Annotated in this window: 45 protein-coding genes (1 of these 45 running past the window's edge); 28 read left to right on the top strand and 17 right to left on the bottom strand. The window is 73.0% G+C overall.

The window, feature by feature from the left end:
• Nucleotides 1-133, bottom strand: the 5' portion of a protein-coding gene (locus tag ACZ4XJ_RS29845; RefSeq protein WP_468498009.1) for a sensor histidine kinase. The gene continues 1,280 nt to the left of window position 1, outside the view; 133 of the gene's 1,413 nt are visible here — the first part of the coding sequence; it begins with the start codon at nt 131-133; its stop codon lies beyond the left edge, outside the window.
• Entirely contained in the window at nt 123-806 is a 684-nt protein-coding gene (locus tag ACZ4XJ_RS29840) for a response regulator transcription factor (RefSeq protein ID WP_362881884.1), read from the bottom strand. Before ACZ4XJ_RS29840 ends, ACZ4XJ_RS29845 begins: the two co-directional genes overlap by 11 nt.
• Nucleotides 807-1,407: 601 nt before the next feature.
• Here ACZ4XJ_RS29840 and groES point away from each other — a divergent pair.
• The gene (groES, locus tag ACZ4XJ_RS29835) at nt 1,408-1,716 is read left to right on the top strand and encodes a co-chaperone GroES (protein ID WP_055418319.1); all 309 of its coding nucleotides are present in this window, start codon (nt 1,408-1,410) and stop codon (nt 1,714-1,716) included.
• Nucleotides 1,717-1,848: 132 nt separating this feature from the next.
• Entirely contained in the window at nt 1,849-3,477 is a 1,629-nt protein-coding gene (gene groL, locus ACZ4XJ_RS29830; RefSeq protein ID WP_362881882.1) for a chaperonin GroEL, read from the top strand.
• Nucleotides 3,478-3,544: 67 nt separating this feature from the next.
• Here the strand turns inward: groL and ACZ4XJ_RS29825 are convergent, their stop codons facing one another.
• Both ACZ4XJ_RS29825 and ACZ4XJ_RS29820 read right to left on the bottom strand, forming a co-directional pair.
• Nucleotides 3,545-4,258, bottom strand: a complete 714-nt coding sequence (locus tag ACZ4XJ_RS29825; RefSeq protein ID WP_362881880.1) for an ester cyclase — start codon at nt 4,256-4,258, stop codon at nt 3,545-3,547.
• A 94-nt stretch (nt 4,259-4,352) separates the two neighbouring features.
• On the bottom strand, nt 4,353-5,126 hold the full coding sequence (locus tag ACZ4XJ_RS29820) for an SDR family NAD(P)-dependent oxidoreductase (protein WP_362881878.1): 774 nt from the start codon (nt 5,124-5,126) through the stop codon (nt 4,353-4,355).
• A gap of 182 nt (nt 5,127-5,308) precedes the next feature.
• On the opposite strand from ACZ4XJ_RS29820, the gene ACZ4XJ_RS29815 reads away from it, so the two are divergent.
• The gene (locus ACZ4XJ_RS29815) at nt 5,309-6,208 is read left to right on the top strand and encodes a LysR family transcriptional regulator (RefSeq protein ID WP_362881877.1); all 900 of its coding nucleotides are present in this window, start codon (nt 5,309-5,311) and stop codon (nt 6,206-6,208) included.
• Nucleotides 6,209-6,330: 122 nt separating this feature from the next.
• Here the strand turns inward: ACZ4XJ_RS29815 and ACZ4XJ_RS29810 are convergent, their stop codons facing one another.
• Nucleotides 6,331-6,657 (bottom strand): WhiB family transcriptional regulator, encoded by a 327-nt coding sequence (locus tag ACZ4XJ_RS29810; RefSeq protein ID WP_362881875.1) that lies wholly within the window; start codon nt 6,655-6,657, stop codon nt 6,331-6,333.
• Nucleotides 6,658-7,036: 379 nt separating this feature from the next.
• Here ACZ4XJ_RS29810 and ACZ4XJ_RS29805 point away from each other — a divergent pair, with 379 nt between their 5' ends.
• From ACZ4XJ_RS29805 to ACZ4XJ_RS29790, 4 genes are all read left to right on the top strand, one after another.
• Nucleotides 7,037-7,648, top strand: coding sequence for a response regulator transcription factor (locus ACZ4XJ_RS29805; protein ID WP_003948568.1), 612 nt, complete (start codon nt 7,037-7,039; stop codon nt 7,646-7,648).
• Nucleotides 7,649-8,013: 365 nt separating this feature from the next.
• Nucleotides 8,014-8,643 (top strand): sigma-70 family RNA polymerase sigma factor, encoded by a 630-nt coding sequence (locus ACZ4XJ_RS29800; RefSeq protein WP_362881873.1) that lies wholly within the window; start codon nt 8,014-8,016, stop codon nt 8,641-8,643.
• A gap of 173 nt (nt 8,644-8,816) precedes the next feature.
• Nucleotides 8,817-10,325 (top strand): IMP dehydrogenase, encoded by a 1,509-nt coding sequence (gene guaB, locus ACZ4XJ_RS29795; RefSeq protein ID WP_362881871.1) that lies wholly within the window; start codon nt 8,817-8,819, stop codon nt 10,323-10,325.
• Between the two features lie 157 nt (nt 10,326-10,482).
• On the top strand, nt 10,483-11,607 hold the full coding sequence (locus tag ACZ4XJ_RS29790) for a GuaB3 family IMP dehydrogenase-related protein (protein WP_362881870.1): 1,125 nt from the start codon (nt 10,483-10,485) through the stop codon (nt 11,605-11,607).
• Nucleotides 11,608-11,742: 135 nt separating this feature from the next.
• Here ACZ4XJ_RS29790 and ACZ4XJ_RS29785 read toward each other — a convergent pair whose 3' ends face one another.
• Both ACZ4XJ_RS29785 and ACZ4XJ_RS29780 read right to left on the bottom strand, forming a co-directional pair.
• Nucleotides 11,743-12,240 carry a hypothetical protein gene (locus ACZ4XJ_RS29785; protein WP_468498008.1) on the bottom strand — a complete coding sequence of 166 codons (498 nt, stop codon included), beginning with the start codon at nt 12,238-12,240 and terminating at the stop codon, nt 11,743-11,745.
• A gap of 192 nt (nt 12,241-12,432) precedes the next feature.
• A complete protein-coding gene (locus ACZ4XJ_RS29780; RefSeq protein WP_362881867.1) occupies nt 12,433-13,662 on the bottom strand; it encodes a nucleotide sugar dehydrogenase in 1,230 nt (409 codons plus the stop codon).
• A gap of 268 nt (nt 13,663-13,930) precedes the next feature.
• On the opposite strand from ACZ4XJ_RS29780, the gene ACZ4XJ_RS29775 reads away from it, so the two are divergent.
• Nucleotides 13,931-15,637, top strand: a complete 1,707-nt coding sequence (locus ACZ4XJ_RS29775; RefSeq protein WP_362881865.1) for a glycerol-3-phosphate dehydrogenase/oxidase — start codon at nt 13,931-13,933, stop codon at nt 15,635-15,637.
• Nucleotides 15,638-15,722: 85 nt separating this feature from the next.
• On the opposite strand, the gene ACZ4XJ_RS29770 is transcribed toward ACZ4XJ_RS29775, so the two are convergent.
• Complete coding sequence (locus tag ACZ4XJ_RS29770; RefSeq protein ID WP_468498007.1) at nt 15,723-16,295, bottom strand: hypothetical protein; 573 nt, start codon at nt 16,293-16,295, stop codon at nt 15,723-15,725.
• 85 nt (nt 16,296-16,380) lie between these two features.
• Between ACZ4XJ_RS29770 and ACZ4XJ_RS29765 the strand changes: the two genes are divergently transcribed.
• From ACZ4XJ_RS29765 to ACZ4XJ_RS29740, 6 genes are all read left to right on the top strand, one after another.
• Nucleotides 16,381-18,831: a serine/threonine-protein kinase gene (locus ACZ4XJ_RS29765; protein WP_468498006.1), complete on the top strand. Its 2,451-nt coding sequence runs from the start codon at nt 16,381-16,383 to the stop codon at nt 18,829-18,831.
• A 92-nt stretch (nt 18,832-18,923) separates the two neighbouring features.
• Nucleotides 18,924-21,674 carry a serine/threonine-protein kinase gene (locus tag ACZ4XJ_RS29760; RefSeq protein WP_468498005.1) on the top strand — a complete coding sequence of 917 codons (2,751 nt, stop codon included), beginning with the start codon at nt 18,924-18,926 and terminating at the stop codon, nt 21,672-21,674.
• Nucleotides 21,675-21,799: 125 nt separating this feature from the next.
• Complete coding sequence (locus tag ACZ4XJ_RS29755; RefSeq protein ID WP_468498004.1) at nt 21,800-23,434, top strand: serine/threonine-protein kinase; 1,635 nt, start codon at nt 21,800-21,802, stop codon at nt 23,432-23,434.
• A 104-nt stretch (nt 23,435-23,538) separates the two neighbouring features.
• Nucleotides 23,539-25,170 carry a succinic semialdehyde dehydrogenase gene (locus ACZ4XJ_RS29750; protein ID WP_468498003.1) on the top strand — a complete coding sequence of 544 codons (1,632 nt, stop codon included), beginning with the start codon at nt 23,539-23,541 and terminating at the stop codon, nt 25,168-25,170.
• A gap of 62 nt (nt 25,171-25,232) precedes the next feature.
• Nucleotides 25,233-27,077: a GMC oxidoreductase gene (locus ACZ4XJ_RS29745; RefSeq protein WP_468498002.1), complete on the top strand. Its 1,845-nt coding sequence runs from the start codon at nt 25,233-25,235 to the stop codon at nt 27,075-27,077.
• A gap of 173 nt (nt 27,078-27,250) precedes the next feature.
• Entirely contained in the window at nt 27,251-28,987 is a 1,737-nt protein-coding gene (locus ACZ4XJ_RS29740; protein ID WP_468498001.1) for a hypothetical protein, read from the top strand.
• A 298-nt stretch (nt 28,988-29,285) separates the two neighbouring features.
• On the opposite strand, the gene ACZ4XJ_RS29735 is transcribed toward ACZ4XJ_RS29740, so the two are convergent.
• Entirely contained in the window at nt 29,286-29,549 is a 264-nt protein-coding gene (locus ACZ4XJ_RS29735; protein ID WP_362881853.1) for a chorismate mutase, read from the bottom strand.
• A gap of 300 nt (nt 29,550-29,849) precedes the next feature.
• Here ACZ4XJ_RS29735 and guaA point away from each other — a divergent pair, with 300 nt between their 5' ends.
• The 4 genes from guaA to ACZ4XJ_RS29715 all read left to right on the top strand — a co-directional run bounded on the left by guaA (nt 29,850) and on the right by ACZ4XJ_RS29715 (nt 34,279).
• A complete protein-coding gene (gene guaA / locus ACZ4XJ_RS29730; protein ID WP_362881851.1) occupies nt 29,850-31,442 on the top strand; it encodes a glutamine-hydrolyzing GMP synthase in 1,593 nt (530 codons plus the stop codon).
• Between the two features lie 134 nt (nt 31,443-31,576).
• Nucleotides 31,577-32,356: a class II aldolase/adducin family protein gene (locus tag ACZ4XJ_RS29725; protein WP_362881849.1), complete on the top strand. Its 780-nt coding sequence runs from the start codon at nt 31,577-31,579 to the stop codon at nt 32,354-32,356.
• A 102-nt stretch (nt 32,357-32,458) separates the two neighbouring features.
• A complete protein-coding gene (locus tag ACZ4XJ_RS29720; RefSeq protein ID WP_468498000.1) occupies nt 32,459-33,724 on the top strand; it encodes a hypothetical protein in 1,266 nt (421 codons plus the stop codon).
• Between the two features lie 24 nt (nt 33,725-33,748).
• Nucleotides 33,749-34,279, top strand: coding sequence for a TQO small subunit DoxD (locus ACZ4XJ_RS29715; RefSeq protein WP_362881845.1), 531 nt, complete (start codon nt 33,749-33,751; stop codon nt 34,277-34,279).
• On the opposite strand, the gene ACZ4XJ_RS29710 is transcribed toward ACZ4XJ_RS29715, so the two are convergent.
• Nucleotides 34,198-34,449 carry a hypothetical protein gene (locus tag ACZ4XJ_RS29710; protein ID WP_362881843.1) on the bottom strand — a complete coding sequence of 84 codons (252 nt, stop codon included), beginning with the start codon at nt 34,447-34,449 and terminating at the stop codon, nt 34,198-34,200. The two genes, ACZ4XJ_RS29715 and ACZ4XJ_RS29710, sit on opposite strands and share 82 nt — an antisense overlap.
• Entirely contained in the window at nt 34,436-35,734 is a 1,299-nt protein-coding gene (locus ACZ4XJ_RS29705) for a PspC domain-containing protein (RefSeq protein WP_468497999.1), read from the bottom strand. The genes ACZ4XJ_RS29710 and ACZ4XJ_RS29705 overlap by 14 nt, the downstream gene beginning before the upstream one ends.
• Before the next feature lie 131 nt (nt 35,735-35,865).
• On the opposite strand from ACZ4XJ_RS29705, the gene ACZ4XJ_RS29700 reads away from it, so the two are divergent.
• The 3 genes from ACZ4XJ_RS29700 (at nt 35,866) to ACZ4XJ_RS29690 (ending at nt 39,058) form a co-directional block, all read left to right on the top strand.
• Entirely contained in the window at nt 35,866-37,158 is a 1,293-nt protein-coding gene (locus ACZ4XJ_RS29700) for a PspC domain-containing protein (RefSeq protein WP_383989205.1), read from the top strand.
• The gene (locus ACZ4XJ_RS29695) at nt 37,155-37,844 is read left to right on the top strand and encodes a LuxR C-terminal-related transcriptional regulator (RefSeq protein ID WP_281209609.1); all 690 of its coding nucleotides are present in this window, start codon (nt 37,155-37,157) and stop codon (nt 37,842-37,844) included. Before ACZ4XJ_RS29700 ends, ACZ4XJ_RS29695 begins: the two co-directional genes overlap by 4 nt.
• A gap of 101 nt (nt 37,845-37,945) precedes the next feature.
• Complete coding sequence (locus ACZ4XJ_RS29690; protein WP_362881839.1) at nt 37,946-39,058, top strand: alpha/beta hydrolase; 1,113 nt, start codon at nt 37,946-37,948, stop codon at nt 39,056-39,058.
• Between the two features lie 66 nt (nt 39,059-39,124).
• Here ACZ4XJ_RS29690 and ACZ4XJ_RS29685 read toward each other — a convergent pair whose 3' ends face one another.
• Nucleotides 39,125-40,177: a C40 family peptidase gene (locus tag ACZ4XJ_RS29685; RefSeq protein WP_468497998.1), complete on the bottom strand. Its 1,053-nt coding sequence runs from the start codon at nt 40,175-40,177 to the stop codon at nt 39,125-39,127.
• A 108-nt stretch (nt 40,178-40,285) separates the two neighbouring features.
• Complete coding sequence (locus tag ACZ4XJ_RS29680) at nt 40,286-40,642, bottom strand: hypothetical protein (RefSeq protein WP_383989214.1); 357 nt, start codon at nt 40,640-40,642, stop codon at nt 40,286-40,288.
• Between the two features lie 130 nt (nt 40,643-40,772).
• Here ACZ4XJ_RS29680 and pcrA point away from each other — a divergent pair, with 130 nt between their 5' ends.
• Nucleotides 40,773-43,334 (top strand): DNA helicase PcrA, encoded by a 2,562-nt coding sequence (pcrA, locus tag ACZ4XJ_RS29675; RefSeq protein ID WP_362881833.1) that lies wholly within the window; start codon nt 40,773-40,775, stop codon nt 43,332-43,334.
• Between the two features lie 76 nt (nt 43,335-43,410).
• On the opposite strand, the gene ACZ4XJ_RS29670 is transcribed toward pcrA, so the two are convergent.
• A complete protein-coding gene (locus ACZ4XJ_RS29670) occupies nt 43,411-45,099 on the bottom strand; it encodes a M23 family metallopeptidase (protein ID WP_468497997.1) in 1,689 nt (562 codons plus the stop codon).
• Nucleotides 45,100-45,360: 261 nt separating this feature from the next.
• Nucleotides 45,361-46,281, bottom strand: a complete 921-nt coding sequence (locus tag ACZ4XJ_RS29665) for an esterase/lipase family protein (protein WP_468497996.1) — start codon at nt 46,279-46,281, stop codon at nt 45,361-45,363.
• A 210-nt stretch (nt 46,282-46,491) separates the two neighbouring features.
• Between ACZ4XJ_RS29665 and ACZ4XJ_RS29660 the strand changes: the two genes are divergently transcribed.
• Nucleotides 46,492-46,893 (top strand): cobalamin B12-binding domain-containing protein, encoded by a 402-nt coding sequence (locus tag ACZ4XJ_RS29660; protein ID WP_383989226.1) that lies wholly within the window; start codon nt 46,492-46,494, stop codon nt 46,891-46,893.
• 129 nt (nt 46,894-47,022) lie between these two features.
• On the opposite strand, the gene ACZ4XJ_RS29655 is transcribed toward ACZ4XJ_RS29660, so the two are convergent.
• Both ACZ4XJ_RS29655 and ACZ4XJ_RS29650 read right to left on the bottom strand, forming a co-directional pair.
• On the bottom strand, nt 47,023-48,609 hold the full coding sequence (locus ACZ4XJ_RS29655; protein WP_362881826.1) for a DUF5691 domain-containing protein: 1,587 nt from the start codon (nt 48,607-48,609) through the stop codon (nt 47,023-47,025).
• Between the two features lie 179 nt (nt 48,610-48,788).
• The gene (locus tag ACZ4XJ_RS29650; protein ID WP_468497995.1) at nt 48,789-50,126 is read right to left on the bottom strand and encodes an SWIM zinc finger family protein; all 1,338 of its coding nucleotides are present in this window, start codon (nt 50,124-50,126) and stop codon (nt 48,789-48,791) included.
• A gap of 134 nt (nt 50,127-50,260) precedes the next feature.
• On the opposite strand from ACZ4XJ_RS29650, the gene ACZ4XJ_RS29645 reads away from it, so the two are divergent.
• From ACZ4XJ_RS29645 to sucD, 5 genes are all read left to right on the top strand, one after another.
• Entirely contained in the window at nt 50,261-51,367 is a 1,107-nt protein-coding gene (locus ACZ4XJ_RS29645; RefSeq protein ID WP_362881822.1) for an ATP-binding protein, read from the top strand.
• Nucleotides 51,364-53,655: a DUF5682 family protein gene (locus ACZ4XJ_RS29640; RefSeq protein WP_468497994.1), complete on the top strand. Its 2,292-nt coding sequence runs from the start codon at nt 51,364-51,366 to the stop codon at nt 53,653-53,655. Before ACZ4XJ_RS29645 ends, ACZ4XJ_RS29640 begins: the two co-directional genes overlap by 4 nt.
• 225 nt (nt 53,656-53,880) lie before the next feature.
• A complete protein-coding gene (locus tag ACZ4XJ_RS29635) occupies nt 53,881-55,074 on the top strand; it encodes a vWA domain-containing protein (RefSeq protein ID WP_468497993.1) in 1,194 nt (397 codons plus the stop codon).
• A 289-nt stretch (nt 55,075-55,363) separates the two neighbouring features.
• A complete protein-coding gene (gene sucC / locus ACZ4XJ_RS29630) occupies nt 55,364-56,557 on the top strand; it encodes an ADP-forming succinate--CoA ligase subunit beta (RefSeq protein ID WP_383989241.1) in 1,194 nt (397 codons plus the stop codon).
• A gap of 21 nt (nt 56,558-56,578) precedes the next feature.
• The gene (gene sucD, locus ACZ4XJ_RS29625) at nt 56,579-57,469 is read left to right on the top strand and encodes a succinate--CoA ligase subunit alpha (protein WP_362881815.1); all 891 of its coding nucleotides are present in this window, start codon (nt 56,579-56,581) and stop codon (nt 57,467-57,469) included.
• Nucleotides 57,470-57,671: the final 202 nt, after the last annotated feature.

Raw genomic sequence — 57,671 nt, 5'->3', positions numbered from 1 at the left:
CGGTGCGACCGGTCGTGTTGTCGAGGAGGTTGGCGCGCAGCACGGCGTGCAGCCACAGCCCGCCGACGGCCAGGACCGCCGCCATCGCGAGGGCGGCGGCCAGGGCGGTACGGGCCCGCAGGCTACTCGCCACCGTCGGGCGCCATCCGGTAGCCGGTTCCGTGGACGGTGAGGATGGAGCGGCGGCCGAAGGGCGCGTCGATCTTCTTGCGCAGGGAGGAGACGTACACCTCCACGATGTTCGGATCGATGGCGTGCGGGGTGTCCCAGACCTCGTCGAGGATGTCCTGCTTGGCGACGGCCCGGCCGGGCCGTTCCATCAGGCAGGCGAGGACGCCCCGTTCGCGGGCGGTGAGTTCGATGTCCCGGGTGCCGCGCCGGCAGCGCCGGTCCTGCGGGTCGAGGACGAGGTCCCCGACCCGCAGGACGGTGGGTTCGGGGGCGGCGGCCCGCCGGGTGAGGGCCCGCAGCCGGGCGCCGAGCACCACGAAGGAGAACGGTTTGGTGAGGTAGTCGTCGGCGCCCGCGTCGAGCCCGTCGGCCTCGTCGCGTTCCCCGTCGCGGGCAGTCAGCATCAGGACGGGGGTCGGGTCGCCGTGGGCGCGCATCCGGGTGCAGATCTCGTGGCCGTCGAGGCCCGGCAGCATCAGGTCCAGGACCACGACGTCGTACGGTCCGCCGGTGCGGGCCAGGTCGAGGCCGCGGTGCCCGTCGTGGGCCACCTCGACGCGGTGGCCGTCGGCGGAGAGGCCCTGTCGTAGGGATTCGGCCAGGTTCTCTTCGTCTTCGACGACCAGGATGCGCACCGCTCAAGCGTCACATACCGGACGGGAACACCCGTCAGGCGGTGGCCGGCCCGGACGCGACACCGGTCCCCGCCCCCGCCCGGGAGGCCCGGACGGCGCGGGCGACGGAGCGGACGTCCCACACCGCGACGGCGAGGCCGAGCAGCCCCCGTGGCGCCCGGTAGGGCCCGGGCCCCGCGTTCGGCGCAGACCGCATCGGTGGCGTCGGGCCCGCTGACGACGGTCGCGGCCGGGGCGGTCGGCGGGGCGTCGAAGGTGGTGTCCACGGAGACCCGGGTGAGGGGGAAGGAGCCGTCCCCGGCGGTGAAGGTGCGCCGCGGACCTGCGGGGACACGGAAAAATATCTGGCCGTGCGACCCGGGGGAAAGCCTGTGACCAGGCCTCAACACGCCTTCCGGGCGGCCGAATCCGCCCGGCTCGGCCGGCGCGTGTTGGCACTCCGCTTGACCGAGTGCTAATCGCCGGAATAGTGTCACACCTGGCACTCGCCACTGGTGAGTGCCAACACAGCGACAGGCAGGTCCGGCACCCGCGACGACGGATCGACCTGGTCGCCACCTCAGACAGTTAACCCCGGATTCCCGAAGGGGGAGGTCGGATCGTGACGACCACCAGCTCCAAGGTTGCCATCAAGCCGCTCGAGGACCGCATTGTGGTCCAGCCGCTCGACGCCGAGCAGACCACGGCCTCTGGCCTGGTCATTCCGGACACCGCGAAGGAGAAGCCCCAGGAGGGCGTCGTCCTTGCCGTCGGTCCCGGTCGCTTCGAGGACGGCAACCGTCTTCCGCTCGACGTCACCGTCGGCGACGTCGTCCTGTACTCCAAGTACGGCGGCACCGAAGTGAAGTACAACGGCGAGGAGTACCTCGTCCTCTCGGCTCGCGACGTTCTCGCGATCGTCGAGAAGTAATCACTTCTCCAGTTTTGCTGTGAGCTACGCCCCTGGTCACCCTGCTGATGCCGGGCGGCGAGGGGCGTAGTTCGTTTCCATGCGGTCGCGGTGAGCGGCCGAGGATCGCAACGAGAGGGCGGAACCGCTCCCATGCCGAAGATTCTGAAGTTTGACGAGGACGCCCGTCGCGCCCTCGAGCGCGGCGTCAACAAGCTTGCCGACACGGTCAAGGTGACGATCGGCCCCAAGGGCCGCAACGTCGTCATCGACAAGAAGTTCGGCGCGCCCACCATCACGAACGACGGTGTCACCATCGCTCGCGAGGTCGAGCTGGACGACCCGTACGAGAACCTGGGCGCCCAGCTCGTGAAGGAGGTGGCGACCAAGACCAACGACATCGCGGGTGACGGCACCACCACCGCCACCGTGCTGGCCCAGGCACTGGTCCGCGAGGGTCTGCGCAACGTCGCCGCGGGTGCTTCCCCGGCCGCCCTGAAGAAGGGGATCGACGCCGCGGTCAAGGCCGTGTCCGAGGAGCTCCTCGCGACCGCCCGCCCGATCGAGGACAAGTCCGACATCGCCGCCGTGGCCGCGCTCTCCGCGCAGGACTCGCAGGTCGGCGAGCTCATCGCCGAGGCGATGGACAAGGTCGGCAAGGACGGTGTCATCACCGTCGAGGAGTCCAACGCCTTCGGCCTGGAGCTCGAGTTCACCGAGGGCATGGCCTTCGACAAGGGCTACCTCTCGCCGTACATGGTGTCCGACCAGGAGCGTATGGAGGCCATCCTCGATGACCCGTACATCCTGATCCACCAGGGCAAGATCTCCTCGATCCAGGACCTGCTGCCGCTGCTGGAGAAGGTCATCCAGGCCGGCGCCTCCAAGCCGCTGCTGATCATCGCCGAGGACGTCGAGGGCGAGGCGCTCTCCACCCTCGTCGTCAACAAGATCCGCGGCACCTTCAACGCGGTCGCCGTCAAGGCCCCCGGCTTCGGTGACCGCCGCAAGGCCATGCTCCAGGACATCGCCACCCTCACCGGTGCGACCGTCATCGCCGAGGAGGTCGGCCTCAAGCTCGACCAGGCCGGTCTGGACATCCTGGGCTCCGCGCGCCGCGTGACCGTCTCCAAGGACGACACGACCATCGTCGACGGTGGTGGCAACTCCGCCGACGTCGCGGGCCGCGTCAACCAGATCAAGGCCGAGATCGAGTCCACGGACTCGGACTGGGACCGCGAGAAGCTGCAGGAGCGCCTGGCGAAGCTCGCCGGTGGCGTCTGCGTCATCAAGGTCGGCGCCGCCACCGAGGTGGAGCTCAAGGAGAAGAAGCACCGCCTTGAGGACGCCATCTCGGCGACCCGCGCCGCGGTCGAGGAGGGCATCGTCTCCGGCGGTGGCTCCGCGCTCGTCCACGCCGTCAAGGTCCTCGAGGGCAACCTCGGCCTGAGCGGCGACGAGGGCACCGGCGTCTCCGTCGTGCGCCGCGCCGCCGTCGAGCCGCTGCGCTGGATCGCCGAGAACGCCGGTCTCGAGGGTTACGTCATCACCTCGAAGGTCGCCGAGCTCGACAAGGGCCAGGGCTTCAACGCCGCCACCGGCGAGTACGGCGACCTGGTCAAGGCCGGCGTCATCGACCCGGTCAAGGTCACCCGTTCCGCGCTGGAGAACGCCGCTTCGATCGCCTCGCTGCTGCTCACGACCGAGACCCTGGTCGTCGAGAAGCCGGCCGAGGAAGAGGGCGACGCCGGTCACGGTCACGGTCACGGCCACAGCCACTGATCGCACGCACCACGCCGAGAAGGCCCCGTCCCGCAGCCGCGGGACGGGGCCTTCCCCGTGTGCGGACTCAGGACCCGTACGGGGTACCCGATCCGCCCATCTGCCGTTGCAGGGCTCCGGGGTTGTAGTGCCACCAACCCTCGACGATCTCCCCGCCGACACACCGGAACGTGGTGCTCCCGGACATCGTGTACGTCTTCCCGGTCGGTTCGACGCCCATGAACGGGCCCTTGTCGTGGGTGCCGCGCCAGTTCCACAGCGTGGTGACCAGATCGCCCTCGGCCAGCCGGGCCGTCGGCTCGAAGACCATGTCGAAGGCTCCGCGCCAGGTTTCGATGTCCGACCGCATGCCCTCCCGTCCGATGACGGTGGACTCCTCCTTGCTGATGTCGTGGTCGATGTAGTTCGCCGCGAAGCACTCGTCGAGGACGCTCATGTCCCCGCCCATGACGGCGTCCTGGAACACCCGCTCCACGAGCTGCTTGTTGAGGTGCTGGTCGCGGACCACGTCGAGGTTCATGAACTTCGGCATGCCCTCGCAGAGGGACACCATCTCCTGGAACATCCGCTCGGTCTCGGGGAGGTGGGAGTTCGTCATGGCCTCCTCGTACGAGGAGAACTCCACCATGTCCACGTAGTGGTTCCGCGCCTCCCGGTCCTGGCCGAGCAGCGCGCGCGTGGCGGTGCGCCGACCGCTGCTCTGCTCCGCCCAACGGTCGATCAGCGCGTTCATCTCGGCGAACCGTCTGGTCTCGTAGTCGATCACTTGTACGAATGTCATCGCGTCGCCTCCCGGGCCGGATCAGGACACGTCCAGTTTAGGGAGATTTCACCCGTTTGGCTGGTTTATGAACCGGCCGAACGGGTTCCAGGGGCTACTGCGGCCCGTACTTGCGTCCCGTACGCGACGACACCCCGCCGAGCAGCCCGCGCGGGGTCAGCTTCACCACGCCCATCAGCGCCTTGTACCGCGGGTCCGGGATCGACACGGTCCGGCCGCGCGCCAGGTCGGCCAGCGCCGCGGCCACCAGCTTGTCGGCGTCCAACCACAGCCAGCCCGGGATGTTGTCCGTGCCCATGCCGGCCCGCTCGTGGAACTCGGTCCGTACGAAGCCGGGGCACAGGGCCATCAGGCGCACCCCGGAACCCGCCAGGTCCTTTGCCGCCCCCTGGGTGAACTGCACGACCCAGGCCTTGCTGGCGCCGTAGGTGCCGCGCGGCACGAAGGCCGCCACCGAGGCCACGTTGATGACCCCGCCGCGACCGCGCGAGCGCATCGACGCGGTGGCCGCCGAGGTCAGCCGCAGCACCGCCTCGATGTGCACCTTGATCATGGTCAGCTCGTCCGCCATGGACACTTCGAGGTAGCGCCCCTTGTTGCCGAAGCCGGCGTTGTTGACCAGCAGGTCCACCGGGTGCGTACGGTCATCCAGGCGGGTCTCGACGGCCGCGATGCCCTCCTCGGTGGACAGGTCCGCGGCCAGCACCTCGGCCTCGATGCCGTGCCGGTCGTGCAACTCGGTGGCCTGCTCGGCCAGTCGCTCGGTGTCGCGCGCCACCAGCACCAGGTTGTGTCCCTGGGAGGCGAGCCGGCGGGCGAAGGCGGCGCCGATGCCCGCGGTGGATCCCGTAATCAACGCAGTCGTCATAGGCGCAACCTAGCCGCCCGGGTCAGGGGGTGTCCCGCGGGGCGGGGCCGGTGTTCGGGCCGTCCCGCGAACGGCTACCGACCGTGCCCGCACGGGGCGGATGCCGCCACGACCGACCGGGCGTGCTCAAAGCGACACCTCGGTACGGACGCCGTGGTCAAAGTCGGGCTTATGCTCAAGGGGTGATAGAGGCACGTCATCTCCGGGTCCTGCGCGCCGTCGCCGGGACCGGCTCCTTCTCCGCCGCCGCGCGCGAACTCGGCTGCACCCAGCCCGCCGTCTCCCAACAGATGAAGGCCCTCGAACAGTCGGCGGGCACCCCGCTGCTGATCCGTACGGGCCGCGAGATGCGCCTGACGCAGGCAGGCGAGGCCCTGGTGCGGCACGCGGCCGGGATCCTGGCCGGACTGACCGCCGCCGAGGAGGAGGTCGCGGCCATCGCCGGCCTGCGCGCCGGCCGGGTCCGGCTGGTGTCCTTCCCCAGCGGCAGCTCCACGTTGGTGCCGACCGCGCTCGCGGCCATGCGCGCCGCGCACCCGGGCACCCGGATCTCGCTGGTCGAGGCCGAACCCCCGCGTTCCGTCGAGATGTTGCGCGAGGGGGACTGCGACCTGGCGCTGGCCTTCCGCTACGGCGCGGCGGCCGGCCCGGCGTCCGAGTGGGAGGACCTCGTGGTCACGCCGCTGCTCACCGACCGCCTCGTCGGGCTGGTCCCGGAGGGGCACCGGCTGGCGGGGGCCGAGCGGGTGGGCATGGCGGAGCTGGCGGACGAGCCCTGGATCGCGGGCTGCCCGCGCTGCCGCCGCCACCTCGTGGAGGTGTGCGAGGGCGTCGGCTTCACGCCGCGGATCGACTTCGCCACCGACGACTACCCGGCCGTGGTCGGCCTGGTCGGCGCGGGGCTCGGCGTCGCGGTGCTGCCGGAGCTCGCGGTGGAGTCCGTACGGGCCAAGGGCGTCAGCACCCTGGCCGTGGAACCGGCCGTCGAACGCGAGGTCGTGGCCCTGACGCTGCCGGACCTCGCGCGGGTGCCGGCCGTCGCGGCGACCCTGGGCGAACTGGCGCGGGCCGCCGCGCGCTGACCGTACGGCGGTACGGCCGAACGCGTGACGTCCCGGCCCTCGTCCCCCGTCGGGCCCGTGGTCGGGCCCGACGGATCCGAGGAAACGTTCCTTCGGGTGCTGTGGCGGGCGGGTTCGTGCGGTCAGTGCGGCGCGGTCGGTCCGATCGCACTCGATGCCGGGATCAGGCGGTGCCGTGCGCGGCCCATCAGCTCCTCGCGTTCGTCCTCGGTCAGGCCGCCCCACACCCCGTAGGGCTCGCGGACGGCGAGTGCGTGCGCGGCGCATTCCGCACGCACCGGGCATCTCATGCAGACCTCTTTAGCCGAGGCCTCGCGCGCGCTCCTGGCCGCGCCCCGCTCGCCTTCCGGATGGAAGAACAGGGAGCTGTCGACCCCGCGGCAGGCGGCGAGCAGCTGCCAGTCCCACAGGTCGGCGTTCGGTCCGGGGAGGCGGGAGAAATCTGCCATTGGTAGTCCTCTTGGGGCCGGTACTGAGGCGGATACGGTCCATGTCTCCACACCTACTGTCGGAGTAGATGTAAATATGACTCATTGGGAATCTAGCCTCAGACATGTGCCAAACGGAAGGAAAGCCGCCAAATAGGGCATAGCTCCAGATGGAGGACACGCGGTACGCGCCTCCACCGCCGTGATCGCTTCCTCACGTAGGGTGCTGAAGGTGTCCGTCCGACCCGTAACTCTTTCGAGTGACCATCGTTGAGAGTGCGAAGGCGGTTGAACCAAGAAGTTCTCGGACATGTGTCCGGGGGCATCGACCGCACAGGTGACGATACGTACCAGCCTGGAGGCTCAAGGTGACGCGCATCAGCAGCTGCGGAGGGCGGTCATGACATCCGTCCTCGTCTGCGACGATTCCCCGCTTGCCCGAGAGGCGCTCCGTCGCGCGGTTGCCACCGTGCCCGGCGTCGAGCGTGTGACGACGGCGGCCAACGGTGAGGAAGTCCTCCGCCGCTGGGGTGCCGACCGGTCCGACCTCATCCTGATGGATGTCCGGATGCCCGGGCTCGGTGGTGTCGAGACGGTCCGCCGGCTCCTCTCGGCCGACCCCGGCGCCCGCATCATCATGCTGACGGTCGCGGAGGACCTGGACGGCGTGGCGCTCGCCGTCGCAGCCGGTGCCCGCGGCTACCTGCACAAGGACGCCTCGCGCGCCGAACTGCGGGCCACGGTCACCCAGGCCCTCGCCGACCCGACCTGGAGGCTGGCCCCGCGCCGGCTGCGCTCGGCGGAGATGGGCGCAGCGCCCACCCTCACCGCGCGCGAGATCCAGGTGCTGGAGGGCATGAGCCACGGCCGGTCCAACGCGGAGATCGGGCGCGAGCTCTTCCTCTCCGAGGACACGGTCAAGACCCACGCCCGCCGGCTGTTCAAGAAGCTCGGCGCCTCGGACCGGGCGCACGCCGTGGCGCTCGGTTTCCGCTGGGGCCTCGTCCGCTGACCGCGGGGCCCGGGGCCGGCCACCGCGAGCGGTCCCGTCCGCCACCGGCGGACGGGGCGCCACCGCGGGGTGGCCCTTCGGGCGGCGGCGGTGCGGTCCGCCCGTGTCCCGCCGAACCCGGTGCACGCCCGGGGATTGGCGGGGCACAATCAAGGGGACGTGTCGCTTCGGGCGCGATGCCGCATGCTTGAGGTGTGCCGCATTCTTGGAGACGTGCAGTCCTCGGGGAAGATCCGGGCCGAGCGGAGGGGAGGGTGCAGGAGATGACTTCCGGCGCACCCGCTCCCAACGCTCCGCATAACGCTTCGACGCACAACACGGACCGCGGTGCCGCGAATCCTCCGACGCCAAGGCACCATGGATTGATGCGCGACGACGAGGCCCTGGGGTCACCCGCGGCCACCGGCCCGAACGGCGCCGCCAAGAGCGGTGGTACCGGGGCTGTCAGCGCGCTCGTACGGCGGGCCGTCGACGGTGACGAACAAGCCACGCACGATCTGCTCGCCTTCGTGCACCCCCTCGCGATCCGCTACTGCCGCACCCGCCTGTCGCGGCTCCCCGGTGACGCTCGTCACTTCGTGGAGGACCTGGCGCAGGAGGTCTGCGTCGCGGTGCTGATGGCTCTTCCGCGCTACCGGGACACCGGCCGCCCCTTCGAGGCGTTCGTCTTCGCCATCGCCGCGCACAAGGTCGCCGACCTCCAGCGGGCCGCGATGCGACACCCCGGCAGTACGGCCGTCCCCTCCGACGAGATGCCGGAGCGGCCGGACGACTCGCTCGGGCCGGAGGAACGCGCCCTGCTCAGCAGCGACGCCGCCTGGGCCAAGAAGCTGCTCGCCAACCTGCCCGAGAACCAGCGCGAGCTGCTCGTCCTGCGGGTGGCCGTCGGGCTGACCGCCGAGGAGACCGGGCAGATGCTCGGGATGTCCCCCGGCGCGGTGCGCGTCGCGCAGCACCGCGCGCTCAGCAGGCTCCGGGCGCTCGCCGAGCAGTGAGCCCGTCCGGCGGAACGAACGGGTCCGGTCCGTCGGCTCCGAGTGGCGTGAACTCGTCGATTCCATCGTAGGAAACGACGAAACTTCTGCCTGGTCCTGGTCGTGGAATGAGACGCTGCGGGATCCCGTTAGCATGGACATCCGCGCTGAGCAAGACCATTTGGGAAGGTGTCATGACTGACAGCGGTTCGACTGGAGTGCCCGACAAATTCGCCACGCTCGGACTGACCTACGACGACGTGCTGCTGCTGCCGGGCGCGTCGGACATGTCGCCTGACGCGATCGACACCTCCTCCCTCATCTCGCGGAACGTCCGGGTGAACGTCCCGCTGCTGTCCGCCGCCATGGACAAGGTCACCGAGGCCCGCATGGCCATCGCGATGGCCCGTCAGGGCGGCGTCGGCGTGCTGCACCGCAACCTGTCGATCGCCGACCAGGCGAACCAGGTCGACCTGGTCAAGCGGTCCGAGTCCGGCATGGTCACCGACCCGATCACCGTGCACCCGGACGCCACGCTGCGCGAGGCCGACGAGCTCTGCGCGAAGTTCCGGATCTCCGGCGTCCCGGTCACCGACCCGGCGGGCAAGCTGCTGGGCATCGTGACCAACCGCGACATGGCCTTCGAGTCGGACCGCAGCCGCCAGGTGCGCGAGGTCATGACCCCGATGCCGCTGGTCACCGGCAAGGTCGGCATCTCCGGCGTCGACGCGATGGAGCTGCTGCGCCGGCACAAGATCGAGAAGCTTCCGCTGGTCGACGAAACGGGCACCCTCAAGGGCCTCATCACCGTCAAGGACTTCGTCAAGGCCGAGAAGTACCCGAACGCCGCCAAGGACAAGGACGGCCGACTGCTGGTCGGCGCGGCCGTCGGCGTCGCCGGGGACGCGTACGAGCGCGCCCAGGCGCTCATCGAGGCGGGCGCCGACTTCATCGTCGTCGACACCGCGCACGGTCACTCGCGCCTGGTCGGCGACATGGTCGCCAAGATCAAGTCGAACTCCTCGGTGGACGTCATCGGCGGCAACGTCGCCACCCGCGACGGTGCCCAGGCCCTGATCGACGCCGGCTGCGACGGCATCAAGGTCGGTGTCGGCCCCGGCTCCATCTGCACCACCCGCGTCGTCGCAGGCATCGGCGTCCCGCAGGTCACCGCGATCTACGAGGCCTCGCTGGCCGCCAAGGCCGCGGGTGTCCCCGTCATCGGTGACGGCGGGCTCCAGTACTCCGGCGACATCGCCAAGGCGCTCGTCGCGGGCGCCGACACGGTGATGCTCGGCTCGCTCCTCGCCGGCTGCGAGGAGTCCCCGGGCGAGCTGCTGTTCATCAACGGCAAGCAGTTCAAGTCCTACCGCGGCATGGGCTCGCTCGGCGCGATGCAGACCCGCGGCGACCGCAAGTCCTTCTCCAAGGACCGCTACTTCCAGGAGGGCGTGGGCGGCGACGACAAGCTCATCCCCGAGGGCATCGAGGGTCAGGTCCCCTACCGCGGCCCGCTGTCCGCGGTCGTGCACCAGCTCGTCGGCGGTCTGCGCCAGTCGATGTTCTACGTCGGCGGTCGCACCGTTCCCGAGCTCCAGGACCGGGGCCGGTTCGTCCGGATCACCTCGGCGGGCCTCAAGGAGAGCCACCCGCACGACATCCAGATGACGGTCGAAGCGCCGAACTACAGCCGCAAGGGCTGAATCGCGTGAGGTGAGGGGCGGGCCCGGCGGAGCGCCGGGCCCGCCCCTTCGCCGTGCCCGGCCACGGCCGGGTGCGTCCGTACAGCGGTCACCGAAACGCAGTCCCGCGCCCGTCGGGGATACTGGACGGGCAGACCCACAGGAAAGGCCACCACACGTGACTGAGATCGAGATCGGGCGCGGCAAGCGCGGCCGCAGGGCGTACGCGTTCGACGACATCGCCATCGTCCCGAGCCGGCGTACCCGGGACCCGAAGGAGGTCTCGATCGCCTGGCAGATCGACGCGTACCGCTTCGAGCTCCCGTTCCTGGCCGCCCCCATGGACTCGGTCGTCTCCCCGCAGACCGCGATCCGCATCGGCGAGCTCGGCGGCCTCGGCGTGCTGAACCTCGAAGGACTGTGGACCCGCCACGAGGACCCGCAGCCGCTGCTCGACGAGATCGCCGGGCTGGACGAGGAGACGGCCACCCGCCGCCTCCAGGAGATCTACTCCGCTCCGATCCAGGCCGACCTGATCCGGCAGCGCATCAAGGAGGTGCGCGACTCGGGCGTCGTCACCGCCGCCGCGCTGTCCCCGCAGCGGACCGTCGAGTTCTCCAAGGCCGTCGTCGACGCGGGCGTGGACATCTTCGTGATCCGCGGCACCACGGTCTCCGCCGAGCACGTGTCGGGCGCCGCCGAGCCGCTGAACCTGAAGCAGTTCATCTACGAGCTCGACGTCCCGGTCATCGTGGGCGGCTGCGCCACCTACACCGCGGCCCTGCACCTGATGCGCACCGGCGCGGCGGGCGTCCTGGTCGGCTTCGGCGGCGGCGCCGCGCACACCACGCGCAACGTGCTCGGCATCCAGGTCCCGATGGCGACCGCCGTCGCGGACGTGGCCGCGGCCCGTCGCGACTACATGGACGAGTCCGGCGGCCGCTACGTGCACGTCATCGCCGACGGCGGCGTGGGCTGGTCCGGCGACATCCCGAAGGCCGTCGCCTGCGGCGCCGACGCCGTGATGATTGGCTCCCCGCTGGCCCGTGCCACCGACGCGCCCGGCAAGGGCCACCACTGGGGCATGGAGGCCGTCCACGAGGACGTGCCGCGCGGCAAGAAGGTCGACCTCGGTACGGTCGGCACCACCGAGGAGATCCTCACCGGCCCGTCGCACAGCCCGGACGGCTCGATGAACATCTTCGGCGCGCTGCGCCGTTCGATGGCCACCACCGGCTACAGCGAGCTCAAGGAGTTCCAGCGGGTCGAGGTCACCGTCGCGGACTCGCAGCACCGCCGCTGACCCACGGGTCGTACGCGTACCGGAGGGCCGGCACCCCGAGCGGGGTGCCGGCCCTCCGGCGTGCGCGGGGTCAGCCCAGGCCGTGGTGGCGGCGGCGCAGGCAGACGCCCTGCCCGGCCGGGCCGGTCGTGCGGGTCAGCCGGCGGCCTTTTTGGCCGCTCCGAAGGCCACGGCGGCGCCGATCACCAGGAAGGCGTGGTCCGTCACCTCCGCCGACTTCTGCCGGATGCCGGCCAGCCCGCCGAGGCCCTGGTCGACGACGACCTCGATCAGCCCGGTCGCGTTGACGTCGGCGATGACGAGGGCGATGAAGAGCAGCTGGCCGAGGTACAGGGCGCCGAGCGTCAGGGCCGCCGCGGCGGCGGGCAGCAGCGGGCCGCGTCCCCCGGCCTTGCCCGCGGCGAGGCCGACGAGCAGGCCGACGGCGACGGCCGCCCAGCTCGCCTGGCGGTCGATGGACCAGCCGACGGCGCTGTAGGCTCCGGCCCCGAAAAGGGCCGCGGCGAAGGCGGCGGCGAGGCCGAGGCCGGGGCCGCGCGGGACGACGACCGCCGGGAACGGCGTGGCGGCGGTCGAGGCGGTCGGCGCGGTGGCGCGGGACGCGGACATGGTCGTCTGGTGGCTCTGGGTCATTTCGAAAATCCCCCCCCAGGGATTCGTACGCGCATGGGGCCTTCGGTCATAAGCGCGTGATAAGCGACGCCGCAGGCTAACAGTGAGCACTGACATCGCACGGGGGTATTTCGCTCACCTGACCGAGTCGGGACGGGACGTGACCGGATGGGGATCGGGTCGTGATCTGAACGGATCGGTGGAACGCCCCGTTCAGAGCCGGTGGGCCGCCCCCGCCGGGCTGGCGCCCCGGGTGTCCAGGAGCAGTTGCGCCTTCACGGCCAGGCCCTGGAGGTCGTACGTGCGGTGGTGCTGGAGCAGGATCGTCAGGTCGGCGTCGGCGGCCGCCTCGTAGAGCGACTCGGCGCGGGGCACGGGCCGGTCCCGGACCCGCCAGCCGGTGATGTACGGGTCGTGGTAGCTGATCAGGGCCCCGAGGTCGATGAGCCGGCTGGCGATCTCGCTCGCCGGTGAGCCCTCCTGGTCGGCGAGGTCCTGCTTGTAGGTGACCCCGAGGAGCAGCACCCGGGCGCCGCGGGCGGACTTGCCGTGCTCGTTCAGCAGGGTGGCCGAGCGCTGGATGACGTACTGCGGCATCCGGTTGTTGATCTCCTGCGCCAGGCCGACCATGCGCAGCGGGTGACCGGGGGTGCGGGTGGTGTGAGGGAGGTAGTTCGGGTCGAGCGGGACCCCGTGGCCGCCGACGCCCGGGCCGGGCCGGAAGGCCTGGAACCCGTAGGGCTTCGTCTCGGCGCAGCGGATGACGTCCCACAGGTCGACGCCGAGGTCGTGGCACAGGACCGCCATCTCGTTCATGAGGGCGATGTTGACGTGCCGGTAATTGGTCTCCAGCAGCTGCACGGTCTCGGCCTCGCGCAGACCGCGGGCGCGGACGACCTTATCGGTGAGGCGGGCGTAGAAGGCGTGCGCGGACTCGGTGCAGGCGGGGGTGAGGCCGCCGATGACCTTGGGGGTGTTGGCGACGCCGTGCGTGCGGTTGCCCGGGTCCAGCCGACTGGGGGAGTAGGCCAGGTGGAAATCGCGCCCGGCGCGCAGCCCGGAGCCCTCTTCGAGGATCGGCCGCAGGTACTCGTCCGTGACGCCGGGGTGGGCGGCGGACTCCAGGATCACGGTGGTGTGCGGGCGGAGTCGGGCGGCGAGCGTACGGCCCGCCTCGCCGACCGCGGAGAGATCGAGCGCACGATCGGCGCCGAGCTGGGTAGGGGCACAGATGACGGCCGTACGGACCCGGCCGAGCTCGGCCGGATTGGTGGTGATGCGGAAGCCGGCCGCCGACATGCGGCGGATCTCGGCGGCGGTGAGGGTGCTGTCCGTGGCCGGACCGCTGTCGTAGCCGACGGTCTCGATTCCGGCGGCCACGGCCGCCTGGGCGAGGGGGAGGCCGAGGTGGCCGAGTCCGATGACGGCGAGATCTGCGGGCATGGGGGGCCGTCCCTTCCCTTTCCCTGACGTGAGGGGGCGGTGCTTGCTCGTCCGGTCGACAACGGAGGTCCGGAGCCCGACAGGAGCTGGCGCTATGTCAGACTAGGCGTATATATGACAGAAATGTCGCATTCTGGGGTGGTGGTCGCCGTTGTGTTGTCCACAGGCGGTGGCCGATGTGGGGACGGACGGTCACAATCGGGAACGGGGGGACGTGGGCGGACCGCCCGCCCCGAGCGGGTAGGGCCCGCAGCAACGGGAGGCAGCCGTGAGGACAGCGACACTGGGACCGGCACAGCGGGCCGAAGCGCTCGCCCGGATGGCCGAACGGGAACTGGACGTCCTGGTCGTGGGCGCGGGCGTGGTCGGCGCCGGCACCGCGCTGGACGCCGTGACCAGGGGCCTGTCGACCGGCCTGGTGGAGGCGAGGGACTGGGCCTCCGGCACGTCGAGCAGGTCGAGCAAGCTCATCCACGGCGGGCTCCGCTACCTGGAGATGCTCGACTTCGCGCTCGTCCGGGAGGCCCTGAAGGAACGCGGCCTGCTGCTGGAACGGCTGGCCCCGCACCTGGTCAAGCCGGTGCCGTTCCTCTATCCCCTCCAGCACAAGGGCTGGGAACGCTTCTACGCCGGCTCGGGCGTCGCCCTCTACGACGCCATGTCGATCTCCAGCGGACACGGCCGCGGCCTGCCCACGCACCGGCACCTCTCGCGCACGCGCGCGCTGCGCATCGCCCCGGCCCTGCGCAAGGACGCCCTGGTCGGAGCCCTGCAGTACTACGACGCCCAGATGGACGACGCGCGCTACGTCGCCACGCTGGTGCGCACGGCCTCCGCGTACGGGGCGCACTGTGCCAACCGGGCGCGGGTGGTCGGCTTCCTGCGCGAGGGCGAACGGGTCGTCGGCGCGCGGGTGCGGGACGTGGAGGGCGGCGCCGAGTACGAGATCCGCGCCAAGCAGGTCGTCAACGCCACCGGGGTGTGGACGGACGACACCCAGGCGCTGATCGGCGAGCGCGGGCAGTTCCACGTCCGCGCCTCGAAGGGCATCCACCTGGTCGTACCGAAGGACCGGATCCATTCGAGCACCGGGCTGATCCTGCGGACCGAGAAGTCGGTGCTGTTCGTGATCCCGTGGGGCCGCCACTGGATCGTGGGCACCACGGACACGGACTGGGACCTCGACAAGGCGCATCCGGCCGCCTCCAGCGCCGACATCGACTACGTGCTGGAGCACGTCAACTCGGTGCTGGCCGTGCCCCTGACGCGCGCCGACGTCCAGGGCGTCTACGCGGGCCTGCGGCCGCTGCTGGCCGGGGAGTCGGACGCGACGAGCAAGCTCTCGCGGGAGCACACGGTGGCGCATCCGGTGCCGGGGCTCGTGGTGGTGGCGGGCGGCAAGTACACGACGTACCGGGTCATGGCGAAGGACGCGGTCGACGAGGCGGTGCACGGGCTGGACCAACGCGTCGCGGACTGCGTCACGGAGGACGTGCCGCTCGTGGGGGCCGAGGGCTACCGGGCCCTGTGGAACGCCCGCGCCCGCACGGCCGCCCGGACGGGGCTCCACGTGGTGCGGGTGGAGCACCTGTTGAACCGGTACGGCTCGCTGACGGAGGAACTGCTCGACCTCATCGCGAAGGATCCCGGACTCGGCGAGCCGGTGTCCGGGGCGGACGACTACCTGCGGGCCGAGGTCGTCTACGCGGCCTCGCACGAGGGGGCGCGGCACCTGGACGACGTGCTGACGCGGCGGACCCGGATCTCCATCGAGACCTTCGACCGGGGGACGCGGTCCGCCCGGGAGTGCGCGGAATTGATGGCTCCGGTACTGGGGTGGGACGAGCAGCAGATCGAGAAGGAAGTGGAGCACTACGAGAAGCGGGTACAGGCGGAACGGGAGTCGCAGCGCCAGCCCGACGACCAGACGGCGGACGCGGCGCGGCTGGGGGCGCCCGACATCGTTCCGTTGTAACTCCGCGATGCGGAAGGCGGAACCGCGGACCCGGGGCGTCCGTCCGTTGCGGAGTGAGCAACAATGAGGTTTCTGCCGGGGCGGGTTATCGTGCCCCCCGGCGGCTGCCGGGGCAGCCGGGGCAGGCTGCACGAACGCAGAGGGGACGCATGTCGAAGCCGGAGCACACCGAGTCGCCTGCCGGGGCGCCTGCGGCGAAGCGGGATGGCGGGGACGAGGCTGCGTCTTCGGCGGTGCCGTCCGCGAGCGCGCCCGCCGCGCGGGACACGAAGCCCGAGGCGGCGAGGACCGTGCCCGCGCCGAGGTCCCGATCCGGATCGGGTGCCGGGAGTCGGAAACCGGCCACGCCGTCGGCGGCGAAGCGGAAGCCGAAGCCGAAGCCGGTCGAGCCGTCAGTGGTGGGTGTCGAGGTCGGCGCCGAGGACGTGGAACCGGGTGCCGCTGCGGCGAAGCCGGGTGTTGCCGAGGTGGGCTCTGCGGCGGCGAAGCCGCGTGCGGCCGGGGCGGGTGCGGGCGAGGTGCCCGTGGCCGGATCTGGTGGGTCCATACCCCTGACGAAGAAGCCGACTTCGGCGGACGCCACCCCGGTTGCCGGTGCGCCGGCCGAGCCTGCTGACGCGACGTCGGCCGATGCCGACGCGGCGACGCCGACCGTCACCGAGGGTGCGGCGGAGCCTGCGGATGCGCGGCCGGCTGACGCCGATGGCGCCAAGTCGACCCTTGCCGAGGTTGCGCCGGAGCCGGTGGATGCGCCGCGGCCGGCTGACGTCGGTGGCGCCAAGTCGACCCTTGCCGAGGGTGCGGCGGAGCCGGCGGGTGCGCGGCCGGCCGCCGGTGCCGGGGCCAAGGCCTCGAAGTTGAACTTCGCCAAGCCCGCCGCCCAGCCCGCTGACGCCCCGTCGTCCGAGGCCGGTGCGGAGGCCGCGCCGGCGAGCCCGCCCAAGGCCGTACCCGCTGACGACCCGTCGGCCGCGGCCCCGCCCGCGGACGCGAAGCCCACCGAGGCGGCGAAGCCGGAGCTTGCCAAGGACGTGGCAGAGCCCGCCGCTGCGAAGTCGGGCCCCGCCGAGCCCGTCGCCGAGCCCGCTGACGCGCCGACCTCGGACCGGCCCGCTGCCGCGAAGGCCGAGGCTGCCGCCAAGCCCCTCGCGGACGACGGGGTGCGGCGGCCGACCGGGGCGGTGCGGACCGCCGCGTTCCCGCCGGCGCCCGGGCAGGGCAACGGGAAGGACCAGGGGCGTCTGCTCGCCGGCCGGTACCGACTGGGCTCCGTGCTCGGCAAGGGCGGCATGGGCACCGTGTGGCGTGCCGAGGACGAGGTCCTCGGCCGGACCGTCGCCGTCAAGGAACTCCGCTTCGGCAGCGGCGTCGACGAGGACGAGAAGCGCCGCCTCATCACCCGCACCCTGCGCGAGGCCAAGGCGATCGCCCGCATCCGTAGCGCCGGCGCCGTCACCGTCTTCGACGTGGTCGACGAGGACGCCCGCCCCTGGATCGTCATGGAACTCGTGGAGGGCTCCTCGCTCGCCGAGTTCGTCCGGGAGAACGGCCCCCTCACCCCGCGCCGCGCCGCCGAGGTCGGCCTCGCGGTGCTCGACGTCCTGCGTGCCGCGCACCAGCAGGGGATCCTGCACCGAGACGTCAAGCCGTCCAACGTGCTCATCGCCGGCACCGGCCGGGTCGTCCTGACGGACTTCGGCATCGCGCAGGTCGAGGGCGACCCCTCGATCACCTCCACCGGCATGCTCGTCGGCGCCCCCTCGTACATCTCGCCCGAGCGCGCCCGCGGCCAGAAGCCGGGCCCGCCCGCCGACATGTGGTCGCTCGGCGGCCTGCTGTACGCGGCGGTCGAGGGCGTGCCCCCGTACGACAAGGGCTCCGCGCTCGCCACCCTCACCGCGGTGATGACCGAGGCGGTGGACCCTCCGCAGAACGCCGGCCCGCTGACCGAGGTCATCTACGGCCTGCTGGTCAAGGACCCGGCCCTGCGGCTCGGCGACGAGCAGGCCCGCACGATGCTGACCTCGGTGCTCAACGCTCCCGATCCCGAACCGGCGCCGCTGCCGGTGCCGGCCGTGGAGGAGACGCGACAGATGTCCCTCTCCCCGGCGGACGCGGTATCCGACATGGCGGCGGACAAGGCGGCGGAGAGGGCGGCCGAGAAGGCCGCGGAGAAGGCCGCGGAGAAGGCCGCCAAGAAGGAACGCGACCGGCGCGAGCGCGAACAGCGCGAACGGACGCGCGCCGCGCTGAAGTCGACCCGCAAGGCGGCCGCCGCCGAGGCCGCGGCGACCGCCGCGGCGGCTTCCGCCGCCAAGGCGCCGAACCGGCCCGCTCCCGTGCCGGCGTCGCTCACCGACGTGATGTCGCGCCGCACGATCGTGCTCGCGATAGCCGGCGTCGTCGTGGTCCTCGCCGTGATCGGCTCGCTCATCGCGTACGCGATGAGCGGTGACGACGCCAAGGACCAGGGCAAGGGCAAGGGCGGCCCGGGTCCGGTCTCCTCCGGCACCCCGACGCCCGGCACGTCCGCCGGCGCCGGCGCGGGCGGCACCGCCCCGAGCCCGGCCCCGAGCACGCCCGGACAGGACGGCCGGCCCAGCACCACCCCCGGCGGCGGCGCGAGCGCGGATCCCGGCCAGGGCCAGGGACAGAACCAGGGTCAGGGCCAAGGTCAGAATCAAGGCCAGGGTCAGGGCCAGGGTCAGGGCACCGGTCCGGGTGGCCCCGGCGGACTGCCCGCCGGGTACGCCATGGTGTCGGAACCCCGGTTCCGCTTCTCGATGGCGATGCCCGAGGGCTTCCACCAGACGGCCACCGCCGGCAAGAACTCCGGCGGCATATACAGCCGCGACGGCGGCTTCCCGCGGATCCAGGTCGACTTCGGCGACAAGCCGACCGACGACGCCCGCCTCGCGTGGGCCCAGCTCGCGCCCGCCGTGGCCGGCAGCAGCACGGACTACCGCCTCCTGCGCCTGGACAAGGTGGACTACCGCGGCTACCCGACCGTCGCCGACTGGGAGTTCGAGCGCGAGCAGCAGGGCGTCAAGGTCAGGGTCCTCAACCGCGGCTTCAAGGTGGACGCGCAGCACGGCTACGCCATCATGATCAGCTGCGCCGCGGACCAGTGGGACGGTGCCGAATGCACCCAGATGCGCAACACGGCGTTCGAGACCTTCCAGGTGCTCGGCTGACGAGCCTCGCCAGGCCCAGGACGCGGGCGCCATGAGCGTCGTATCGTGTCGAGGGGGGCCATGGGGGGCCCGACGCACTCGGGGGAGTCGATGTGGAGGACTACGCGGGCCGGATCCTGGCCGACCGCTACCGTCTGCCGCTGCCGCCGTCCGACGAGTACGAGCTGACGGAGACCAGGGCCTTCGACACCCGTAGCGGGCAGGAAGTCCTGGTCCGGCAGGTGCCGTTGCCGGAGGTCGTGGACGCCGAGCTGCTCGACGGGTCGTACGGACCGCAGGCCGCGCAGCGGCAACGCACGGGCGAACTGCCAGCGGTGCGGCGGGCGATCGCCGCCGCGCAGGCGGCCGCGTCCGTACCCGACCACGCGCGCCTGGACCAGGTCTTCGACGTGTTCGCGGAGGGCGGTTCGCTGTGGATCGTCAGCGAACTCGTCCCGGCGAGGCCGCTGGCGGCGTTGATCGCCGAGGAACCGCTGAGTCCGTACCGGGCGGCGGAAGTGGCCTCCGACGTGCTGACCGCGCTGCGGGTGCTGCACGCGCACGGCTGGACGCACCGGAACATCACCGTCCGGACGGTGTTGATATGCGATGACGGCCGTGTCGTCCTGACCGGGCTGGCGGCGGGCGCCGCCGAGGAGGCCCTGTGCGGGTACGACCCGGTGCCGCGCCCCGACTTCGAGGACCCCGCGGACACGAGCTCGGGATGGGACCCGCCGACCGGCCCCGGCCCCGGGTACGACGGCCCCGGCGCCGGGGTGCTCTCGCCGGAGCCGCCCGGTGCCGGTTTCGGGGCGCGGGAGTGGGCGCCGTCGGAGCCGCCCGCCGAGGGGGCCGCGTACGCGCCGGAGCCGCCGGCGCCCGGGCCGGCGTACGCGCCGCTCGTCGCTCCCGGCTACGACACCGGGCCGCGGTACTCCGACCACATCACCCCGCAGCGGGCGCTGCCCCCGCAGGACGACGCGGCCGACCTCCGGGCGACCGCCCGCGCCGGCACCATCGCCGCCTACCGGGCCGGGGCGCGGGCCGCCGCCGCGAAGGTGGCCGGGGAGCGCGGGGCCGCGACCGGGGCCGAACCGCCGCCGGGCCTCCTGCCGCCCGTGCGGCCGACGGGTGCCAACCTGCCGCAGGGCTACGCGTACCCGTACGGCGGTCCGGACGGCGCCGCCGCCCCGCCCTGGCACGGCGCCGGCCGGCGCACCCAGCCGGCGGAGCCGCAGCCGGCGGAGCCGCCGCGCCGGGAGCTCCCGGCGCCGTCGGGGGAGGAACCGTCCGAGCCGCCCTACGAGGAGTTCTTCGCGCCGGAGCCGGAGCCGGAGGCCCCGGCCGCCGACGCGGGCCGGCCCGCCCTCCCCGCCCGACTCGCCCTGCCCCAGGGCTACCAGCAGGCGGAGGCCCCCGGCGGACCCCCGACCCCGGCCCCGGCCCCGGCCCCGACCCCGCCGCCCCGTCGCAGCGGCTGGGACACGTCCGGCGGTCACCGGCCCGGCGCCGCCGCGCGCCCCGCCCTCCCGGTGCCGTCCCCCGCGACCCCGCCCGCCGGCGGCCGGGACACCACCGGCTCACGACGCCCGGCCCCGACGTCCGCCCCGCTGCCCGTCGCCCCGGCCCGGGGCGGCTGGGACGCGCCCGGCGGGCGCGGTGGGGGTCCGCGTACCGGCTTGGACGCCGAGCGGGCCCGGCAGACGCGGATGGCCGTCGTCGGGGCCGTGACCGAGCGGTGGGCGCCCGAACAGGCCGGGCCCGTGCACGGCCACTGGCAGCTCGCCGCGCCCGTCGGCCCGGCCACCGACCTGTGGGCGCTCGGCGCCCTGCTGTACCGGGCCGTACAGGGCCACGCCCCGTACCCCGAGGACAGCGTGGCCGAACTCGTCGAGATGGTGTGCGCGGAGTCCCCCGCGTTCGCCGAGGAGTGCGGCCCGCTGCGCCCGGTCGTGGAATCACTGCTGCGCCAGGACCCCACCGAGCGGCCCGACTTCGAGGAGCTGCGCGGCTGGCTGCGCTCCCTCGTGCGCTCCGCTCCGGAGCCCGACGGCGCGTTCGGCGCGCTCCCGACGGCGGAACCCGACCCGACCCGGCTGCCCCTGCCGCGCCGGCGCGGCGAACTGCACGGGCGACACCGCAACCCGGCCGCCCCGCGCAAGCCGCGGGCCCTGGGCCGGACCCTGCTCGTCGGGGTCCTGGCCGTCCTCGCCGGGGCGGTGGCGTACGCGATGCTGTTCATGCCCCGGTCCGGGGACCCGGAGGCCGGGGGGCAGCAGCCGACGGCGGCGCAGAGTCCCAAGCCCTCCGCCTCCGCGCCGACCGGGAGCGGCCCGGCGCGGCCCGAGCCGAGCCGCACCCCCTCGGCGAGCCCCGAGTCCAAGCCCGCCCCGCAGGCGGACGCGCCCGCGCCGCAGGGCTTCACCGTCCAGCAGGACCCGGCGCACTTCTCGATCGCGGTGCCCGACGGCTGGGAGCGGCAGACCATCAACGAGGCCGGTCAGGTGCGCTACGTCCAGGGACAGTTCACCCTGATCGTGGTGCCGGGCCGGGACCAGGTGGAGGGCGGCAGCCCGGATCCGGTGGGCTACCAGAAGGACAAGGAGCCGGAACTGGCCCCGTACCGCAACTCCACCTGGGCCTCCGCCGGCGACGTGAAGTCCACGAAGGTGGGCCAGCAGCTGCGGGTCACCGGTCGGTACACCTGGATCGACGCGGCGGGCCGGTCCCTGTTCGCCCGGAACTTCGTCGTCGCGCTCGGCGGCAAGTACCACATCGTCATGGTGACGGGTCCGGAGGACAACCAGGACAAGGTCACCGACGTCTTCGAGAAGGCCACGGCGAGTTACAAGTCCGGGGGTTGAGGAAGGACTGACGGCCTGTCAATACGGCAATTGCGTCACAGTGCCGCCCTACCGCCCCCGCGCGGTTTCGGCTCTGGCCGCAGGCTCCGTAATCTGGCCCGAAGTGCACAGAGCGGCGGGGTTTCGTGGAACAGCAGACAGGCGCGGGTGCGGTGCTCGCGGGCCGGTACCGGCTCGTGGAGCCCATCGGCAGTGGCGGCATGGGCAAGGTGTGGCGTGCGCACGATGAGCTGCTGCACCGGACCGTGGCCGTCAAGGAACTGACGGCGGGTCTGTACGTGGCCCAGGCGGACCGTGAGGTCCTGCACGCCCGTACCCAGAAGGAGGCGCGGGCGGCGGCCCGGATCCAGCATCCGGCGGTCGTCACCGTGCACGACGTACTGGAACACGACGACCGGCCGTGGATCGTCATGGAGTACATCGACGGCCCCTCCCTCGCCGAGGCCGCGAAGGCGGCGGGCCGCATCGAGCCCATGGAGGCCGCCCGGATCGGGCTGCACGTGCTGGGCGCGCTGCGCGCCGCGCACGCGGTCGGCGTGCTGCACCGGGACGTGAAGCCCGGCAACGTGCTGCTCGCCAAGGACGGTCGGGTGCTGCTGACCGACTTCGGCATCGCGGCGATCGAGGGCGACTCCTCCATCACCCGGACTGGGGAACTCGTCGGCTCCATCGACTACCTGGCCCCGGAGCGGGTCACCGGCGGGGCCCCCGACCCGGCCTCCGACCTGTGGTCGCTCGGCGCGACCCTGTACACGGCCGTCGAGGCCCTGTCGCCGTTCCGGCGGACCTCGCCCATCTCCAGCCTCCAGGCCGTCGTCAACGACGAACCGCCCGCCCTGCGGCAGTCCGGCGCGCTGGGACCGGTGATCACCGCCCTGCTGCGCAAGGATCCCGCCGAGCGTCCGTCGGCGGCCGAGGCCGAGCAGATGCTGTTGCAGGCCATGGAGGGCCGGGAGCCCAAGGCCGCGCAGGCCTACGTGCCCACCCGTGCGGTGACCGCGGACGAGCGCGAGTCCCTGGAGGCGGCCCCCCAGCCGCCGCCGGAGCCGGCCCCCGCCGCCCCGGCCGCGACCACCGCCGTCCCGGTGGCCGCGCCGGCCCCCGCCGGGTCGACCCCCGGCCGGCTCAAGCGGGCCGCCGCCGTGGCCGTGGTGGCGGCGCTGCTCGGCGGTGGCGGCGTGTTCGGCGTACTGACCTGGCTGGAGGGGCCCGACGGCGGGACCGAGGGCAGGAGCGGGTCGAAGCCCTCGGCGGGCGCGCCCGACGTCGCCGCGTCCGGTGACGACGCCGCGACCAAGCCGGTGCCGGCGGGCTGGAAGCGGGTCCAGGACGAGGAGGGGTTCACGCTCTTCGTCCCGGAGGGCTGGCAGCGCCTGATGAACGGCAACCAGATCGACTACACCCCCGACAACGGCCGGCACGTCCTGCGGATCGCCATCGACACCACCCCGGACTACCCGAACCCGTACATGCACGTCCTCGACATGGAACGACAGGTCAAGGAACGCATGGACTACAGGCGCGAGATCCTGCGCCAGAACAGCTTCCGGGACACGGCCCTGGGCGCCCAGTGGGACTTCAGCTGGACCGAGAAGGTGCAGTTCCCCGGACCGCGCCGGGCCATCGAGCAGATGTACGTGACGCCCGAGGGCGTCGAGTACGCGATCTACATGGCCGGGCCGGTGAGCGACTGGACGAAGACGCGGCAACAGTTCGACGTCGTGCTCAGCGGGTGGCAGGCGGCGCCCAAGAAGGGCTGATCGCGCCACACCGCACCCAATGCGCCAGCGATCACTGGCAGACTTGGCAAAATCCGGTTACCCACGGGTACCCAAAGGCCTCCCGGCGGCATACGCTCACGGCCATGACGGACTCGCAGGCCCCCGCCGCCCCCCTCCGCAGCGCACCGCGGCCCACCAACCCGGCCGCCCCGGCCCCGGCAGGCGTGCGCACGGCCGCCGACGTGGTGACTCCCGACCTGGTCGCCCGGCTGACCCGCGGAGTCATCGGCTCCGGCCGGACCGCCAACCACACCCCCTTCACCGGGGACAAGCTGGCGGACCTGCCCGAGGCCGGCCCCGAGGACGTGGCGGAGGCCTTCGCCCGGGCCCGCGCCGCCCAGGGCGCCTGGGCCGCCGTCCCCGTACGCCGGCGCGCGGCCGTGCTGCTGCGCTTCCACGACCTGGTCCTGGAGCGGCAGGCGGAGGTGCTCGACCTCATCCAGCTGGAGACGGGCAAGGCCCGCCTGCACGCCCACGAGGAGGTGCAGGCCGTCGTGGTCGCCGCCCGGCACTACGGCCGCAGGGCGCCCTCCTACCTGCGCCCCAAGGGGCACACCGGCGCGATGCCGACCCTCACCAAGGTGACCGAGCTGCGCCAGCCGCGCGGGGTCGTCGGCCAGATCGCCCCCTGGAACTACCCCCTCGAACTCTCCGTCGGCGACGCCCTGCCCGCCTTCGTCTCCGGCAACGCCGTCGTCATGAAGCCCGACACCGAGACCGCCCTCACCGCACTGTGGGCCCGTGACCTGCTCATCGAGGCCGGCCTGCCCGCCGAGGTCTTCCAGGTCGTCCTCGGCGAGGGCCCGGTCGTCGGCCCCGAGGTCGTCCGGCACGCCGACTACGTCTCCTTCACCGGCTCCACCCGCACCGGCCGCGAGGTCGCGCAGGGCGCCGCCGCCCGCCTCGTCGGCGTCAGCCTGGAACTCGGCGGCAAGAACGCCATGCTCGTCCTCGCCGACGCGGACGTGGAGAAGGCCGCCGCGGGCGCCGTCCGGGCCTGCTTCTCCTCCGCCGGCCAGCTCTGCATCTCCATCGAGCGGCTCTACGTCCACGCCTCGATCGCCGACGAGTTCGTCGAGCGCTTCGCCGCCCGCACCAAGGCCATGCGCCTGGGCAGCGCCCTCGCCTACGGCGCGGACATGGGCTCGCTGGTCGGAGAACGGCAGCTGGAGACCGTACGCCGGCACGTGGACGAGGCCGTCGCCAAGGGAGCCGTCCTCGTCGCCGGCGGCGTCGCCCGCCCCGACCTCGGCCCGCTCTTCTACGAACCCACCATCCTCGACGGGGTCGAGGCCCCGATGGCGGTCTGCGCCGAGGAGACGTTCGGACCGGTCGTCTCCGTCTACCGCTTCACCGACGAGGACGAGGTCATCGCCCGGGCCAACGACACCAGCTACGGCCTCAACGCCAGCGTCTGGACCAAGGACGCCCGCCGCGGCCACTCCGTGGCGGCCCGCCTGCGCACCGGCACCGTCAACATCAACGACGGCTACGCCCCCGCCTACGGCAGCGCGCAGGCGCCCATGGGCGGCATGAAGGACTCCGGACTCGGCCGCCGGCACGGCTCCGAGGGCATCCTCAAGTACACCGAGGCGCAGACGGTGGCCCACCAGCGGCTGCTGCCCATGGCCCCGTCGATGGGCATGGACGACGAGCAGTACGCGCGGTTCATGACCCGCAGCCTCAAGGTCCTCAAGGCGCTGCGGTTCCGCTAGGACGTCCGGGCCGTTCAGGCCATTCCGACGTCGCCGGGCGCGACCGATTGGGAGGCACGGGAGTGTCGTACGAGAACGACGGCGGCCGCGGAGGCGGCCCGGAGGACGGGTACGACTACGACGTCCTCGTCATCGGATCGGGCTTCGGCGGGGCCGTCTCCGCGCTGCGGCTCAGCGAGAAGGGCTACCGGGTCGGCGTCCTGGAGGCGGGGCGCCGCTTCACCCGCGAGAGCCTGCCCCGCAACAGCTGGGACCTGCGCAACTACCTGTGGGCGCCCGCCCTCGGACTGTTCGGGATCCAGCGCATCCACCTGCTCGGCAACGTGATGGTGCTGGCCGGCGCCGGTGTGGGCGGCGGCTCGCTCAACTACGCCAACACCCTCTACGTGCCGCCGGCGGCCTTCTTCGAGGACCGGCAGTGGGCGTCCATCACCGACTGGCGCGCGGAACTGGCCCCGTACTACGACCAGGCCAAGCGGATGCTCGGCGTCCGACTCAACCCGACGCTGACGCCCTCCGACGTCCACCTCAAGGCCGCCGCCGAGAAGATGGGCGTCGGGGACTCCTTCCACATGGCCCCGGTCGGCGTCTTCTTCGGCGACGGCGAGGACGCCGGAGGAGCGGGCGGAACCGGCGACGAGCGCCGGGTCCTGCCCGGACAGGAGGCGGCGGACCCGTACTTCGGCGGCGCCGGCCCGGCCCGCCGGGCCTGCACCGAGTGCGGCGAGTGCATGACCGGCTGCCGGCACGGCGCGAAGAACACCCTGAACGAGAACTACCTGCACCTCGCCGAACGCGCCGGCGCCGTCATCCACCCCATGACCACCGTCACCGCACTCTCCGAACACCCCGACGGCGGCCACCGCGTCCGCACCGTCCCCACCGACCACCGCCGCAAGGGCCGGGCCAGGGTGCTCCGCGCCCGGTACGTGGTCGTCGCGGCGGGCACCTACGGCACCCAGACCCTGCTGCACGCCATGAAGGACCGGGGCGAACTGCCCCACCTCTCGGACCGGCTCGGCGAGTTGACCCGGACCAACTCCGAAGGCCTGGTCGGCGCGCAGACCGACGACCGCCGCTACCGCAGGCGGCACGGCGGTGTCGGGCGGGTCGACTTCACCCGGGGCGTCGCCATCACCTCGTCCGTCCACCCGGACGTCGACACCCACATCGAGCCGGTCCGCTACGGCAAGGGCTCCAACGCCATGGGGTTCATGACCATCCTCCAGGTGCCCTACGGCGCGCACCGGGTGCGGTCCTGGCTCGCCCGCACCGCCAAGCACCCCGTCCAGCTGCTGCGCGCGCTGTCCAACCGGCGCTGGTCGGAACGAACGATCATCGGCCTGGTCATGCAGTCGGTGGACAACTCCCTGACGACGTACCGCAAGCCCGGCGGCCTCGGCAAGGGCCTGCTGACCGCCCGGCAGGGCCACGGTGCCCCCAACCCCGTGCAGATCGAGGCGGCGACGCGGGCAGCGAGCCTGCTGGCCGAGGAGATCAACGGCTTCGCCGGGAGCAACATCGGCGAACTGATGGGGACCCCGCTGACCGCGCACTTCCTCGGCGGCTGCCCCATCGGCGCCTCAGCGCGGGAGGGCGTCGTCGACCCGTACCACCGGCTGCACGGGCACCCGGGCATCTCGGTCGTCGACGGTTCGGCCGTCTCCGCGAACCTCGGCGTCAACCCGTCGCTGACGATCACGGCGCAGGCCGAGCGGGCGATGTCGTACTGGCCCAACAAGGGCGAGGCGGACCGGCGGCCCGCGCAGGGGGAGGCGTACGTACGGCTGGCGGCGGTGGAGCCGAACCGGCCGGCGGTGCCGAAGGAGGCCTTCGGGGCGTTGCGGCTGCCGTTCCTGGCGGTCCCGGACGTGCCCCGCAGGCAATCGGAGCCCGAACCATCCTGAGAAATGACGACGGTGAGCACCGCGCTCCCCCTCCGAGCGCGGTACTCACCGCAGTACATGAGTGACTGTCGGTCGCCGGAGAAGGTTGTACCGGAATCCCGTCCCCGGGGCTGTGGTGTCGGTCACACGGCGTAGTGCGCAACTGTGCGGGCGGTCCGGCGGTCAAGGGGGGCATGAGACGTCGCATCGCCCTGCTGGCCGTCTGCGGCCTGTTCGCCGCAGGGCCGGCCGTCCCCTCCGCACACGCCGCGCAGCCGCTGATCGCCCTGGTCGGACCGGCCGCGCTGACCCTCCCGGCGCGCCCCGCGACGGGTGACGCGCGGCCGACGCCGTTGGCGTTCCGCCTGGACCTGCCGGCCGCGGGGGAGGGCCACGGGGCGGACGGGGACACCGCGACTTCCGCGACTTCCGCGACCGACACGGCCGGCGCGACGGGCGCCGACGGCTTCGGCGGCGGTGACGTCACCTTCACCGTCGACCTGAGCGGCGTCGCGGGCGTGGCCGTCGTCCGGGAGGGCGGGGCCGCGCCGGCGGCGAGGTGCGCCGCCGAGGGCGCCCGCCTGATCTGCGTCGAGCGGGAGGTCCGCCCGGGCGCGAGCGTGGTGCTCGACCTGGACGTCAGCGCCGAACAGGGCGCCGGAGCCGGCGCGAGCGGCACCCTCACCGTCATCGCCCGGGCGGCCGGCGTGGCCGTCGCGGCGGCCGTCACCCGCGTCACGGTCGGCGGCCCGGACCTGGCGGTGGAGGAGCTGCGGCTCAAGCGGGACCCGAAGCCGGGCGAGAGCCAGCCGCTGCCGCTCGCCTTCGCGAACCGGGGCACCGGCCCGGCGAGCGGCGTGGTCCTGGAACTCACCACCACCCGCGGCCTGGAACTGGCGCGGCGCTACGACAACTGCGCCTACCGCACCGGCCCGACCTCGACCACCGCCCTGTGCACCGTCGCCGGACACTTCGCCGCCGGCGAGGTCTGGGAGACGGCCGCCGACAGCCCCCTCGACCTCAGGGCCACCCCGTTCGCCCGCGCCGAACTGCTCGGCTACGGCGTCACCCCGGCCGGCCCGGGCCACACCGGGCGCCCGTCCGCGGACCGGCCCGCGCACGGCGGCCCCGCCACCGGCCGGACGCTGACCCTCGTCAGGCGGGCCGGGTCGACGACCCCGGGGGCGCTCGTCCCGCCCGGCCGGGCCTCGCGCGGCGCGGCCCCGGCGGTCCGCGCCGACCGGCGCGAGTTCGGCTTCGCCGTCGAGAACGCGGCGGACCTCGCGATCGAGCCCCTGGCTGTCCGGGGCGCCGCCGGGACCCGGGTCAGGGCCGCGGTCGTGCTGCGCAACCACGGGCCGGCCTGGGTGTTCGACCCCCGGCCCGGAGCCGCCGCGACCGTGGTCGACGTACGGGTGCCGCCGGGCGTGCGGGTGACCCGGGTCCCCGCCGGTTGCCGGGTCGTGCCCGGGCGCGGGCCGGCCCGTCTGCTGTGCGCGACGGGGCCGTCCGTACGGGAGTCCGAGCGCGTCGAGTTCGTCCTCGAGCTGCGGATCGAGCAGGTGGTGCCGAACGCCCAGGGCGCCCTCGTCGTGGGCGGCCCCGGCCCGCGGGGCGAGCCCCGAAGGGCCGCCTTCGATCCGTACCCGGCCAACGACGCCGCGCTCTTCCTGGCCAACGCGACGGGCACCGCGATCGGTCCGGGCCCCGCCGCCCCGGTCGCGATCCCCGACCCGTGGATCGCGCAGGACCCGACGGACGGCCCCGGCGCGAGGGAGCGGACGAGCGCCGCCGGGGGACTGGGCGACGACGGCCCCCTCGCGCCCACCGGCGGCATCGCGGGCCTGCTCGGTTTCGGCGGGGCCGCGCTGGTCGCGGCGGGCGGCGCGCTGTACGTGGTCTTCCGACGCCGCCGCGCGGGGCGCGGCTGACGCCGCCGAAGGGACCGGGGCCCCGGAGAACGACCGGGGCGGACATGAGAACGGCCGGCCCGGGGCGTCCCTCGGGCCGGCCGTCCTTCACGGGGTGACCGGGCTGCTGTCCCCTGCCGTCCGGTCACGCGAAGGAGCGATGTCCCACGACGCACACCCTCGGGCGGTACGTCTCATCGCTCCCGCTGAGCCACGCGTGGTGGTGCGGACCCGCGCCTGGCCGGCGCGGACATCCACCCCAACGAAGCGCCGCGGGGCCGGTCACGGCCCGGACGGGTGACGAACGGCGGCACGCGCCTCAGACGCGGCCCCGGCACAGCTCCAGCAGGGTCATCGCGAGCGCGGTACCGGGCTTGCCGAGGGCGTCGCTCCAGTGCGCCAGCACCTCCATCTCGCGCGACAGGTGCACCCGGCGGCCCCCGGAGCCGATGCGCGCGTCCTGGATGACGGTCGAGACGGCCGTCCGCTCCTGGATCAGGCCGATGATCCGGTCGTCGATCGCGTCGATGCGGATCCGGGAGTCGGCGATGAGCTGCTCGGGGGTGGTGGTGATCGTGGTCATGTCGGTGCTCCTGTGGGTGGTGGGGACCGACGGGAGCGGAAACGCCGGAGCGCCCCGGTCCTGTCGGACCGGGGCGCTCTGGGAAGTCAGTGGCTCAAGCGAGCATCACGATGACCCATGGCGACCGGACCGGCCGGTGCCATAGGTAAAGAGGAAGCTCAGCTGCTTGCGCATGGAACGGATTATCACCTTCCGTCCCGCTCCGGGCCAAGCCGGTTCGGATGGTGAGACGAAAAGGGGCTGGGGACCCCCGTTAGAATCGACAGAACAAAGCCACCTCTTCCGCCGGAAGGCCGCCCCGTGCCAGAAGCACCCTCCGCCGCCCACGACAGCGCCCCGGACACGGTTCTCGTCGTCGACTTCGGCGCCCAGTACGCCCAGCTCATCGCCCGCCGCGTCCGCGAGGCCCGGGTCTACAGCGAGATCGTGCCCAGCACGATGCCCGTGGCCGAGATGCTCGCCAAGGACCCGAAGGCGATCATCCTCTCCGGCGGTCCGTCCTCCGTGTACGAAGAGGGTGCCCCGCGCCTGGACGACTCCCGTGCCCTCTTCGAGGCGGGCGTCCCCGTCTTCGGCATGTGCTACGGCTTCCAGCTGATGGCGACCACCCTCGGCGGGACCGTCGACAACACCGGCGCGCGCGAGTACGGCCGCACCCCGCTGGCCGTCTCCAAGTCCGGCTCCACCCTCTTCGAGGGCACCCCGGACAACCAGGCGGTGTGGATGTCCCACGGCGACGCCTGCTCCGCCGCCCCCGAGGGCTTCACCGTCACCGCGTCGACCGGCGTCGTCCCGGTCGCGGCCTTCGAGAACGACGAGAAGAAGCTGTACGGGGTCCAGTACCACCCCGAGGTCATGCACTCCACGCACGGCCAGCAGATCCTGGAGCACTTCCTCTACCGCGGCGCGGGCCTGGCCCCCACCTGGACGACCGGCAACATCGTCGAGGAGCAGATCGCGGCCATCCGCGAGCAGGTCGGCGACAAGCGCGCCATCTGCGGCCTCTCCGGCGGCGTGGACTCCGCGGTCGCCGCGGCCCTCGTCCAGAAGGCCATCGGTTCGCAGCTGACCTGCGTCTACGTCGACCACGGCCTGATGCGCAAGGGCGAGACCGAGCAGGTCGAGAAGGACTTCGTCGCGGCCACCGGCGTCCAGCTGAAGGTCGTCGACGCGCAGGAGCGCTTCCTGACCGCGCTGGCCGGCGTCTCCGACCCGGAGACCAAGCGGAAGATCATCGGCCGCGAGTTCATCCGCGTCTTCGAGCAGGCCCAGCTGGAGATCCTGCAGGAGGACGGCCCCGCGGTCGCCTTCCTCGTCCAGGGCACCCTGTACCCGGACGTCGTCGAGTCCGGCGGCGGCACCGGCACCGCGAACATCAAGTCGCACCACAACGTCGGCGGCCTCCCCGACGACATCGAGTTCGAACTCGTCGAGCCGCTGCGCCAGCTGTTCAAGGACGAGGTCCGGATGGTCGGCCAGGAACTCGGCCTGCCCGACGAGATCGTCCAGCGCCAGCCGTTCCCCGGCCCCGGCCTCGGCATCCGCATCGTCGGCGAGGTCACCAAGGAGCGCCTGGACCTGCTGCGCGAGGCCGACGCCATCGCCCGCCACGAGCTCACCGCCGCCGGCCTCGACCGGGAGATCTGGCAGTGCCCGGTCGTCCTGCTCGCGGACGTCCGCAGCGTCGGCGTCCAGGGCGACGGCCGCACCTACGGCCACCCGATCGTGCTGCGCCCCGTCTCCTCCGAGGACGCGATGACCGCGGACTGGACGCGGATGCCGTACGAGGTGCTCGCGAGGATCTCCACCCGGATCACCAACGAGGTCCCCGACGTGAACCGCGTGGTCCTGGACTGCACGAGCAAGCCCCCGGGCACCATCGAGTGGGAGTAGGACTCCCCTCACGCACCACCGACGGAGCCGCCGCCCCCATCCCGGGGCGGCGGCTCCGCCGTTTCCGCGCGCGCCCGCCCCTGGCCTCTTCGACCGGCCGCCGGTACCTTGCGCGGCGACCCGCAGGAGGTGTCATGGCCGAACGACCCGGACCCGTCCCCGTGGAGCGGCTGCGCTTCGACATGCCGCCCGTCCACGACACCGTCGAGGAGGAGCGCGCCCACCGCAAGGAACGCCTCGCCGAGGCGCTGCGGCTGCTGGCCCGGCTCGACCACGAGGACGGCCCGGCCGGCCTGGTCACCGTCCGGGACCCCGGTTTCGAGGACTGCTACTGGGTCAACCCCTTCGGCCTGGCCTTCGGCGGGCTCACCGCCGACGACCTGTTGCTGGCCGACGGCGAGGGCCGCGTCCTCCACGGTGCCCGCCGGCTCAACGAGTTGGCCTTCGCCGTGCACGTCGCCGTGCACCGGGCGCGGCCCGGGGCGGTGGCCGTCGTCCGCACGCAGGCCCCGTACGGCAGGGCGCTCGCCGTGCTCGGCGACCTGCTGGCGCCGCTGACGCCCGAGGCCTGCGCCTTCTACGAGGACCACGCCCTGCTGGACGAGTTCACCGAGGACGGGCCCGTCGCCGCCGCCCGGATCGCGCACGCGCTCGGCCCCTACAAGGCGCTGATCCTGCGCCACCGCGGGCTGCTGACCGTCGGGGACTCGGTCGACGCGGCCGTCTGGTGGTTCGTCGCCGCCGAACGGGCCGCCCGGGTCCAGCTGATCGCGCGGGCCGCGGGCAAGCCCGTACCCGTCGACCACCGCGGCGCCGTCCGCACGCGGGAGCGGTTCGGCTCCGATCTGGCGGCCTGGGTGAGCTACCAAACGCTGCGCCAAGGGGGCGACGCGCCCATGACGTCAACATCATGAACGGTTAATCACCTGCTCTGACATCGTGCGCAATCCGGAGCACTGCCGCAGTGGTGCACAATTCGCTGGCATTGCACCGGAGTTCAGAGAGGCGGCACGCGCGTGGCTGTCCAAGAGATCCCCCGAACCACCCACGGCGGCGCCTGCACCTGCGACGACTGCCCGCACGGCGCACGGGAGGGACACCGCAGGGCGGTGGCCGCCTTCCTGGAGAAACGTGACGGGTTCGCCGCCGGCCAGGGGGTGCCGGCCGCCGTGGCCCACTCCCTCGGCGCCTCCCGCCAGTGGGTGTCCGACGAACTGACCCTGTCCGCCCGCACCGCCGCCGACCGCGGCCGCGAGGCCGGGCACTCCTGGCTCTACCTGCTCTCCCGACGGGCCGTCCTCACCCTGTGGATCGCCGCCGGCGTCCTGCTCGTGGTGCAGGTCGGCACCGCCCTCGGCACCGGCTGGTCCACCGCCCGCACCGCCGCCCTGCTGGCCGCCCTCGTGCTGGCCGGGCTGCTCACCGTCGCCGCCCGCGCCCAGTCGCTGCGCGGCGGACTGCTGGCCCCGCTGGTCGGCGAGGACAACCGGCTGTCCACCTCCAAGGCCGTCCCCGCCGCCTGGCTCGTGCTCACCGCGTTCGCCGCGCTGCTGCCCGCGCTGCGGCTCGCGGCCTCCGCCCCCGGCCCCGAACGGGACACCCTCTACGCCGGACTGGCGCTCGGCCGCGCGCTGCCGCTGCTGGCGGTGCTCGGGCTCACCTCGGGCGTCGCGGTGCTGGTGCGCCGGGTGGTCACCGTACGGATCATGAACCAGCGGCTCCAGAAGCTGCCCGCGGACCGGCCCGCCGGGGCCGACCTGCTGACCGACGACGCCGGGCGGTGCAGCTTCCCCGACGCCCAGTACGTCCTCGTCTCCACGATCGTGCTGGCGTACGCCGCGGTGACGTTGGCCCGCTTCCCCGACCGGCTGCCGCGCCTGCCCTGGTCGCTCGCGCTGCTCGTCGCCCTGTCGGCGGTGGTCTACCTGGCCGCGAAGTACGCCGAGGGCAGCCGCCCGCTCGTGCTGTCGGTGGTGCGCCGACGGGAGCCCGGGGACCTGGACTCCGCCGTCCGCCCCGGGGACGACATCGAGATCCGCGGCGTGGGCTTCGTACCGCCGGGGGCGCAGACCCCCGAGATGATGGCCCGGCTGGTCGTCCGGATCGGGCAGGTGCACGTCCACGTGCCGCTGGTCCCGGTGACCGGCGGCTTCACCAACCCGTCGGACGCGGTACTGACCGTGCCGGTCCCCGCGGAGGTCGAACCGGGGCGCACCGATGTCCAGGTGGTGACCGCCGCCGGAGTGGAATCGAACCGCTACAGCATCGACGTGGCGGAGTGAACGGCGACGGGGTATGCATGGGGCGTGACCCGAACTGACGTCCTTTCCGGTGCTCCCTGCGGCCTGCGGGACCGAGCCGCCCGGTACGCACTCCTGCCCCTGCGCCTCTTCCTCGGCGTGACCTTCGTGTACGCCGGTCTGGACAAGCTGACCGACTCCGCGTTCCTGTCCGCCACCGGCGTCGGATCCATCGGCGAGATGATGCGCGGGGTGCGCGACACCTCCGCGATCCCCGCCCTGGTCGACCTGGCCCTGAAGGCGCCCGTCGGGTTCGCCGTGGTGCTGGCCGCGGGTGAACTCCTGGTGGGCCTGGCCACCCTGGCGGGACTCCTGACCCGGCTCGCCGCCGCCGGCGGGGCGCTGATCGCGCTCAGCCTGTGGCTCACGGTCTCCTGGGCGGTCACCCCGTACTACTACGGCAACGACCTCGTCTACCTGGTCGCCTGGCTCCCGCTGGTCCTCGCCGGGGCCCCCTACCTGTCGCTCGACGCGCTCGCCGCCCGGCGCTCCGAGGACTCCCCGAGCCGGTGGCGCCTGTCGCGGCGCACCGCGTAGGTGACCATGCCGACGAGCGCGGCGAGCGAGAGCCCGCCCAGGGCCATCGGCACCACCAGGAACCACGGCACGTCGGTCCCGCCGTTCGCGTCGAGCAGGTAGAGCACCCCCGCCGCGATCAGGACCAGCCCGGCCAACAGCCGTCCCGGCTGGAAGTCATGACGCCGCACGGGCCACCTCCACCTGTCCCACGGCCGCGCTCAGCCGCAGCTCGATCGTCCCGCCGGCCTCGGTGCCGGCGGGGGGCGGCAGCGTCGCCTCCCGGGTTTCGCCGCCGCGTCTGATGCGTACGTCCTCACCGGTCTCGCCCGGCATCCGGATGTCACCCAGCCGGACGGTGACCACGGCCTTCGCGGTGACCTCCCGGGGCAGGACCACCTTCAGCCGGCCCGCCTCGATGGAGGCGCCGACCGACACCGTGGAGCCCTTCGGCACGTCCAACCGGCTCAGGTCGAGGGTGGCCAGCCCGGTGCCCGACGCGTACACGGGCCGTACGTCGGCCACCGCCGCCGGACGCCAGGCGACCTCCCGCCAGTCGGTGCCGATCTCGCGCGGCAGCGCGGTCGCCGCCGCCAGCAGACCCGCGGTGAGCAGCCCGAGCAGGATCGTGCCGAACCCGGTGCGGCCCTTGACCGAGCTGAGGGCGAGGCCCAGTCCGAAGACGGTGAGGGCGCAGGCGAGGCCCACCTGGAGGGCGTGCCCGAGGGTGCTGCCCTCCCACACCGAGCCCGCGCCGACGCCCGCCGCGACGAGGGCCAGCACGAAGACCCGGCCACCGATGCCCCCGCCGAACCCGCGCACCGCCACCGGCGGGCTCGGCCGTGCGGCCGGTCCCTCACCGTCGGAGGCCGGAGAGGTGTCGTCGGGGCCCCACAGGTAGCCGCTCGCCCCGACGGGTCCCGTCGTACCGTCCTTCACCAGCGGATCGCGCCACCAGGACGGGCTGCCGGGCACGGGCGGGGCCTGCGTCTCGGGCGGTGCCGGGGACGCGGGCCGGGACGCCGCCGGGACCTCGGCCTCGGGGGCGTAGGTGTGCCGGTGCCGCTGGGACCAGTACGAGGCGCCGCCGAGCGCCAGGATGACCAGGACCGAGAAGACCCCCATCACCCCGTTGTCCATCATCGACAGGAACAGCGCGCAGCCCACCAGCGCGCTGAACACCGCGGCCAGGGTGGCGCCCTCGACGCGGCCGGTCAGCAGCCGCTTCCCCTCGCTGTCGTCCTCGCCCTCCTGGGGCAGCAGCAGCCAGGCGAACCCGTAGAAGATCAGGCCGACGCCGCCGGTGACGGCGAGCACCCCGAGGACGATCCGGAACACCAGCGGGTCCAGGTCGAAGTACCGGCCGAGGCCACCGCAGACGCCCGCGAGGACCTTGTCGCGCTTGCTGCGGCGCAGTGGCGGCCGCGGGGCCGCGGCGGGAGCCCCGGCGGCCGGGGCGTCGTGTACTTCGGTCATGGGTCCATGGTGACGGGCCGTACGGCCGCGTGGCACCCGGCCCGACCCTGGCGCAACCCTGATATCCCCCGGCCGTAACTGGGGGGATGCCCTGATGCCCGCGGTCCCGCGCGCGTGTGACCATCGGTGACATGCCCGCAGCCGCCGCCTCCCGCACCCCGCACGCACCGGACCCCGCCGATCCCGCGATCCCGCACCGCCGGCTCTACCGCAGCGCCGACGGCCGGATGCTCGGCGGCGTCGCCCGCGGCCTGGCCGGGCACCTCGGGCTGCCGGTGCTATGGGTCCGCCTCGCCTTCCTCGGCATGTTCATGTTCGGAGACGGGCTCGGGGTGCTGCTCTACGCGGCGTTCTGGGTCTTCGTACCGCTCGGCGTGGGCGGCAGCACCGGACACCACTCCTTCTTCGAGACCCTCCCCGACGGCACCCGCCGGCTGCGCAAGCCCGGCAAGGGGCAGATCTCCGGCCTGATCGCGCTCGCCGTCGGCGCGGGCATCTTCTTCTCCCAGCTCCGCGTCGGCGGCGAGAACGGCCGCTACGTCTGGCCGACCCTGCTCGTCGGCGCCGGCGTCGTCCTCGTCTGGCGCCAGGCCGACAACGCCCGCCGCGCCCACTGGAGCGCCGCCGCCGGCCGACACGGGCGCCTCTTCCAGGTCGTGCGGGCCCTCGCGGGCGTCGCCCTCGTCGGCGTCGGCCTGACCCTCTTCATCGTCGTACGGGGCTCCGCCGCCCAGCTGGGCAACGTCCTCACCGCCACCCTCGCCGTCCTCGTCGGCGTCGCCCTGCTCGCCGGACCCTGGCTGATCCGGATGACCCAGGACCTCTCCGAGGAACGCCTGATGCGCATCCGCGCCCAGGAACGCGCCGAGGTCGCCGCCCACGTCCACGACTCCGTCCTGCACACCCTGACGCTGATCCAGCGCAACGCCGAGGACGTCGGCGAGGTGCGCCGACTGGCCCGCGCCCAGGAACGCGAGCTGCGGAACTGGCTGTACAAGCCCGAGGGCACCGGCAAGGACGAGGCCGAGGAGCCCACCACCCTCGCCGAGGCCGTGAAGAAGACCGCCGCCGAGGTCGAGGACCACCACGGCGTCCCCATCGAGGTCGTCGTCGTCGGCGACTGCCCGCTCGACGAGAAGCTGGCCGCACAGATCCAGGCCGCGCGCGAGGCAATGGTCAACGCGGCCAAGTACGGTGGCGAGGGGGGCCCGGTACAGGTCTACGCGGAGGTCGAGGGCAACACCGTCTTCGTCTCCGTACGGGACCGCGGACCGGGCTTCGACATCGACGCCGTACCGGACGACCGGATGGGCGTACGAGAATCGATCATCGGCCGGATGCAGCGCAACGGCGGGACCGCGCGACTGCGGTCCGCGCCCGACGGCGGCACGGAAGTCGAGCTGGAGATGGAGAGGGCGGCATGACCGAGGACAACGCGGTGACGGAGGCCAGGCGGGTCCGGGTGGTGCTCGTCGACGACCACCGGATGTTCCGCACCGGAGTACAGGCCGAGATCGGGGAGACCGCGCGCACCGGCGTCGAGGTCGTCGGCGAGGCGGCCGACGTCGACCAGGCCGTCACCGTCATCACCGCCACCCGCCCCGAGGTGGTGCTCCTCGACGTGCACCTGCCCGGCGGCGGCGGCGTCGAGGTGCTGCGCCGCTGCGCCCCGCTGATGGCGGCGGCCGAGAACCCGGTGCGGTTCCTGGCGCTGTCGGTGTCGGACGCCGCCGAGGACGTCATCGGCGTCATCCGGGGCGGCGCCCGCGGGTACGTCACGAAGACCATCACCGGCAGCGACCTGGTCGACTCGGTCTTCCGGGTCCAGGACGGCGACGCGGTGTTCTCGCCGCGACTGGCCGGCTTCGTGCTCGACGCGTTCGCCTCGACGGACGCCCCGCCCGTCGACGAGGACCTCGACCGGCTCACCCAGCGCGAACGCGAGGTGCTGCGGCTGATCGCGCGCGGCTACGCGTACAAGGAGATCGCCAAGCAGCTGTTCATCTCGGTGAAGACCGTCGAATCGCACGTCTCGGCGGTCCTGCGCAAGCTCCAGCTGTCCAACCGCCACGAACTGACCCGCTGGGCGACGGCCCGCCGCCTGGTCTGACCGCCCGGCCGCGGCCTCGTACCGACCGCCCGGCGATGTGATCCACATCGCGGTCGGTCGGTGCAACCGGGCAGTGGGCGTCCGCCCTCTTCGGGGGCGTGATGAGCCTGACGGGGACCCCCTTCTTCGCCACCGTGGTGGCCCTGGCGGCGATCGCCGTCGTCCTGCCGCTGGTCGTGTGGAGCAAGGTGCGCGGCCCCGCCGTCGCACGCCTCGCCGCCCGCGGCCTCATGGTGGTCTTCGCCCAGGTCACGGCCGTGGCCCTGGTGTTCGTCGCGGTCAACCGGGACATGAACTTCTACGCGTCCTGGGGCGACCTCCTCGGCACCGGCACCTACGTCACCGCCGCCCCCGACCTCGGCCCCGACGGGCTCGGCGGGAAGAAGGCCGAGCAGGTGAGGGAAGAGCCCAAGGTCCGCCAGGAGTTCGTCCCGGTCGACGGGCTCGGCGGCCGGGTGAAGAAGACCGAGCTGGACGGAAAGATCTCCGGGGTCAAGGGCGACGTCATGGTGTGGCTGCCCCCGCAGTACGACGACCCCGCGTTCAAGGACAAGAAGTTCCCCGTCGTCGAACTGATCCCCGGCATCCCCGGCACCGGCAAGTCCTGGTTCCAGGGACTCAAGGCCCACGAGGTGCTGGAACCCCTCATGAAGAGCGGCAAGGTCCAGCCGTTCATCCTCGTCTCCCCGCGCGCCATGCTGCTCGGCAACGCCGACACCGGCTGCGCCAACCTCCCCGGCAAGGTCAACGCGGACAGCTGGTTCAGCGTCGACGTCCGCAAGATGGTCACCGACAACTTCCGGACCACGGACGAGGCCCGCAGCTGGGGCGTCGCCGGCTACTCGGCGGGCGCGTACTGCGCCGCCAAGCTGGCCATCGCCCACCCCGACCGCTACGGCGCGGCCGTCTCGCTGTCCGGCTACAACGACCCCGGGCAGGAACCCTCCTCGCTCGTCGCCCAGGACCCCGAACTGCGCCGCACCCACAACCTGAAGCACCTGCTGAAGTCCGCGCCCACCCCGCCGCCGGTGTCCCTGTGGATGTCGGGCGCCGAACAGGACGGCTACCTGTCGGGCACGGACCTCAAGGCGATCGCGCAGGCCCCCACCGTCGTCCACGCGGAGAAGGTGACCGGCGGCCACAACCTCGACTCCTGGTCGAAGCAGCTCCCGCAGACCTTCGACTGGCTGAGCCGGACGGTCAAGGCACCGTAACCGCCCCGCCCCGCCCCGGCCCGGCCCGGCCCGCGCGACCGTGGGCCGCTCGGGCCCCGGCGTCCGTCACGCCGGACGGACCGCGCCCGCCCACGGCATGGAGTCGATCGGCGCGAGGCGCACCGTGGAGCCGGGGCGCGGGGCGTGGACCATCTGGCCGCCCCCGACGTACATGCCGACGTGCGTGACGCCGGAGTAGAAGAAGACCAGGTCCCCGGGGGCCAGTTGGCCGCGCGCGACGCGCTGTCCGGCGTTGATCTGGGTGTACGTCGTGCGGGGCAGGGACACCCCGGCCGCGCGCCAGGCCGCCTGCGTCAGCCCGGAGCAGTCGAAGGAACCCGGGCCCGTCGCGCCCCAGACGTACGGCTTGCCGATCGCCCCGTACGCGAAGGCCACGGCCCGCGCCGCGCGGGAACCGTCGGCGGGCGCCGGCGGCGGGGGAGTGCCGGGCGCTCGGGCGGGGGCCGCGGTGGTGGCGGTGCCCGACTGGGCCTCGTACGCGGCCCGTTCCTCGGCGGTGAGCCGGGCCAGCAGGCGCCTGGCCTCGCTGAGCTTCGCCTCGGCGGTGGCCTTGTGTCCGGCCGACTCCTCCTGCCGGGCCCGCAGGTCGGCGAGCCGTCCGGAGGCCTGGTCGCGCAGCTTGCCGACGTCGTCCAGGCCGCGGCGTACGGAGGACACCTCCGCGGCGGTGCGCTTGCCGGCCCGGATCAGGAACGAGGCCCGGTCGAGGTAGTCCTGCGGATCGGCGGCCATGGCCAGCTGGATCGCGGGGCCGAGGCCGCCGCTGCGGTACTGGGTGGCGGCCAGCGACCCGAGCGCGGTGCGGGCGGTGTTCAGCCGGTCGGTGCGACGGGCGGACTCCTCGCGCAGGCCGGTCAGCGCCCGTTCGGCCCCGTCGGCCTGCTCCCTCGCCCCGTTGTACCGCTCGCCGGCGGCCTCGGCCTCCTGGTAGAGCCGGTCGACCTCCGTCTTCACCTCGGCGGGGCTCGGTCGGGGGTCCGCGTGCGAGGTGCCCTCGAAGGCGGTGGCGGTGGCAGCGCCCGCCAGCACGAGCGTGGTGGCGGTCCGTACGCCACCACCGCTGAACGGGCGCTGCCTGGGCTTTCGATGACTGGCCACGGGGGCCTCACGTCCTTCCGTCGGTCTCGGGGGAGGACGCTAGACCCGAAGGTAACGGGACGGTGACGAGATGGCCCGAAGTGGCCGTTCGTGATCGGGACCGATCGGTCAGTGCCAGAGGACGGCGATAAAGATGTTGGCCGTGGTCAGCGCGCCGACCGTCGCGAAGAGACCCTTGTCCACGTGCTCGTCGTCGCGCTTGACGTAGACGAGGGCCAGGACCACGAAGAGGATCGCGAGCTTCACGCCGATCTTGACGTGGTTCAGCGGGGCGCCGTCACCCATCTCGCGGAAGCCGACGAGCAGCACGCCCGTCACGAGCATGGTCAGCGCGCCGTGCAGCATCGCGGGCACGAAGCGGGCGGTGCCCGCGCCCATCGCCTTCATCTGGGTCAGGAAACCGCCCAGGAGGGAGGCGATCCCGATGATGTGCAGGCCGACGAAGACATTGATCAGTACGTCCATGCGGTCGAGCGTACGGGTGCCCCCGACCCCCCCGACGCGCGGGCCCGGGGGGCGTGCGGGTCCCGCGGATCCGGCCGATTCCCGGGGGACGGAACGGGCTGTCGGTCCCGCCCCCTAGACTCGGAAGGCGATGAGTAGCCTCTTTGACGACAGTTTCCTGGCGGACCTGACCCCCTCCGACGAGGTCCCGCCGCCCCCCGAGGAACACGCTGCCCCGGAGCGGGACGCGGACGACCTCTTCGGCGGTCGGTTCGACGCACCCCTGAGCGGGGACGCGTACTACCGGGACGGCGCCCCCAGGCCCGTCATCGACCCGGCGACGCTCCTCGACGGGCTGAACGAGGAGCAGGCCGCCGCCGTGGTGCACGCGGGCTCCCCGCTGCTCATCGTGGCCGGCGCCGGTTCCGGCAAGACCCGGGTGCTCACCCACCGGATCGGCCACCTGTTGTCCGCGCGGCACGTCCACCCCGGCCAGATCCTGGCGATCACGTTCACCAACAAGGCCGCCGGCGAGATGAAGGAGCGCGTCGAGAACCTCGTCGGCCCGCGCGCGAACGCCATGTGGGTGTCCACCTTCCACAGCGCCTGCGTCCGCATCCTGCGCCGCGAGTCCAAGCTCCTCGGCTTCACCTCGTCGTTCTCGATCTACGACGCCGCCGACTCGAAGCGCCTCATGGCGCTCGTCTGCCGCGACCTGGACCTGGACCCGAAGAAGTTCCCGCCGAAGTCCTTCAACGCCAAGATCTCCAACCTGAAGAACGAGCTGATCGACGACGAGGCCTTCGCGGCCCAGGCCGTCGACGGCTTCGAGAAGACGGTGGCCCAGGCGTACGCCATGTACCAGGGCCGGCTGCGCGAGGCCAACGCCCTCGACTTCGACGACATCATCATGACGACGGTCCACCTGCTCCAGTCCCACCCGGACGTCGCCGAGCACTACCGCCGGCGGTTCCGGCACGTCCTGGTCGACGAGTACCAGGACACCAACCACGCCCAGTACACGCTCGTGCGCGAGCTGGTCGGCACCGGATACCCGGACCTGCCGCCCGCCGAGCTGTGCGTCGTGGGTGACGCCGACCAGTCGATCTACGCCTTCCGCGGCGCGACCATCCGCAACATCCTCCAGTTCGAGGAGGACTACGCGGACGCGACCACGATCCTGCTGGAGCAGAACTACCGTTCCACGCAGACGATCCTGTCCGCCGCCAACGCGGTCATCGAGCGCAACCAGAACCGCCGCGCCAAGAACCTGTGGACCCAGGCCGGCACCGGTTCCGTCATCACCGGCTACGTCGCGGACACCGAGCACGACGAGGCGCAGTTCGTCGCCGACGAGATCGACCGCCTGACCGACGCCAAGGAGGCCAAGGCCGGCGACGTCGCGATCTTCTACCGGACCAACGCGCAGTCGCGCGTGTTCGAGGAGATCTTCATCCGCGTCGGGCTGCCCTACAAGGTCGTCGGCGGCGTCCGCTTCTACGAGCGCAAGGAGGTCCGGGACGTCCTGGCCTACCTGCGCGTCCTGGCGAACCCCGAGGACAACGTCCCGCTGCGACGGATCCTGAACGTGCCCAAGCGCGGCATCGGCGAGCGGGCCGAGGCGATGATCGACGCCCTCGCGATGCGCGAGAAGATCACCTTCCCGCAGGCGCTGAAGCGCGTCGACGAGGCCTTCGGGATGGCCGCGCGCTCCACCAACGCCGTCAAGCGGTTCAACGTGCTGATGGAGGAGCTCCGCACCATCGTCGAATCCGGCGCCGGTCCGGCGGTCGTGCTGGAAGCGGTCCTGGAGCGGACGGGCTACCTCGCCGAACTCCAGGCGTCCACCGACCCGCAGGACGAGACGCGGATCGAGAACCTCCAGGAGCTGGCGGCCGTCGCCCTGGAATTCGAGCAGGCGCGCGCCGGAGCGGACGCCCCGGCGACGGACGGCGAGCCCGCCGACGGCGCGACCGCCGACGGTACGGCCGATGGCGCGGTCGTCGCGGCCGGTCCGGGCACCCTCTCCGAGTTCCTGGAGCAGGTCGCGCTCGTCGCCGACTCCGACCAGATCCCGGACGAGGACGAGGACGGCAGCGGCGTCATCACCCTTATGACCCTGCACACCGCCAAGGGCCTGGAATTCCCCGTGGTCTTCCTGACGGGCATGGAGGACGGCGTCTTCCCGCACATGCGCGCCCTCGGCCAGACCAAGGAGCTGGAGGAGGAGCGCCGGCTCGCCTACGTCGGCATCACCCGGGCGCGCGAGCGGCTGTACCTGACCCGCTCCGGCATGCGGAGCGCCTGGGGCACCCCCTCGTACAACCCGCCGTCCCGGTTCCTGGAGGAGATCCCCACCGAGTACCTCCAGTGGAAGCGGACGGGGGCCACCCAGAAGCCGGCCGGCCCGATGCGCGGCTCCGGGTACGGATCCGGTTCGAGCTCCGGCAAGGCGACCTTCGGGACCTCGCCCGAGGCGTTCCTGTCCTCGTCGCGTACGAAGACCGGCCCGTCGGGGTTCGCCACGCGCCGGGCCTCCGACAAACCGGTGATCGCGCTGGCCGTCGGGGACCGGGTCACGCACGACCAGTTCGGCCTGGGCACCGTCATGGAGGTCCGGGGAGCCGGTGCCGACGCGCAGGCCACGATCGACTTCGGTGACGACAAGCCGAAGCGGCTGTTGCTGCGCTACGCGCCGGTGCAGAAGCTGTAGGCCCGCCGGGCGTCATCGCCCCGTCGCCCCACGGTCCGACGGCCCGAGGTCCCACACCTCGGGCCGGGCGGGTGCGTTACCTCGGGTCCAGGCCGTGGCTGCGCAGCCAGGCCAGCGGGTCGATCGCGGAGCCGCCGCCCGGTCGCACCTCGAAGTGCAGGTGCGGGCCCGTGGAGTTGCCGGAGTTGCCGGAGTAGGCGATGACGTCGCCGGCCTTGACCTTGCCGGAGCGGATCTTGGTGCTGCCGAGGTGGCAGTACCAGGTCTCGGTGCCGTCGGGCGAGGTCACTATGGCCATGTTCCCGTAGGCGCTGTTCCACTGGGTGCGCACGGTGCCGTCGGTGGCGGCCATGACCGGGGTGCCGTAGGAGACCGGGAAGTCGATGCCGGTGTGCACGGACATCCACATGCCGCCGGCCTGACCGAAGCTGGCGGAGAGGCCGTTCTGGGTGACGGGCACCGCGAACTTGGGCCGGGCCGCCTCCTTGGCGGCGGCCTCCTCGGCCCGCTTCTTCTTCTCGTCCTCCTGGCGCTGGCGCAGGTCGATGCGTTCCTGTGTGCGGCTCGCGCGGTCCGCGAAGTCACCGGCGTCGGCGCTGAGCGCAGCCAGTTGGGTGTCGAGCTTGTTGTTCGCGGCGACCGGCTGCACCGAGGCGGGATCGGGCGCCGCCATCGTGGTGGTCTCCTCGGACGGCTTCTCGGTGCTCCCGGCGAGTCCGCCGACCGAGGCCGCGGCCACTCCTGCGACGCCCATGACGCAGGCGGACGGCACCGCGACGGTCAGCAGGGCGGAACGCTTGGCGGGGGTGCGGCGGCGGGTGTTGCCGCCGGCGCCACCGGTCTTGACGGGGGTGGTCCTGGCGCCGCCCTTGGACGTGGGCGTGGACGTGGACCCGGATGTGGGCGTGGGCGCGGGCGTTGCCTTCGCCTTCGTCTTCGCCGACCCCTTGGCCCCGGCCCGCCGGGACGGGCGCGGCTCGCTCGGGGTGACCGGCATGGCCTGGGTGGGCAGGTCGTGCACGCCGTCGATGAAGACCGGTTCGTTCGCGGACGGAGCGGTCACCGCCTCGAAGACGGAGGTCTCGGCGGTGTGCAGGTCGGCCTCGGCCCGGCCTTCGACGTACGGATCGGCGTAGGGCTCCGGGGAGGTGCCGGCGTAGGACTCGGTGTACGGATCGGCGTAGGAGTCCGCGTAGCCGTCGCCGTACGGGCCTGCGCTCTCGGCGGCCGGGACGACCGGGACGACGGTCGTGGCCTCGTAACCGTAGGAGGCCGACTGGGAGTTGACGTCGACGTAGGTCCGGGGGCCGGTGTCGGTGACCGGTTCGGTGATCCCGCCGCCGTTCCAGGCGGTGGCGTCGTAGGTGCCGGTCTCCTGCCCGTATCCCGGGAGGGTCCAGTGACCCGTCTGCTCCGAGGCGGCGGGGTCGTGGCCGAAGGACGCCGAGTCCCAGCCGATTCCGGTTCCGGTCCCGTGCCACGCGCTCGCGTCCCACTGCCCGGTGCCGTCGTCGGGCACGCCCTGGCTGGGCACGGTCGGCAGGTAGGTCTCCGGCGCGGACCACGCGGTGGTGTCGTACGAACCGGTCGACGGGTACGAGCCGTAGGCGTCGTAGGTGCCGGAAGCCGTGTAATCCGCAGGGTATTGGTAGCCTTGGCTCTGCGTTTCATAGGAAACGTAGGCCTGGTCACCAGCGAAAGTGGTGGTGGAAAGGCCGTCGTACCCGGTTTCGGGGTACTGGCCCGACGTCGGGCGGTCGTTCACCAACTTCTCTTTCGCCTCGGCAGTGGGGGGCCTGGGTGGCCGGGGAACTCAAGGTTCACCGGAGGAGAGCAGTGGCGTGACTGTACCCGTCGGTTACTGGGGACGACAATCTTCGGCGGGTTCCGTTCTTACGGGATCGGGGCATTCGGCGCCCTTTCGGTCCTCCGAACACCGAGCCTTGGCCTTGAGTTCGAAATTAGTTCGACTGGGGTTGGGAGGGAGCGCGAGCGCGCCTCCGGTGTGTTCGTGTCTCCGGGGCGCTCACATGGCCAGGCTTTGGCCCTTGGTTCCCGTGGAAGCGGTGAGGCCGGTGGCGGGAGCGGTCGGCGCCGTCGGCGCGCTCGATGTCCTGGCGGGCGCCGTCGCGTCGGTGACCGGGCCGTCCAGGGCGCGGCGAACGGCGGCGATCACGGCGGGATGGACCGGCAGGGCCAGGTGACCGATGCCGGTGACCTGCACGTTCGTCGCGTCCAGGTCCGGGTGCTCGATCCTGGCCGTCCCCGTCGGCGCCATCAGGGTGTCGAACTCGCTCCAGAAGGCGACGCACCGGGTCCGGCAGCCGGGCGACGGGGCGCGCAGTTCCGTCAGCACCTCGGACTCCGGACGCATCTGCCGGACCAGCGGGTGCGCGTCCATGAAGGGCGCCACCCGGGTGCCGGCGTGAGGGGTGCCGAGCGTGACGAGCGTCCGCACCCGCGCGTCCCCGCCGAGCCGCTGCACGTAGTAACGGGCGACGAGGCCACCGAGACTGTGCCCGACGAGGTCCACCCGGTCCTGCCCGCTGCGCTCGCACAGTTCCTCGATCCGCCGGGCGAGATGGCGGGCCGTGACGCGCAGATCGCGGGTGAAGGGGGAGTAGTTGTACGTCTCCACCCGGCGCAGACCGTCCGCGCCGAGGGCGCGCCGCAGCAGGACGAAGACCGAACGGTTGTCGGTGAACCCGTGCAGGAGCAGTACGGGGGGACGCTGTCCGGGGTGGGCGGGTTCGGCGGTGGCGTCCGGGTCGGCGACGGCGTCGTCGGGGTCGGTGTGCGTGGTCGCCGGCGCCGGGCGCTCTTCGAGGAGTCCGGTGGGATAGAGGAGGAGGTGGCCGGCCAGGACGACGGCCTCCAGGACGGCGGCGCGCAGGGCCGCCCCGGTCATCGACAGCGGCAGCGGCAGCGGTGTGATCGACAGCCCCATGGACGGCCCTCCCCTGGACCTCTCGGGGACACGGCCGCACCGCCGAAGCGACCCCGCCACCGTGCCGGGCGGCTGTCGGCGCGGTGGCGGGGCGACTCGGCGGTGAAGGATCCGCTGTGTCCCACGTGTGATTTCCCCCTCCCGGTTGACCGCGAAACGGTGCGGTGCGCGATGCTGTACTTAACGTTCGTTCACTCGGGAGGCAGTGCGATGGGTGTGACCGGTCCGATCCGTGTGGTGGTGGCCAAGCCGGGTCTCGACGGCCACGACCGGGGTGCCAAGGTGATCGCACGTGCGCTGCGCGACGCCGGCATGGAGGTCATCTACACCGGCCTCCACCAGACCCCCGAACAGATCGTGGACACCGCCATTCAGGAGGACGCCGACGCGATCGGTCTCTCGATCCTGTCCGGCGCCCACAACACGCTGTTCGCGCGCGTGCTGGAGCTCCTGAAGGAGCGGGACGCGGAGGACATCAAGGTGTTCGGCGGCGGGATCATCCCCGAGGACGACATCGCTCCGCTCAAGGCGAAGGGGGTCGCGGAGATCTTCACGCCGGGGGCGACCACCACGGCGATCGTGGACTGGGTCAACGGGAACGTGCGGCAGTAGTTGCCGTCGGCCCCGGCCCTGTCGGGGCCGGGGCCGGTTCGGGTCGGCGCCGGGTCGTTGTGGTGGCCCCGACCTGTGTGGGCCCGGCCTGTGTGGGCCCGCCCTGTGGGGGGCGGCGGGGCATCGTTCTCAAGGGGTCGGTGGGGTGAGTTCGGTGAGCATCGTGGCGCGGAGGCGGAGGGTGGCCACCAGGCGTTGGAAGGCTTCCGACCAGTAGGCGGCCGCGCCCGGGGAGGCGTCCGGCGGGTCCTGGGCGCCGGCGGTGAGGGCCTCCAGGTGGGCGGCTTCCGTGGGGTCGAGGCAGCGTTCGGCCAGGCCCATCACCCCGCTGAAGCTCCACGGGTAGCTGCCCGCCTCGCGGGCGGAGTCGAGGGCTTCGACCACGGCCCGGCCCAAGGCCCCGGACCACGGGACCAGGCAGACGCCGAGTAGCTGGAAGGCCTCCGAGAGGCCGTGGGCCCGTATGAACTCCGCCACCCAGGAAGCCCGTTCGTCCTCCGCGAGGGTTTCCAGCAGCTTCGCGCGTTCGGCCAGGGACGCGGTGCCCGGGCCAGCCGCCGGTGGTGCCGAGGGTGCGCCGAGGAGGGCCTTCGACCACTCCGCGTCGCCTTGGCGGACGGCCGCCCGGCACCACGCCGCGTGCAGTTCCTCCGCCCAGCCCTCGGCCACCGTCAGGGCCACGATCTCCGCCGGGCCGAGCCCGCCGAACCGGTCCCGCCAGCAGGCCAACGGCGCCGCCTCCACGAGTTGGCCGAGCCACCAGGCCCGTTCGCCGCGTCCCGCCGGGGGGCGCTTGACCACGCCGTCGCGGAGCATGCCCGCGTCGCACTCGGCGGGCGGGGTCACCGATCGCGGGCCGACGCAGGCCAGCGCCCGCTCCGCCATCCGGCCGGCCAGGGCGGAGCCCGGCAGGGCCGACAGCAGTTCGGCGGCGGTCGCCCGTACGTTGCGGCTGCGGTCCCCGAGAGCGGATTCCAGGAACGGCTCGTCCGTGGGGGAGAGGCCTTCCCTGAGGGAATCCAGGAACATCAGCCGGTCCTCGGCCCGTTCGGTGGACCAGGTGGTGGCCAGCAGACGGGGCGCGGCCGCCGCCTCGTGCGCCCGGACGGCGCCCAGCAGGGCGACCCGTTCGGCGAACAGCCCCTCCTCCCAGAGCCGGTTCACCGCCTCCTGGTCGGCGGGGTCGGGCAGTTCGCCGGCGCCGCCCGTCCCGCCGCGCAGCGCGAACCGCCAGTCCGGGTTGAACCGGGCCAGCCACAGGCCCCGCGCCCCGGCCAGGGCGAGGGCCTGGGGGCGCAGGTCGGTCCGGGCCCGGGCCGCGTCCAGCAGCGCCGGGACCAGCGCCGACGGGGCCCGGTAGCCGTGCCGCGCCGCGGTGGCGAGCCACTGCGGCAGCAGTTCCGTCAGGTCGGGTGAGGCTCCGCGCCGGCCGCCGGCGCTGCCCGCGCCCGTGCGGCCCGCCAGGAGTTGCGCGAGCCGCCGCCGGGCCGCGTCCGGCGGCGCCGGACGCGGATCCCGTGGTGCGGGTGGCGGCAACGGGCCGGCCGGGGCCGGCCGGAGCCCGGCGCGGCGGCGCAGGGTCTGCACGGCCGCCGCGTCGAGCAGGGCCTGCGGTGCGCCGCCCCGTCGCTCGGTTCCCAGCAGCGCGACGGCGACCAGTTCCTCCCAGTCCTGCGGTGCCGCGCTCTTCTCGTTCGCCTCGGCCGTGCCGTTCATCGGACCCCTCCCTCTTGTCGTTCCGTGCTCCGGTCCCGCCCCCTCCGCGGGACCGGAGCGTCCGTGTCGGATCGGTCAGTGCCTCAGCTCGCGTGGTTGTCGTTCATCAAAGCCCCCCGGCTTACTCGTTTCCTCACGACGGCGCCCCCGCGCCGTCGCTTCCTGCTCCCCGCCCGACGTCACCCGAGGGCGACCGGCTCCGCCCCCTGCGGATGCCATGCCGTCAGCGGGGTGAACCCGCGGTGACCGCACTCGCCGAACACCGTGACGGGGCCGCCGCCCGAGAGGGCGGCCAGCTGCCACAGGCCCGACCGTGAACGGCCTCCGGCGAGGTGCACCGGCAGTGCGAACTCCCCTTGGGCGTCCGCGAGTTGCCAGCCGCCGTCGCCCGATTCCCCCGGTATCGGGATCACCGGGCCCAGTACCACCGGCCACGACTCCAGCCACGGGTCCTCCCGCAGCGCGTCGCCGTACGCGGCCAGTGCCTCCTGCGTGCCCACCCCGGCCGGAACCCGGGTGTCCGCCGCCGCTGCCGCGAACCGTTCTCCCAGGTCCGCCCGCAGCCCCGCCGAACCGGGACGGAAGCGGGCTTCCGCCTCCAGCACCAGGCCGACCGGCAGGGCCGGCCCCGGCGGTCGCCCGGGCGGTCCGAAGTCCAGCACCAGGGCCGGGCGCCCGCTCCCCAGCCCGTGCAGCCAGATCCGGCGGGTGATGAGCCGGCCGTCCGGGGACGCCGAGTCGTACTGGGCCAGGACGAGCCAGTGGTCCCGTACGGTTTCGCCCTCCCCCGAGGACGGCAGCCCCACCCGGCTCCGGACGGTCGCGGCCAGCGGTTCCGGCAGCCCGGACGCCCCCAGCCAGGCCCTGTCCAGCAGGTGCAGCAGCGCGAACTCCTCAAGCATCCGCGCGGGCCAGCCCGGGCCGCAACCGGGTATTGTCCCCAACTCCCTTACCCGGGAGGCCAATCCCGGAGCCTGCGCGTCGACCATCCGGGCCGCCGTCTCCTCCCACGGCGCGTACCCCGCCTGCTCCTGGCCGGCCAGGCCCGCGCGCACCAGGTCCACGAGCCGCTGTTCCAGCTCGGTGACCCCCGCGCCGATCCGTTCCGCCCGCCGCAGGGCGCGGCGCCTGGCCCCCTCCTCGTCCACCGGTCCGGCCACCGGCCGGGCGGCCTTCGCCGCCCGCTCCGTCAGCCATTCCCCCGCCCAGTCCGGTGCGTCGACCGGATCCCCCACCCCTTCCGCCGCCCACAGCAGCAGCAGTCCCAGCGCGTGCTTGCACGGGAACTTCCGGCTCGGGCAGGAGCACTTGTACGCCGGCCCCGTCAGGTCCACGACCGTCCGGTACGGCGTACTGCCGCTGCCTTTGCACCACCCCCACACCGCACCGGAAGCGGAACCTCCGGTCTGCGACCACGGACCCGCCCCGCCCAGCCTGCCCCCCGCCTTGCGCGACGCCTCGTCAGGAGCCAGGGCCAGTACCTGTTCCGTCGTCCAACGAACCCCCTGCTCAGTCATGGGAACCACCGTAGGGACCCCCACTGACAATCGCTTTGACCTGCAACAACAGCTCGAAAGACGGGTGTTGTCAGTGGCATGGTGCACCTTGGGTGCAGCAGCCGGAAGCGGCTGGAGAGCCTTGGAGGGGGACCATGACCACGATCGAGAACGAGAGCCCCGCAGAAGCCCTGCGACCGCACGCCGAGGACGCCTTCGCGCACGAACTGAAAGCCCTGGCCGCCGCCGACGACCGTCCCCGGCCCACCCGTTGGAAGCTCTCCCCGTGGGCCGTGGCGACCTACCTGCTCGGCGGCACGCTCGACGACGGCACCGTCATCACGCCCAAGTACGTCGGCCCGCGCCGCATCGTCGAAGTGGCCGTCACCACCCTCGCCACCGATCGCGCCCTGCTCCTCCTCGGCGTCCCGGGCACCGCCAAGACCTGGGTCTCCGAACACCTCGCCGCCGCCGTCAGCGGGGACTCCACGCTCCTCGTCCAAGGCACCGCCGGCACCCCCGAGGAAGCCATCCGCTACGGCTGGAACTACGCCCGCCTCCTCGCCCACGGACCGAGCCGCGAAGCCCTCGTCCCCAGCCCCGTCATGCGGGCCATGGCCGAGGGCATGACCGCCCGCGTCGAGGAACTCACCCGCATCCCCGCCGACGTCCAGGACACGCTCATCACCGTCCTGTCCGAGAAGACGCTCCCGATACCGGAGCTGGGCCAAGAGGTGCAGGCCGTTCGCGGGTTCAACCTCATCGCCACCGCCAACGACCGCGACCGCGGGGTCAACGAGCTGTCCAGCGCGCTGCGCCGGCGCTTCAACACCGTGGTCCTGCCGCTGCCCGCCACCGCCGACGCCGAGGTCGACATCGTCGCCCGCCGCGTCGACCAGATGGGCCGCTCGCTCGACCTGCCCGCCGCACCCGAGGGCCTGGAGGAGATCCGTCGGGTCGTCACCGTCTTCCGCGAGCTGCGCGACGGGGTCACCGGCGACGGCCGGACGAAGGTGAAGTCGCCCAGCGGGACCCTGTCCACGGCCGAGGCCATCTCCGTCGTCACCGGCGGGCTCGCGCTCGCCGCGCACTTCGGGGACGGCGTCCTGCGCCCCTCCGACGTGGCCGCCGGGATCATGGGCGCCGTCATCCGCGACCCGGCCGCCGACCGGGTCGTATGGCAGGAGTACCTGGAGGCCGTGGTCCGCGAGCGGGACGGCTGGAAGGACTTCTACCGCGCCTGCCGGGAGGTCTCGGCATGAGCCCGGCCGCCAAGGGGCCGCTGCTGCTGGGCGTGCGCCACCACGGGCCGGGCTCCGCGCGGGCGGTGCGGGCCGCCCTGGACGCGGCGCAGCCGCGGGCCGTGCTGATCGAGGGCCCGCCCGAGGGGGACGCTCTGCTGCCGCTGGCGGCCGAGCCCGGGATGCGTCCGCCCGTCGCCCTGCTCGCGCACGCCGCCGACGATCCGGGCCGGGCCGCGTTCTGGCCGCTGGCCGGGTTCTCCCCGGAGTGGGTCGCCATCCGCTGGGCGCAGGCGCGGGACGTGCCGGTGCGCTTCATCGACCTGCCGGCCGCGCACTCCCTCGCCGCGCCGGCGCCCGAGGGGGAGACGGGCGCCGGCGACGGGGAGGGGGCCGGCGACGTCCGGCTGGACCCGCTCGGGGTGTTGGCCGAGGCCGCCGGGTACGACGACCCCGAACGTTGGTGGGAGGACGTCGTCGAGCACCGCGGCAGCGGCGCCGCGGGCGATCCGCTCGCCGCCTTCGAGGCCCTCGCGGAGGCCATGGGGGCCCTGCGCGAGGCGTACGGGGACGGCGGCCACCCGCGCGATCCCGTCCGCGAGGCCCACATGCGGCAGCGGATGCGGGCCGCCCGGCGGGAGTTCGGCGACGACTACGCCGTGGTCTGCGGGGCCTGGCACGTCCCGGCGCTTGCCGCCAAGGCGACGGCGAGCGCCGACAAGGCGCTGCTTACCGGCCTGCCCAAGGTCAAGGTGGAGACCACCTGGGTGCCCTGGACCCACCGCAGGCTCGCGCGGGCCGGCGGGTACGGGGCGGGCATCACCTCGCCCGGCTGGTACGCCCACCTGTTCGCGGCCCGCGACCGACCCGTCGAGCGGTGGCTGACCAAGGTCGCCGGTCTGCTGCGCGAGGAGGACTTCCAGGTTTCCTCCGCCCACGTCATCGAGGCGGTCCGGCTGGCCTCGACCCTGGCCGCGGTGCGCGGCCGGCCGCTGCCGGGGCTCACCGAGACCCTGGAGGCGGTCCGGGCCGTCATGTGCGACGGCTCCGACGTGCCGCTCGCGCTGATCGAGGACCGGCTCGTCGTCGGGGACGTCCTCGGCGAGGTCCCGGACGAGGCACCCGTCGTACCGCTCCAGCGGGACCTCACCCGCAGTCTGCGCTCGCTGCGGCTCAAGGCGGAGGCGCAGGAGCGCGAGCTGGAACTGGACCTGCGCAAGGACACCGACACGGCCAAGTCCCTGCTGCTGCACCGGCTGAGGCTGCTCGGGATCGACTGGGGCGTGCCCGTCGCCTCCCGGGGCAGCACCGGGACCTTCCGGGAGACCTGGCGGCTGCGCTGGGAGCCGGAGCTGTCGGTCCGGGTCGCCGAGGCCGGGATCTGGGGCACCACCGTCCTGGGGGCGGCCACCGCCAGGGCCGAGGCCGACGCGGCCGGGGCCGATGACCTGGGGGCCGTCACGGCGCTCGCCGAACGGTGCCTGCTGGCCGGGCTGTCGCAGGCGCTGCCGGCCGTGCTGCGGGCGCTCGCCGACCGGGCGGCGCTCGACACCGATGTGGCGGGCCTGGCCAAGGCGCTGCCGGCGCTGGCCCGTTCGCTTCGGTACGGGGACGTCCGGGGGACGGACGCGGCGGCGCTCGGCGCGGTCGCCGCCGGGCTCGCCGAGCGGATCTGCGTGGCGCTGCCGCCCGCGTGCGCGGCCGGACTGGACGCCGACGGGGCGGCCGAACTGCGCACCCATGTGGACGGCGTGCACGGGGCGCTGGCCCTGCTGGCGGACGCCCGGGAGGCCGGCGGGCCGCGCGAGCGCTGGTCGGCGGTCCTGCGGGCGCTGGCCGAGCGGGACAGCGTGCCCGGGTTGATCCGCGGCCGGGCCGCGCGACTGCTGCTGGACGACGGCCGGCTCCCGGCCGAGGAGACGGCCCGACTGATGGGCCTCGCCCTGTCCCCGGCGTCCGCGCCGGCCGACGCGGCGGGCTGGATCGAGGGGTTCGCCGGCGGGAGCGCGGGCGGCGGCACGCTGCTTGTCCACGACGAGCGGCTGCTGCGCCTGATCGACGCCTGGTTGGTGTCGGTGCCGGAGGGCGCCTTCATCGACGTACTGCCGCTGCTGCGGCGGACGTTCGGGGGGTACGAACCGGGGGTGAAGCGGGCCTTGGGCGAACTGGTCCGGCGCGGACCCGGGGGGCGGGCCGCGGCCGCTGCGCCGGGCGGCGCCCGGGCGGGTTTCGCCGCGGAACCGGACCCGGTCCGGGCGGACGCGGCGGAAGGGCTGGTCCGGCTGCTGCTGTCCGCGGCGCCGGCCTAGTGCTGTGGCCGGAAGGGTTTGCCGGGTCGCGGTGTTCGGTGCGGTGCGTCGCGAGGCGGAGGGCCGCGGCTCGTACTGGAGTACTTCCGTGGTCCGACAACGCGGCGAGGTGCCGTGCCGGGCGCCGCGACCCGGTGGACCCTTCCGGTCCCAGCACCGGGTGGCCCGTACGCCTGTGGAGGCGGAGTACGGAACGCGTGGGAAACGACTGGAGGGGACGGGGACATGAGGGCAGCGCAGAACCCGGCGGAGAGCGCCGCGGGCGGGGACACCGGTGGCGACGCGGAGCGGCTGCGGCGGTGGCGGCTGGTGCTCGGCGGCGGCGAGGCCGACGGCACCGGCCGCACGCTGACCGGGCGGGACGCGGCGATGGACGCCGCACTGGGCGCGCTGTACGGCGGCGCGCGCGCCGGCGGCTCCCGCCGGGCCTCGGGGGAGCGGTCGGCCGGACTGGGCGGCAGCGCGCCGAACGTGGCGCGCTGGCTCGGGGACATCCGTACGTACTTCCCGGCCTCGGTGGTGCAGGTCATGCAGCGGGACGCGATCGAGCGGCTCGGGCTGGCCTCGCTGCTGCTGGAGCCGGAGATGCTGGAGGCCGTCGAGCCGGACGTCCACCTCGTCGGCACCCTGCTCTCGCTCAACAAGGCCATGCCGGACACCACGAAGGAGACGGCCCGGGCCGTCGTCCGCAAGGTGGTGGAGCAGCTGGAGAAGCGGCTGGCGACCCGTACCCGGGCCACGCTCACGGGCGCCCTGGACCGGTCCGCGCGGATCAACCGGCCCCGGCACCACGACATCGACTGGAACCGGACGATCCGGGCCAACCTCAAGAACTACCTGCCCGAGTACCGCACGGTCGTCCCGGAGCGGCTCATCGGTTACGGCCGGGCCTCGCAGGCGGTGAAGAAGGAAGTCATCCTCTGCATCGACCAGTCGGGCTCGATGGCGGCGTCCGTCGTCCACGCCTCCGTCTTCGGCGCGGTCCTCGCCTCCATGCGCTCGATCGCGACCCGACTGGTCGTCTTCGACACGGCGGTCGTCGACCTGACCGACCAGCTCGACGACCCCGTCGACGTCCTCTTCGGTACGCAGTTGGGCGGCGGCACCGACATCAACCGGGCGCTGGCCTACTGCCAGTCGAAGATCACCCGGCCCGCCGACACGGTGGTCGTCCTGATCAGTGACCTCTACGAGGGCGGCATACGCGACGAGATGCTCAAGCGGGTCGCCGCGATGAAGGGCGCCGGGGTGGAGTTCGTGACCCTGCTCGCGCTCTCCGACGAAGGCGCCCCCGCCTACGACCGCGAACACGCGGCGGCCCTCGCCGCCCTCGGGACGCCCGCGTTCGCCTGCACCCCCGATCTGTTCCCGGACGTGATGGCGGCGGCGCTGGAGAAGCGCCCCCTGCCGGTCCCCTGACGGGGGTCGTGCGCGGGCGCGCACCGTGCGGTCGTAAATCGGCAGATCACACGAACACGCAGTTCAACCGTCAGGGGATCTGTGACAGGTATCACCGCTCAGGTGTGATCTGCGATTTAGGGACCCACGGCCCACGGGGATAACCTGCGGGACGGACATGCCGCGTCCACGGTCACCGTGTGCGCCTTCCTTGTGACAGCGCCGTCACGTTGCCCTCCGCGGCACGCCCACGCAGATAGCAGACAACCGCGAATCACTGCGAATCTTTGAAGACAAGGGACGGACGCGCGTGGACCTGTTCGAGTACCAGGCGAGGGACCTCTTCGCCAAGCACGGTGTACCGGTGCTGGCCGGTGAAGTCATCGACACGCCTGAGGCGGCTCGCGAGGCCACCGAGAAGCTGGGCGGCAAGTCGGTAGTCAAGGCGCAGGTGAAGGTCGGCGGCCGCGGCAAGGCCGGCGGCGTCAAGCTGGCCGCCACCCCGGACGAGGCCGTCGCCCGTGCGACGGACATCCTGGGCATGGACATCAAGGGCCACACGGTCCACAAGGTGATGATCGCCGAGACCGCTCCCGAGATCCTCGAGGAGTACTACGTCTCGTACCTCCTCGACCGCACCAACCGCACCTTCCTGGCCATGGCCTCGGTGCAGGGCGGCATGGACATCGAGGAGGTCGCGGAGAAGACCCCCGAGGCCCTCGCGAAGGTCCCGGTCAACGCCAACGAGGGCGTCACGATCGAGAAGGCCCGCGAGATCGTCGCGCTGGCGAAGTTCCCGGCCGAGGTCGCCGAGAAGGTCGCCGAGGTCCTCGTGACCCTGTGGGCGACCTTCATCGCCGAGGACGCGCTCCTCGTCGAGGTCAACCCGCTCGCGAAGGTCGCCAACGGCGACATCATCGCGCTCGACGGCAAGGTCTCGCTCGACGAGAACGCCGAGTTCCGCCAGCCGGGCCACGTGGAGTTCGTGGACCACGCGGCCGCGAACCCGCTGGAGGCCGCCGCCAAGGCGAAGAACCTCAACTACGTCAAGCTCGACGGTGAGGTCGGCATCATCGGCAACGGCGCGGGTCTCGTCATGAGCACCCTCGACGTCGTCGCCTACGCCGGCGAGGCCTACCAGTCGGTGAACGGTGGCGGCGTCAAGCCGGCCAACTTCCTCGACATCGGTGGTGGCGCCTCCGCCGCCGTCATGGCGAACGGCCTGGAGATCATCCTCGGCGACCCGGACGTCAAGTCCGTCTTCGTCAACGTCTTCGGTGGCATCACCGCGTGCGACGAGGTCGCCAACGGCATCGTCCAGGCGCTGCAGCTGCTCGAGGACAAGGGCGAGGCGGTCACCAAGCCGCTGGTCGTCCGTCTCGACGGCAACAACGCCGAGCTGGGTCGCAAGATCCTGTCGGACGCCAACCACCCGCTGGTTCAGCGCGTGGACACCATGGACGGCGCGGCCGACAAGGCCGCCGAGCTCGCGGCTGCGAAGTAAGGGCAGAGGTCAAAGACTCACATGGCTATCTTCCTCAACAAGGACAGCAAGGTCATCGTCCAGGGCATGACCGGTGCCACGGGCATGAAGCACACCAAGCTGATGCTGGCTGACGGCACCAACATCGTCGGCGGCGTGAACCCGCGCAAGGCCGGCACCACCGTCGACTTCGACGGCACCGAGGTCCCGGTCTTCGGTTCCGTCGCCGAGGCGATCGAGAAGACGGGCGCCAACGTCTCCGTCCTCTTCGTCCCGCCGGCCTTCGCCAAGGCCGCCGTCGTCGAGGCCATCGACGCCGAGATCCCGCTGGCCGTCGTCATCACCGAGGGCATCGCGGTGCACGACTCCGCCGCCTTCTGGGCGTACGCGACCGCCAAGGGCAACAAGACCCGCATCATCGGCCCGAACTGCCCGGGTCTGATCACCCCCGGCCAGTCCAACGCCGGCATCATCCCGGGCGACATCACCAAGCCCGGCAAGATCGGTCTCGTGTCCAAGTCGGGCACGCTGACCTACCAGATGATGTACGAGCTGCGCGACATCGGCTTCACCTCCGCCGTCGGCATCGGTGGCGACCCGGTCATCGGCACCACGCACATCGACGCTCTGGAGGCCTTCGAGGCCGACCCGGACACCGAGCTGATCGTCATGATCGGTGAGATCGGCGGCGACGCCGAGGAGCGTGCGGCGGACTTCATCGCGAAGAACGTCACCAAGCCGGTCGTCGGTTACGTCGCGGGCTTCACCGCCCCCGAGGGCAAGACCATGGGCCACGCCGGCGCCATCGTCTCGGGTTCTTCCGGCACCGCACAGGCCAAGAAGGAAGCCCTCGAAGCCGCGGGCGTCAAGGTCGGCAAGACGCCGACCGAGACCGCGAAGCTGGCGCGCGAGATCCTCAACGCCGCGAAGTAGGCGGTCGCCGCCCGCACGTCGCGCACGCGAGTGCGCGGACGCGCGGAGCGAGCACGGGCGTGGGCCCCCCCCCCCCGGGGGGGGGGCCCCCCCCGGTTGGGGGCGGGGGGGGGGGGCCGCCCCCCCCCCCCCGCGCGCCCCCGGCGGGGGCCGCCCCCGGGGGGGCGGGGCCCCGGTGCCGGGGGTGCCCGCGCCCCCCCGG

This window comes from Streptomyces sp. NPDC029836 (genome assembly GCF_055574495.1).
This window is presented reverse-complemented; position numbering and strand designations above follow the sequence as displayed.

What these genes read in the sequence shown, in the direction of transcription:
- ACZ4XJ_RS29725 (WP_362881849.1), top strand. Translation starts at nt 31,577, where the DNA reads ATGGCCGAACGACCCGGACCCGTCCCCGTGGAGCGGCTGCGCTTCGAC.
- ACZ4XJ_RS29635 (WP_468497993.1), top strand. Translation starts at nt 53,881, where the DNA reads ATGAGGGCAGCGCAGAACCCGGCGGAGAGCGCCGCGGGCGGGGACACC.
- ACZ4XJ_RS29810 (WP_362881875.1), bottom strand. Translation starts at nt 6,657, where the DNA reads ATGGCAGATTTCTCCCGCCTCCCCGGACCGAACGCCGACCTGTGGGAC.
- ACZ4XJ_RS29695 (WP_281209609.1), top strand. Translation starts at nt 37,155, where the DNA reads ATGACCGAGGACAACGCGGTGACGGAGGCCAGGCGGGTCCGGGTGGTG.
- ACZ4XJ_RS29680 (WP_383989214.1), bottom strand. Translation starts at nt 40,642, where the DNA reads ATGGACGTACTGATCAATGTCTTCGTCGGCCTGCACATCATCGGGATC.
- guaB (WP_362881871.1), top strand. Translation starts at nt 8,817, where the DNA reads ATGACTGACAGCGGTTCGACTGGAGTGCCCGACAAATTCGCCACGCTC.
- ACZ4XJ_RS29785 (WP_468498008.1), bottom strand. Translation starts at nt 12,240, where the DNA reads ATGACCCAGAGCCACCAGACGACCATGTCCGCGTCCCGCGCCACCGCG.
- ACZ4XJ_RS29825 (WP_362881880.1), bottom strand. Translation starts at nt 4,258, where the DNA reads ATGACATTCGTACAAGTGATCGACTACGAGACCAGACGGTTCGCCGAG.
- sucD (WP_362881815.1), top strand. Translation starts at nt 56,579, where the DNA reads ATGGCTATCTTCCTCAACAAGGACAGCAAGGTCATCGTCCAGGGCATG.
- ACZ4XJ_RS29700 (WP_383989205.1), top strand. Translation starts at nt 35,866, where the DNA reads ATGCCCGCAGCCGCCGCCTCCCGCACCCCGCACGCACCGGACCCCGCC.
- ACZ4XJ_RS29655 (WP_362881826.1), bottom strand. Translation starts at nt 48,609, where the DNA reads ATGAACGGCACGGCCGAGGCGAACGAGAAGAGCGCGGCACCGCAGGAC.
- ACZ4XJ_RS29820 (WP_362881878.1), bottom strand. Translation starts at nt 5,126, where the DNA reads ATGACGACTGCGTTGATTACGGGATCCACCGCGGGCATCGGCGCCGCC.
- ACZ4XJ_RS29650 (WP_468497995.1), bottom strand. Translation starts at nt 50,126, where the DNA reads ATGACTGAGCAGGGGGTTCGTTGGACGACGGAACAGGTACTGGCCCTG.
- ACZ4XJ_RS29640 (WP_468497994.1), top strand. Translation starts at nt 51,364, where the DNA reads ATGAGCCCGGCCGCCAAGGGGCCGCTGCTGCTGGGCGTGCGCCACCAC.
- ACZ4XJ_RS29800 (WP_362881873.1), top strand. Translation starts at nt 8,014, where the DNA reads ATGCGCGACGACGAGGCCCTGGGGTCACCCGCGGCCACCGGCCCGAAC.
- pcrA (WP_362881833.1), top strand. Translation starts at nt 40,773, where the DNA reads ATGAGTAGCCTCTTTGACGACAGTTTCCTGGCGGACCTGACCCCCTCC.
- ACZ4XJ_RS29660 (WP_383989226.1), top strand. Translation starts at nt 46,492, where the DNA reads ATGGGTGTGACCGGTCCGATCCGTGTGGTGGTGGCCAAGCCGGGTCTC.
- ACZ4XJ_RS29690 (WP_362881839.1), top strand. Translation starts at nt 37,946, where the DNA reads ATGAGCCTGACGGGGACCCCCTTCTTCGCCACCGTGGTGGCCCTGGCG.
- ACZ4XJ_RS29740 (WP_468498001.1), top strand. Translation starts at nt 27,251, where the DNA reads ATGAGACGTCGCATCGCCCTGCTGGCCGTCTGCGGCCTGTTCGCCGCA.
- ACZ4XJ_RS29735 (WP_362881853.1), bottom strand. Translation starts at nt 29,549, where the DNA reads ATGACCACGATCACCACCACCCCCGAGCAGCTCATCGCCGACTCCCGG.
- ACZ4XJ_RS29780 (WP_362881867.1), bottom strand. Translation starts at nt 13,662, where the DNA reads ATGCCCGCAGATCTCGCCGTCATCGGACTCGGCCACCTCGGCCTCCCC.
- ACZ4XJ_RS29645 (WP_362881822.1), top strand. Translation starts at nt 50,261, where the DNA reads ATGACCACGATCGAGAACGAGAGCCCCGCAGAAGCCCTGCGACCGCAC.
- ACZ4XJ_RS29805 (WP_003948568.1), top strand. Translation starts at nt 7,037, where the DNA reads ATGACATCCGTCCTCGTCTGCGACGATTCCCCGCTTGCCCGAGAGGCG.
- ACZ4XJ_RS29705 (WP_468497999.1), bottom strand. Translation starts at nt 35,734, where the DNA reads ATGACCGAAGTACACGACGCCCCGGCCGCCGGGGCTCCCGCCGCGGCC.
- groL (WP_362881882.1), top strand. Translation starts at nt 1,849, where the DNA reads ATGCCGAAGATTCTGAAGTTTGACGAGGACGCCCGTCGCGCCCTCGAG.
- ACZ4XJ_RS29750 (WP_468498003.1), top strand. Translation starts at nt 23,539, where the DNA reads ATGACGGACTCGCAGGCCCCCGCCGCCCCCCTCCGCAGCGCACCGCGG.
- ACZ4XJ_RS29665 (WP_468497996.1), bottom strand. Translation starts at nt 46,281, where the DNA reads ATGGGGCTGTCGATCACACCGCTGCCGCTGCCGCTGTCGATGACCGGG.